This window comes from Collimonas sp. OK412, assembly GCF_900112135.1.
GTDB lineage: Bacteria > Pseudomonadota > Gammaproteobacteria > Burkholderiales > Burkholderiaceae_D > Collimonas > Collimonas rhizosphaerae.
The window spans coordinates 224341-282011 of sequence record NZ_FOLC01000004.1 but is presented as its reverse complement, the minus strand read 5'-3'; the positions used below and the strand labels follow the sequence as shown (position 1 = coordinate 282011).

Genomic DNA, 57671 nt, shown 5'->3' with positions numbered 1-57671 from the left:
TCGCAAGCGCCAAGGAAGACCTGCACCAGACCTACGATTTGCTCGAACAGCATTTTTGGGAAGCCGGCGCCGGCCTGTATGCCGACGAGGCCAGCGCCGACTGGCAGCTGCAAAGCTATCGCGGCCAGAACGCCAACATGCACATGACCGAGGCGCTGCTGGCAGCCTACGAAGCCAGCGGCGATGCGAAATTCCTGGATCGCGCGGAAACCGTGGCGCGCAACATCACCTTGCGCCAGGCTGCGCTCAGCAACGACCTGATCTGGGAACACTACCACCAGGACTGGACCCCGGACTGGAACTACAACAAGGAAGACAGCAGCAACATTTTCCGCCCGTGGGGCTTCCAGCCCGGCCATCACACCGAATGGGCCAAGCTGCTGCTGATCCTGGAACGGCACCGGCCGCAAGACTGGCTGCTGCCGCGCGCCATCGAACTGTTCGACGCCGGCCTCGACGCCGCCTGGGACATCGATTGCGGCGGCATCTACTACGGCTTCGCGCCGGACGGCGTGATCTGCGACCAGGACAAGTATTTCTGGGTCCAGGCAGAAAGCTTCGCCGCTGCCGCCCTGCTCGCCAAACGCACCGGCAAGAACCGTTTCTGGGACTGGTACGAACATATCTGGCAGTACAGCTGGCAACACTTCGTCGATCACCAGTACGGAGCGTGGTACCGCATCCTGACGCGCGACAACCGCAAGTACGGCGACGACAAGAGCCCCGCCGGCAAGACCGACTATCACACCATGGGCGCTTGTTACGAAGTGCTGGGCGCCTTGTCCGAACCATGAACCTGTAGCAGCACACGCGGCGCAAACGCCGCGTCCCCGGAGGAAACCGAACTACCGCTGACCTTGAATCCGTCGATCCCGTCGACCGCATTTTTCTCTTGAACATCTCTTAGTACGCGGCGCTATCCAGGCGCCGCGCCGGGCCGCCTCACGCCCGGATTCTGGCAATACCGGCTTTACCGGCAACCGCATTTGTAGCAGGCAGGTGTATCCGATTGCCCGGTCCGAACCGGGCGGCGATTATAAGGAGGAACAATGAACAAGCAATCATGCAGGAATCTTGCAATTGGCATGGCAGCCGCAATGCTGTTCGGCTGCAGCGACGGCTCAAGCGGCTTGCCGGGCAGCGGCGGCGCGGCAGGAACTGCCGGCGTGGCTGGCGCAACCGGTGCGGCAGGCGCTCCCGGCCAGCCCGGTGCAACAGGCGCGAGCGGCCCGGCCGGCCCGGCGGCAACCACACCCGTAACGGTCGACGCCAACCAGATCAAGCCGCTGCCGGAGCTGGCGCTGACGCAATACATCAAGCCTTTCCTCGGCACCCAGCAGCAGCCGGGCGGCACCCACCCCGGCAACACCAGCCCGGCAGCCACCCTGCCATTCGGCATGGTGTCGTTCGGACCGGATACCGATATCGATCATCAATACTATTCCAGCGGGTCGGGTTATAACTACGACAGCAAGATGATCAATTATTTCAGCATGACGCGCATCAGCGGCCCCGGCTGCCGCAGCGGCGGCACCCTGCCGATCATGCCGACCATGCTGACCACCCAGCTCACCAGCAACAGCAACCTGGTCATGCGCCAAAGCAGCAGCACCTTCGACCACAAGAACGAACAAGCCGTGCCCGGTTATTACAAAGTGCAGGCCGACGACGGCATCGTGACCGAGCTGACTGCCACTGCCCGCAGCGGCATGGCGCGCTTCACCTACCCCGACAAGAGCAAGGCGATCCTGGTGATCGACGCCACCCAGACCAACTCCATGACCGGCATCAACGCCCAGATCTGGCAGGATCCGGCCGACCCCAACAGCTTCTACGGCAAGACCAGCAACAAGTTCAACTGCGGCGGTGGCTACGATGCCTATTTCTACCTGCAGGCCGGATCGGCTTACGCCAAGGCGCCGCGCTTCATCAACAACAACGGCACGCTGATCCTGAATTTCGACCTGTCGCAATCGGCCGCCAGCAGCACCGTGGTCAAGATCGGCCTGTCGTATGTCAGCCCGGCCAATGCCCGCCTCAACCTGAAAAAGGAAAATCCCGGCTTTGATTTCGACGCCACCGCGAAAAAAGCCGGCGCCGAATGGAACACCCGGCTCAATACGATCCAGGTCGATGCCGCCGGCGCCAGCGCCGACGCCCTCCAGCAATTCTATACGGCGTTTTATCACGTCATGTCCGGCCCCACCCTGTTCAGCGATGTCGACGGCAGCTACATCGGCATGGACAAGCAGCGCCACCAGACCGACACTTACAAGGACAAGGACGGCAAGCTGGTGCGCCGCAACCACTACACCACCTTCTCGATCTGGGACACCTACCGCTCGCTGGGTGCGATGCATGCCTGGCTGTTCCGCGACCAGGCTGCCGACATGGCGCAATCGCTGGTGAACGACACGGCGCAATGCGGCGCATTCCCGCACTGGGCCGACGCCAATGTCGACGATGTGCCGATGGAAGGCGACCATGCGCCGATGCTGCTGGCCAGCCTGCAGGCTTTCGGCGCGACCCGCTTCGACAGCGCCGCCGCCCTGGGCTACCTGAAACGCTCGGCCTTCGCCCCCACCGCCGACTCGCCGCAATGGCCGGCCTGCAACGGCAACCCAGCCTTCGGCCGGAACGTGGCTGGCAGCGCGCAAGGCAACATGCCGGATTACCTGAAACTCGGTTACGTCGCTGAAGGCAGCGACGCCAGCGGCATCCATACCGGCTCCATCACCATCGAAGGCGCCAGCCGCGATTTCGCCATCGGCCGCTTCATCAGCAACCTCGATCCGGCCACCGTCAGCGCCGACGACAAGAAGATCGCCGGCACGCTGCTGCTGCGCGGCGAGAACTGGAAAAACCTGTTCAAGCCGGATACCAAGGTGATGGCGGTCAAGGACCTTGCCGGCAACTGGGCTTCGCCTTCGCAGGATGACGGCTACCATGAGGGCACGGCGGCCCAATACCTGTGGGCCATCCCGCACGACCTGGGCAAGATCGTCGCCGCCTTGGGCGGCAACGCTGCTGCCGTGGCGCGGCTCGACACCCTGTTTTCCGTCAGCACCACATCAGCTGCGGCAAAAAAATCGCCGGCCGGGCTGGCGCTCGATCCGAGCCGGCTGAACGGCGGTGAAAACTCGAACGACTTCTACATGGGCAATGAACCCGGCTTTGCCGCGCCGTGGGCCTATAACTGGAGCGGCACGCCATCGCGCACGCAGTTCGTGCTGCCGCAGATCATGGCCGCCACCTTCTCCAGCAAACCGCAAGGCTTGCCGGGCAATGACGATGTTGGCGCCACCTCGGGCTGGTATGTGTGGGCTTCGCTGGGGCTGTATCCGATGATTCCCGGCGTACCCGGGCTGACCATGGCGACGCCGCAGTTCGGCAGCATCACCATCCAGCTGGCCGACGGCAAACGGCTGCTCATCAAGCGCGACAAGAATGCCGCTTTTGTCAAAAGCCTCAAGGTGAACGGCAAGGACTGGAACAGCACCTGGCTGCCGCTGAACCAGGTGCAGTCCGGCGGCACGCTGGATTTCAGCACCGCCGACACCCCCACCGCATGGGGCCAGGCCAGTACGCCGCCATCCGGCGCCGGCGGCAATTTCTCGCAGACTCCCTGATCCACATTGAACAGCGCGGACCGCTCCCAGGCGGTCCGCCGGCGTTCGCCCGCTGCTGGCGCGGGCGCCTGCGCCTTTGTTCAAACATGCCAGCACTATCCAGAAACTTGGACTTTCAAAAAAACCATTGGAGGAACAATGAATCTGCACTTGAAGAAAAACGTTACCATCGGTCTTGCCGCTGGCCTGCTGTTTGGCTGCGGCGGCGGCTCCGATTCATCGCCGGTAGACGCCAGCGGCAAGCAAGCAGCCGCTGCCCTTGCGGGAGCGCCGCAGCCAGGCAGCGACGCCGCCGGCAAAAAAAACCTGACCCGGTATGTGAATCCATTCGTCGGCACCGCCGATTCATCGAAACCAGCCACCGACCCGGTGCCGGCCGGCGCCCGAGGCGGCACCTTCCCCGGCGCCACGACACCCTTCGGCATGGTGCAATGGACGCCGATGACACCCAGCAACGGCGGCCAGGACCATCCGGTCGGCTACATCTACAAGGAAAAAACCATCACCGGTTTTCCACTGACGCAAATGAGCGGCTCCGGCTGCGACGGCAATGAAGGCGAACTGCCGGTCATGCCGACCTTCGACACCGGCGCGGTCGGCGTCAACGCCAAGGAAAACTTCGATCACAAAAATGAAACGGCGCGTCCCGGCTATTACCAGGTGACCCTCAACGACGGCATCAACACTGAACTGACCGCTACTACCAGGACCGGCTTCGGCCGCTTTACCTTCCCTGCAAAATCGGCCATAGCCAGCGCCAACAAGACGCCCTACCTGGTGTTCGACGCCACCCGCACCAACACCATCGCCGCCACCACCGGCGTGATCAAGACTGAAGGCAAGGACGCGCTGTCCGGCTCCACCGTCGGCGGAAAGTTTTGCGGCGCCCGCACTTACACGCTGTATTTCTACGCCAAGTTCGACCGCAACATCAGCGCCGCCATCAGCAACGGCAAGGCCAACGTCAGCTTCGACGCCAGCACCAGCCCGGCAGTGCTGATGAAGATCGGCCTGTCGTATGTCAGCAGCGACAATGCGCACAAGAACCTGGAACAGGAAAATCCGAACTGGGATTTCAACGCCGTGCGCGATACCGCCGCCGACGCCTGGAACACCCGCCTCAATACGATCCAGGTGAGCGGCGGCAGCGATACCGAAAAGCGCAAGTTCTACACCGCGCTTTACCACTCGCTGCTGTCGCCCAACACCAGCAGCGACGTCACCGGCGACTACATCGGCTTCGACCAGAAGGTGCACCAGGTCGCGGCCGGCCGCACCCAGTACGTCAACTATTCCAACTGGGATGTGTACCGCAGCCTGATTCCCTTGACCAGCATGCTGTTTCCCAAGGAAACCAGCGACATGATGCAATCGCTGGTGAACGACGCCGACCAGTGCGGCGCCATCCCGCGCTGGGCGCCGATCAATGTCGACGCCGGCATCATGCCGGGCGATTCGGGGGTGCCGACCATCATGGGCGGTTATGCCTTCGGCGCCACCAGCTTCGACGCCAGGAAAGCGCTGGACTACATGACCCTGGTCGGCAACAAGGCCGACGTGCAATGTACCGGCGACCATGTCAGGGACAGCACCGACAGGATGAACGACTACCTGGTGCACGGTTACGCCGGCATGGACAACGGCTGGTGGGCCGGCTCGCTGACGTTCGAATTCGGCACCGCCGACTTCGCTACTTCGCAGCTGGCCAAGGCCCTCGGCGACAACATGAATTACCAGCTGTTCCTGAGCCGCTCCGCCAACTGGAAGAACCAGTTCAACCCGGCCCAGAAGCAATTGCTGCCGCGTTACCGCAATGGTTCCTGGATGCTCAATCCGCAGCCCAATGCCGACATGGTGGAAGGCAACGCCGAGCAATACACCTGGATGTCAGCCTACGATGCGCGCGGACTGTTCGGCCTGGTCGGCGGCAACGACGCCGCCATCAAGCGGCTGGACGCCTTCTTCCAGGATCTCAACGCCGGCATGAACAAACCCAATTTCTACATGGGCAATGAGCCGAGCTTCGCCACGCCGTGGCTGTACAACTGGACCGGCGCCCCATGGCGCACCCAGAAAGTGGTGCGCGATGTCGCCAACACCGTGTTCTCCGACGATCCGGGCGGCTTGCCCGGCAACGACGACCTGGGCGCGGTCTCGTCCTGGTATGTGTGGGCGGCGCTCGGCCTGTATCCGGAAATCCAGGCGGTAAGCGGCCTGACCATCGGCAGCCCGATGTTCGACAAGGTGGTGATCCGCTGGGCCGACGGCGCCAAGAAGCTAGTGATCAACGCCAGCGGCGCCGCCGCCAACTCGCCGTACATCCAGAGCCTGGCGCTGAACGGCCAGGCGCTCGACATGCCGTGGCTGTGGCTGAAGGACCTGAAGGACAGCGCAACGCTGGACTTCTCCCTGGCAGCGAGCCAGTCGCAATGGGGCAAGGATTCGTCGGCCAAGATGCCATCGTTCGGCCTCGACGGCTTCAGCACCCTGGCCGATGCGCTGAACAACCGCGGCATAGGCAGCGATGGCCAGCAGACGGTGCGCGGCCTGGAGGGTTATACCTACGACATGGGCGGCTGGAGCTACTCCTCGCAAGCGCTGGCGACCGCAGGCGCAACGCCTGGCGCCAGCTTCAGTTTCAACGGCGTCTCGTTCACCTGGCCGGACGGCAAGTCAGGCCTGGATAACATGGTCACCCAGGGCCAGGTGATCACGTTCGCCAAACCGCAGGCGGCAGATACGCTGGCCCTGCTCGGCAGTGCGACCAATGCCTCGGCCGCGCCTACCGGCAAGCTGGTCGTTACCTATGCCGACAACACCCAGGCCAGCTTCGATTTGCGTTTTGACGACTGGACCCTGGGCGGAGGTTCCGGCAAGGTCGGCAGCTACAACAAGATCGCCCTGACCAGCGCCCACCGGGTCGACCAGAACGGCAATGCCGACACCACCAAAGCCTATGTCTTCTACTGGGATGCGCAGCTCGACAAGAAGCGCACGGTCAAGAGCATCACCTTGCCGTACCAGACCGACAACGGCGCCTTGATGCATGTGTTTGCAATGACCTTGAAGTAAAAAAAGCGCCGCGGCCTGCCAGGGCCGAGGCGCACCGGCGGACGCGCACGGCTCGGTTCGTGCCAGACCTCGAGGCTCGGTTCGTCGAATTGCCTGGCGATATACATGATGTGCCGGTGTGAAGTAATCAATCAACCGCTGTTAAATTGGGATACTCCAGAATGAGAAACAGCGCCTCGCGGGCGCTGTTTCTCAAATGCTTCGTTTCACGTCTTGCCGGTCAGGCCCGGCTATTTTCCAGCGCCCGGCGGCCGGCGTCTTCGTCCAGCTCGCCTTCCCACTTCGCAATGACCGAGGTGGCGATGCCGTTACCGACCACGTTGGTCGCGGTGCGGCCCATGTCGAGGAACTGGTCGATGCCGATGATCAGCAGGATGCCGGCTTCCGGCAGATGGAACATCGGCAGGATGGCGGCCACCACCACCAGTGAACCGCGCGGCACGCCGGCCATGCCCTTGCTGCTCACCATCAGCACCAGCAGCATGGTCAGCTGCTGGGCGAACGACATTTCAATGTTGTAAGCCTGCGCCACGAACAGGGCGGCGAACGCCTGGTACATCATCGAGCCGTCAAGGTTGAAGGAGTAACCAAGCGGCAGCACGAAACCGGTGATCTTGTTGTTCACGCCGAAATTTTCCAGCTGCTCCATGGTCTTCGGATAAGCCGCCTCGCTGCTGGCAGTGGAAAACGCCAGCATGATCGGCTCTTTCAGCAAACGCAGCAAGGTGAAGATCGAACCGCGCAGGAAGATGTAGCCGATCGCGATCAGCAATGCCCACAAGGTCGCCAGCCCGGCATAGAAACCGCCGAGGAACTTGGCGTAGGTTGTCAGCACGCCGAAACCCTGCACCGTGATGACGGCGGCGATGGCGGCGAACACGCCGAGCGGCGCAAAGCGCATCACGTAATCGGTCACTTTCAGCATGACGTGCACCAGCCCGTCGACGGCGTTGGTCACGGCCTTGCCGGCCTCGCCCTTGACCGAAGCCAGGCCAAACCCGAAAAACAGCGAGAACACCAGGATCTGCAGGATTTCATTCTTCGCCATGGCGTCGACGAAGCTGCTCGGGAACACGTGCGAAACAAAATCTTTCAGGTTGAAGCCGCTGGTATTGAGCTTGGTGTCGGCTCCTACCGCGGGCAGCGGCAGGTTGAGCGCATGGCCGACCTGCAGCACGTTGACAAACAGCATGCCCAGCGCCAGCGACAGCAAGGAGGCGATCACGAACCAGCCCAAGGCGCGCACGCCGATGCGGCCCACCGAGCTGCTGTCCTTCATGCCGGCAATACCCGACACCAAAGTGCCGAACACCAGCGGCGCGATGATCATCTTGATCAGGCGCAGGAATACATCGGTGATGATGGAGAAGTAGCCGGCGATTTCCTTTGCCGCCGCTTCGTCCGGCGCCAGGTTGTGGCAAATATAGCCGACCACGATCCCGAGGACCATGCCGACCATGATCCAAGTCGTTGCTTTAATTTTTTTCATTTACGTATCCGGCCGTTAGACATACAAAAATACAAAAAATACAAAAACTGTCGACCCGCACTGGCGTCGCGGAGAGAGATCGGCATTAACGCAATGAACAGATTTTGCGAAAATATCAACGTTCTGCTGGAAAAATAAAAAAGCCCTCATTGCTGAAGGCTTTAGAAAACCTGGTGCCGGCGGCAGGGCCTCGCCCCTGATGGCAAGCTTGCGCCAAAGCGCAAACGGACCAGCATGGTACATGAGAAAACGGCCTCTGATCAACAAAAAGAGACCTGGCGCCAATGCCGGCGCGGCAGCGGCCGGTACTCGAGAGCCGCCCTGTATTTATTGACATATCGTATCTAGAGTGATGGAGTGCGGCCTGGCGCCTGCACGTGCGCGGGTGACTATCAACGGTTTTATCTCAACGGAGCACTTCACATGACTTTCATTGAAAACCTGTTGTTCCCCATCTCGCTATATGCCGCGCTCGCGTGCGGACTGCTGGGCGGGCTGTTCTTCGCGTTTTCCAATTTTGTGATGAACGCCCTGTCGCGCATCTCGCCTGCCAGTGGAATTGCGGCAATGCAGTCCGTCAATATCACTGTGCTTAACCCGCTGTTCCTGCTCCTGTTCCTTGGCACTGCCCTGCTTTGCGCGGTCCTGATCGTGTTTGCCGTTCTGCGCTGGCAGCAGCCGTATGCCGGCTGGTTCCTGGCGGGCAGCCTGTTCTACCTGATCGGCGGATTCCTGGTCACGATGGGATTCAACGTGCCGCTCAATAACGCCTTGGCCGTCGTAGATCCGGTCAGGCCCGAGTCGTCCCAGGTCTGGCAGAATTATCTCAGCACCTGGACCTGCTGGAACCATGTCCGGACCATATGCTGCCTGGCTGCCGCTGCACTGTTCATCATCGCGGCCTGGCGGCATGCATGACCTGCCGGTGTAAACGAAAAAAAACCGCAGCATGCTGCGGTTTTTTTTATCGGTGCATGAAAATCAGACGACCTTGTTGGTCGACAGATCCCAGCCGCCGGAAGTGTTGCCGCCCGAACCGCCGCCGATTTTTTGCTGTGTGTACTTCCATTTGACCTGGGAGTATTTCAGGCTGACAGTCTCGCTCAGCACATCGCCTTCCTGGACCGATGGCGTGACATCCGAAATCAGCAGGTTGACCAGCTCGATTTCGAAGTACTTGATGCGGTCGCCCTTGCCGTCAGCGCGCAGGAATTCGAACTTGGCCTTTGGAATGGTCTTGCCCGACGAGCAGTTTTGCAGCAGCAGCGGTGTCGCCAGGTCGGCGATCTTGGTCAGCACGATGTCCTTGTGCTCGCAACGCTCGGCTGTATGGCCGCCGCCGGTGGATGCAGTCGCCGACTTCGGCTGCAGCACTTCCCACTGTACCGATTTGCATTCGATCCAGTCTTTGTGCGCGCTGTCCGTGGACTCGCCCTTGATGCCGTCGATTTGCAGATAAACGTCTATTGCCATGGTGATACCCCTTATGAATTAAGTAAAACTTGGATAACGCTGGTTGTTCCGCAAGCAAGCGGATTGAAACTGAAAGTTCGTGAAACTGGAAGTATGTCGATAGAGAAACGACACAGCGCGACGGGCCCTGAGACGTCCTCGCGCTACGAACGGCGGCATGAGAAAACCTGTTGAACGCATTCCGTGCAGCAATCTTACAACCATATAAGCATGCAAGATTGCAAACAATTGTATCACCAGTCAGAATAACAATTATTTCTACGCAGAAATAAATCTGACTTTTTGGGAATTTTGCCACACTTGCCGACAGGCTTTTTCCGGGAGTCGCTCTGATTTCTTAAAATTTCCAAGGAGAAATGCATTGGAAATTTATTTAATTTTAAATTAGCAACATCCTGCTCGATACGGCCGCGCCGGCGCGACGCGCCATCAGCCTGATATCCGGCTGGCCCTTTGTTGAGAACAGGACCCGGTCAGTTTAAAACGACAACCTTATATTTCGATTGGAAGGTTTGAAAACCCCTTGTTTTTCATCGCTCTGCTGTATATTTCCAAAAAGAAACTAATAACGGCAATTAAATCTAGGAGATGGCGATGCAAAAACGCAGCACGTACGGTTTCATTTTTTGTCTGGCAGCATCAGGATTCAGCGCAAGCGCACAAGCCGAACTGCCGCCCATCAAGATCGGCGTCATCGGCCCGATCACCGGCCCCTCGGAAGACATGGGGCAGAGCATGATAGGCGGCGCCAGGGTGTTCCTGGCTGACATCAACCAGGTCGGCGGCGTGCTTGGCCGCAAGATCGAACTGGTCGAGCGCGACGACCGCGCCAAGCCGGAAGTCGGTGCGGCCATGGCCAAGGAAATGATCGAGAAGGATGGCGTGGTGGCCGTGGTCGGCTTCGGCAATACCGGCGTCGCCCTGCCGGCGGCGAAACTGTTCCAGGAAGCCAAGATCCCGCTGATCGTCACCGGCGCTACCGGCGCCACCATCACCAAGTCCTTCATGCCGCCGGCCTACCCGGTCAGCTACATCTTCCGCACTTCCGCCAGCGACGCGCTGCAGCCTATCGTGATTCTCAACGACGTCATCGACCGCCGCAAGATCGACAAGATCGCCGTGCTGCACGACGAAAGCCCCTACGGTCAGTTCGGCAAGCAAAGCATGCTGGCGGAGCTGGACCGGCGCAAGATCAAGCCGGTGCTGGTGGAGGGATTCAAGGTCGGCGACCAGGACATGACGGCGCAGCTGCAGCACGCCCGCGACAATGGCGCCCAGGCCATCGTGATGTACTGCCTCGCCCCAGAGGGTGCGATGGTGGTGAAGAGCGCGGACAAGCTGAAACTGCGGCTGCCGATAGTCGGACCGTGGGGCATGTCGCAGCAAACCTTCATCGACAAGGCCGGCCAGAGCGCGGAAGGCGTACGCAGTTCTGTGACTTTCATCGAAAACGAATTGAGCTCGGTCAGCAACCAGTTCTCGCTGACCTATCGCAACGTCAACAAGACCAACCGCATTCCGTCCGCCGTGGCCGCCGCCCAGACCTACGACGCGCTGCGCCTGATCACGCTGGCGATATTCCAGGCCAACACGGTGGACGGCGCCAAGGTCAAGGACGCCCTCGAAAACCTGCAGGTGCACACCACATCGACCATCGTCTCGCGCTACTTCAAGCCGTTCTCGGCGACTGACCATGAAGCGATTGCCCTCAACATGATCGTCATGGGGGAAATCCGCAATGGCAAGGTGGCTTATGCCTACCGGGAAGATGCAAGCAGCGGATCGATCGCGCGTACCAAAAAGACTGAATAAGCGGGAGAGTCAACGCCAGGCCGTTAGCGTTACCAATTCCGGGAAGTGCGCCGTAGAAGAACACCAATCAGCGCGCCCTGCGATATGCAAAAACAAAACCCCGGCAGCTTGCGCTTGCCGGGGTTTTGCATGTCCCTCCCTGATCTCTAAGGCCGATGCGCCTTCAGGGCTTGATTCTTGTAATTTCGCTGATGTGGGCTTTGCCGGAAAGCGGCTTGAAGATATACAACAAGGCTGGGAACTGCGGCGAGCCCGGGACTACAACTGTGCCGGTGCACAGGAAGCAGTAATTGGTGCCCGCTACCACTTGCGTGGCAAACGCGGATGGCGTGTAAGCCACGCCGGTAAAGCCTTCCAGCGCTTCCTTGAATACTGCCCGTGCAGCGGCGGTTATTTCATAGTCAAAATGACTCCAACCACCGGCCAGATCTGTCGTCATGATATTCCCCTTGCGATGGCCGCATGGTCGGATGCCCGTCACTGTTGCGACCGTCCAGTCACAGGCTGCAAAAATTACAACGCAGGCCTGGATTGACGGCACCAGGTCATCTCCAGGCTTGGCAAGATCGATGCCGCCATGCCGAAGAGAAACCCATGCTAGTCCGATGCGCAAAGAAAAAATACTGGTGAAAGTGTCAGGTACGGGCGGCGCTCCGGCCCATCGACAAGAGCGGCGGAAATGAAGGGGAAAACAGGCACCGCTTACAGTTCGCCGGCACCCTGGCTTGCCGCGGCCCCGCTGAATTTGGCGGTAAGGAAGCTGGCAATCCGCTCCTGGGTAGCGTCAAGATAGGGAATGTTGTGGTGGTCGGAACCGGGAATGGTTTCGTCCTGCGGCGCTTTGGCCAGTTTGGCAACCAGCAGGTCGGTATGGGAAGACGGCACCACGTCGTCAGATGCGGCACGGATGATGAACGTCGGCGCGGACAGCAAAGGCGCATGCTTGATTGAATCGAAACGATGCTTGAGAACGAACCCCGGCACGGCCGGGAAACGGCGCTTGGCCAGGGCCAGCAGCGAGTCATAGGGAGTAATCAGCACGATCGCCGCGACCGGCCGGCTGACGGCTATCTGCACCGCCACGCCCGAACCGAGGCTGCGCCCGACCACGGCGATTTGTCCGGCGTTGATATGGCGATGCTCGGCAAACCAGTCGAACAGCATCTGCGCGTCTTCTATCATTTTCGGCTCGCCCGGGACACCCTCCGAATCGCCGTAGCCGCGGTAGTTGACGGCAAGCACTGTCATGTTCGGGAACATGCGCCAGGCATCGCGCGCCACCCAGGAAACTTCCTCCGAGCGGCCGCCGAAATACACTACCGCCGGATGGGGGCCGGGTACGCGCGGCGTCAACAGCCATCCCGAGAGCCGGGTGCCGTCGGCGCAGCGCAGTACGACCAGGCGGGAGCGGTGTCCGATGCTATGGGGATGTTCGACTTCCTTGGTGCGCACCGGCTTGAAAATCAGCTTGCGCTGGCTGACCGCGACCGCGGTGGTAAAAATCAGCCATCCGAGGGCGACGATGCCGCCCATCCCGGTCATTTTCTTGTACTTGATGGTTCTCATAAGCCAATGCAGCCACACGGGGCCTTATCCCATGCTGGCCGCATCCTCCCCTTGGCCTTATTGTATTCCTCGGATTTGTTGTCGTCTCTATAATTTCATTGTCACGCATGCCACGGCTGGAAATCACCCGATTTGTGTGGCTAAAATGGCTCTTTCCCGGGCAGAGCCAATGCGCCTGATGACTCACCCAGCCGGGCCCCTACTGTGTAGCGCAACTGAAACTCGCCGCCAGGTTGACATCGCCCGCGCCGTTGTACCTGGGCCACGCGGGAAACTCGCACAGGGGCCGGCTGCGGCCCGGGATGCCGGCCGTATCCGCGACCACCTGCGATACCGGCGCGCTGCCCTGCTCCACCCAGTTTTCCAGCGCCGTCAGCGAATCCCATGCGGCATTGAAGACGGTCGACAACGAATGGCCGTAACCGGGGATTTCGTAGTAGCGGACAAAGCTGTCCACCGCGGCGCTGCCCATGGCCGATTGCAGGCGCCGGAAATAATCTTCGCTGGAACGGGTGCTGACCAGCGCATCCGACATGCCATGCGCCATCAGGATTTTTCCACCCTTGGCCTGGAATGCCGACAAATCCGTCTTGTTGATGTCCTGCATGAGCGTGAGCTGATCGATGCGCGCCTGCCATGGCCCCGCATTCTGGGGATCGAGCGACAAGGAATCAAATGCCGGATTGCGCGTGATGAAATACTTTACCCACTGATCCCAGAACGTCGCCCAGTATGGCGCATCGGACGGCATCGGCTGCGCCGGCTGGCTATCGCCCATGGCCAGCAGCCTTACCGTTTTCTGCGCCGCCGAATCGCCGGGCAGGCCGAGATCGGCGCCCCACACATTGAAGCCGGGATACTGGGTTTCTCCGCTGCCGAGAGGCTGACTGAACGAGATCGCCGTGCTGTAGGTTTTCAACGCAGCGATCTGCGCATCGGACAGGCAGCTGTCGCCGCTATCCGCGCCGCCGGCACAACGCAGCGGCAGGCCATTCAGCATCGTACTGGCGGGATCGAAGAGGCTGTTGCATGCCTGGATATTGCTGATCAAGCCATCCTTGACGCCGTCCAGCGCATCGCAGCTGGCTATCGCCGCGTCGTATAGCGTCTTGCGTTTTGCCGGATTCAGGTAGGCGCCCGGCATGGCAAACGCGCGCGTGATGCGGCCGAACTGCAGGTCCAGGCTGGCCGCCGCCCAGGCCGGGTACAGCGCAATCACGCCATCCCAGTCTTGCGGCCAGCGCTGCGCCACTGCCAATGCTTCGCGGCCGCCGGTCGAACCGCCGGCGAAGTAGGATTTTTGCGGCGCGCCGGCGTAATACTGCCTGATCAGGTAGAGTGCCGCATCGCGTGTTTTCTTGAGCGCATCGCCGGCAAAATTCCGCAATGCCTCGTCGTTCTGCCCGAAGGTGCCGTCGCGGCTGCCCATCTGGTTGGCCTGGTGCCCGGAATCGCTGGCAAAGGTGGCGTAGCCGCGCGCCAGCGGCTTGGCCTTGTCTTGCGGGCCGGCGGGAACGTTGCCGCTGACATCGGGCACAGTGCCGTTATACCCGCCGCCGCCGAACATCAGCGCCTTGCGGTTCCAGGCGGTCGGCAAATCGAGCTGGAATTTGATTTTCGGCGCAGCAGGGTCGACTGGATTGATCTCGCCCTTCACCTGGCAGTACTCGCCTGTCGCCGCCACGCCGCTGCCGGCAGGCGGCACAGTGTGCGCATCGGTCACGACGGCGCCGCTGGTCGGCAAGCCGATGGCCTGCGCCGATATGGCCATGCCGTTCAACTGGCTGCAGCTGACCGGGGTGCCGAACTGCAGCTCGCCACCGCCGCATCCGCTGGACAGCAGCATCATCCCCAACAAAGCAGAACCAAGGACATTGGATGTCCTCAGGAATTTTCCTTGATCCATCATGAATGTTTCCTTTCATGTGTTTTGGCTGCAGATTATTTTTGCAATAACGAGGAAACAGTAACATTTAAAGATAGAATTTTCGACACGATTCTGAAATGCGCTTTTTCCGCTCCACTAATTAACCGGCCCGATAATGAAAACCTTCTTTCAACATCTGATCATGTTTAGCACATTGTCCTGTGCCGCCGCCGGTACAGCGCTGGCCGGCGAACGCATCGTTTTCAAAGGGACGCTGGGGGCAAATGCCGAAGTCGTGCTGGAGCTTGAAAAGAAATCCGACGGCTATGACGGCCGCTATTTCTACCTGCGCCATGGCGTCGACATTCCCCTGCATGGCTCCCTCGCATCACTCAATGAAGCACTGCCCAGATATGAACACGGCGAGCTCCTGGCAGGCGACGATAACCGTGGCCTGCCGATATACATCGATCCCGCCACGAAAAAACCGCGCAGCATTTGGCACGGAAAAATCGATGGCGATACATACCAAGGCAGCTGGAGCGACGCCAAAACAAAGAAGACCCTGGCGTTTGAATTGCACCAGGTCGGCCGCTATGATCCCCACGCCGTCAGGCCGGCCGGCGTGGAAGCCGTTACTGCCGCCATCACGCCTGGCATCGGCAGCGACATTGCGTATGGCACGGCGATCTCGCTCAAGAATGCTCCCTACGATTACCTGAAGATGCAATTCCCGCTGCAGCCTGGGCCCGAAATCATCCGCAAAAACGTCGGCTACAGAATGGTGACGGATCCGAGAACCAAGTTCGCCTATCCGCGGCTGACCCGCCATCCCAATCCAGAGATACTGGCGAGCATCAACCAGATCCTTGAGCAGCGCCATTGGCAGATGAGCCTGGCGGCGCTGGAATGCAAGGCAACGCTCTACACCATGGACGGGCCTGCTTCCGGGACCCTGGGAGACTATGACTCGGAGACAATCAAAGTTCGCTACCTGTCAGAAAAACTGATGAGCATCGTCGAAGCGGGAAGCACCTTTTGCGGGGGAGCGCATCCGAACAACCATTACGATCCGCTCACATTTGACCTGATCCACGGCGGTTACCTGGATTTCAACCGCCTGTTTCCAGTCCGGATAAGCAATAAGGACGGGTCCGATATTGCTCCTGTTCTTGCAGACTTCATCAGCAAGAAAGTGGAGTCAAAGAAGAGCCGCGACAAAGTGGATCCAGATGTCGATTGCACCGACGTGCTGCCGCAAAACCTGGATTTTGAATTTGACGAGCCGGACAAGATTTCCTTTGTCGTTTCCGGCATCGGCCACGCCATGGGTGTATGCCTGGGGCCTCAGCTTGTCATGCCGATACGCGCATTGCAGCCGATCCTCAAGCCGGGCGCAAAAGCCTATTTCTGACCCTGGCCGCCGGCGTGGCTCCGGTACATTTCCAACGTCAGCGCCTGGCCGACATGCGACAGCTGGGTTGCAGCCCCTTCCGCCGCGCCTTCAGCGGACTCGGCAACACGCGCGAACATCAGCGCTTCATATTCAGCCACGGCCTCCGCCCAGTCGGCGCGCTCGATCAGCAAGCGCGCCAGTTCGGCGGCATCGAACATGGCGTTGTTTACCCCGTCGCCGCCAAAAGGCGACATGACATGCGCCGCATCGCCAAGCAGCGTGAGGCCGCGCCGGTTCTGCCAGCAATGCCCCACCGGCAGCGCGCAGATCAGGCGGATGGCGAAGTTGTCGTTGCTGGCCCGGAACAGGTCGAGGATCTCGGGAGCGAAGCCGTCGAATTCCTTGATCAACTCTGCACGCATGGAAGCGGGCGCAGCAAGGTCAAACCGCCGCGCCGCCCAGTCTGCCGGCACGCGGAAGATGGCATAAGCGCGGATGTGCGCATTGCCGTTGCGCTGCGCGATGATTTCCTTGCCGTCGGCTTCAACGCCCATCTTGCCGCGCCCCACCAGCTGCGATAGCGCGGGATGGCTGCGGTCGACGTCGTCGATGCCGCATTCGATGAAGGTAAGGCCGCTGTATTGCGGCCGGTATGGCGACAGCAGCGGCCGTATCCGTGACCACGCGCCATCGGCGCCGACCACCAGGTCGAACGGCCCCTCGCTGCCGTGCTCGAAAACCAGGTCCCAACGCCCGTCGTCCCGCGCCTGCACCTCGCGCATGGCGCAACCCCAGCGCACACACGCGGCGGGTAAAGCCTGCAGCAGCATGGCGCGCAACTCCGTGCGGTCCACTTCGGGACGGTTGCCGCCGGCCGTGTCCGGGTCTTCGAACAGCAGGTTACCGGCCTTGTCCAGCAAGCGCGAGCCTTGGTCTTCGTAGCGCGCAATGGCCTGGAACTCTTCGATGAGACCTGCCTGCCTGAGCGCCTGCAAGCCAGATTCCTCATGCAGGTCCAGCGTGCCGCCCTGCGGACGTTCCAGCGGATGGGATTCCTGCTCGAACACCGTCGCGGCGATGCCGTGCAGATGGAGGATACGGGCAAGGGTCAGGCCACCCGGGCCTGCGCCGACCATGGCGATGCGTAATTGTATATTCACAGGATGGATTGAATCAGTTATGATAGGCACCTATATATAAACATAGCTACCTATTTAATGTCAACATGACGAAAACTGATCTGTCGAACAACCCCATGAGACTTATCGGCCAGGCCTACCGCACTTCCATGCGGCTGGTCGACAGCCCGCTGCGCGCGCTGGGGTTCGCCATGGGGCAGCTGCCGGTGCTGGTAGCGCTCAAGAAAAGCGGCGCCCTTTCGCAGGCCGAGTTGGCGCGCCTGGCGCAGGTAGAACAGCCCAGCATGGCGCAACTGCTGAATCGCATGGAACGCGACGGGCTGGTGCAGCGGGCTCCCAATCCTGAGGACAAACGCAGCCAGCTGGTTTCGCTGACTGCCGGCGCCTCTGAGCGCATGCCGAAGGGGAAAGCCGTCATGGACGCAGCCAGCCGGCAAGCCCTGGCGGGTTTTACCAAAGAGGAGCGGGATCAGTTGATGGCGCTGCTGCTGCGGGTGAATGCCAATCTTGATCGTGCGGTTGGCGAGGCAGAGAGTTGAGACGAAGTCCGAAACTGTTTTACATTCTCCATATCCCGACGACTATTGCCGCATCTCAACACTCGTCAGGGGCACCGCGTATTTTCCGGAGCACAAGCAATCATTCCGTTAGCCTCGCCCCAGATCGGGCAGCCTCTGGAAGCATCCAGATCCGTTCGAAATGACGGCTGGCTAAATCGACGAGAAAACCTACAATGGAAATTGACCTTCGAGGACGGTAATCAAAAACTTCGGCAGTCAAATAATTAAAATCTCTAAGGAGGCAATCATGCGGATGCTTTTGAATGTCAAACTTCCTAACACCGAGTTCAACGCGGCCGTAAGGGACGGCTCTGTCAGCAGTAAAATGGGCGAGATCCTGGAGGAAATAAAACCGGAAGCGGCTTACTTCACCGAACAGGGTGGACAACGATCGGCCCTCTTGATCGTCGACATCGACGACCCGGCGAAAATTCCCATGCTTGCAGAACCATGGTTCCTGACCTTTAACGCCAATGTGGAATTAAAAGTGATCATGACGCCGGAGGACTTGAAAAGAGCCGGGCTTGAGGAGCTGGGCAGGAAATGGTCGATGTAGGTTCAGAGGAAATTCTGATGCTGGATGGCAAATCGCGGAGCAAAAAAAACCCCTCATTTCTGAGGGCCTTTTAAATTCTGATCTCAGTGATCCGTCGACGCCGAAACGCTTTCCCACGACTTCATTTCATCTGACATGGCTGCAATTTTATTTTTCACCAATGCCACCGCATCGCTGCCGAGCAATAAATGCATCGGTGCGTCAGGCGCGTTGGCAATCTTCAGCAATATTTCCGCAGCCTTGGCCGGATCGCCAAGCTGATTGCCGCTTTTTTCTTGCCGCGCGCCACGAATAGGGTCAAACAAGGCATCGTAATCCTGGATATGGCGCGGCGAACGAACCATTGAACGGCCCGCCCAATCGGTGCGGAAGGAGCCTGGTGCGACCGCGGTTACTTTCACGCCGAAGCCTGCGACTTCTTTTGCCAATGTTTCCGAGATGCCTTCCAGCGCAAACTTGCTGCCGCAATAGTAGGCGATGCCCGGCATGGTAATGAAGCCCCCCATCGACGTGATGTTGATGATGTGACCGCTCCGGCGCTCTCGCATGGACGGCAACACGGCTTTGATCATGGCAACCGCGCCAAACACGTTGACGTCGAACTGACGGCGCATTTCTTCCAATGGCGACTCTTCGAGCGTTCCTTCATGTCCGTAACCGGCGTTGTTGACCAGGACGTCGATCGGCCCGATTTTTTCCGTCATTTCTGCGACTTTGGCGTCGATTGCAGAAAAATCGGTCACATCGAGCACGACCGCAATCGCGCGACCGATAGCCAAATCCTCGAAATCTTTTTTTGCCGATTCATTTCTGACTGTTCCCATTACGGTATGGCCAGCGGCCAGTGCTGCCAAGGCAAATGCCCGGCCGAACCCTGAACTGACACCAGTAATCAGAAACTTCATTTCAGCTGGTTTTCCCATGGATTTAATCCTTTACGGTTTATTTGCGAACACGCTGACGGCGCGAATCAATCAATCAGCCAAGTCACTCAGGCTTGACGTAATCTTATGAGCGAACGCAAAATATCTAAATGCCGGTTTACATGCGGTTCTTGCCTAAACCTATTAGCCCGGGCGCTTTAACCTTAAGCCTTTGATCAATCCACAGCAGGTGACCGTGTTGACGAACAACAGCAAACAGCAGCACCAGCGCATGGTAAGCCTGCTGACAAGACTCGCGCCAAACGAGGGATATAACCTCTCGTATCTGCGAGACGTGAGGTTTCTTCGCTCCAACCACCCGCTGAGCGTGACGCCGGTTCTCTATGAACCGGGAATTGTGGTCGTATGCCAGGGGAGAAAAAGGGGATTTTTAGGCGATCAAACCTACGTCTACGATGCGCAGCACTACCTGGCCGTATCGGTGCCGGTGCCGTTCACGATGGAAACCGACGCAAGTGAAAAAGAGCCGCTATTGGCAATTTATTTCCGGCTCGATTTCAAGATGCTCGCCGACCTGTTATTGCAGATGGAAGTTGCTGAGCCAGGCGATGCAATTCCTCAAGGCATGTTCGCCACCGCAATGGACGAGAAAATGTCGGCGTCGGTCCTGCGATTCCTGGAAGCCATGGACGAACCCATGGAAGCAAAGATCCTCGGCCCGGCACTGGTGAAAGAAATCTATCTGCGCGTATTGACTGGGGACCAGGGAGCGTCAATGCGCGCAGCCCTCGTGAATGAGGGACAATTCGGCAAAATCGCGAAAGCGATCAAAAAGATCCACGCGTCATATAACGAGAAACTCGACGTCGATCAACTTGCCAAGGAAGCCGGCATGAGCGCGCCGTCGTTTCATTCCCATTTCAAGAACGTCACCGCGACTTCACCGATGCAATACCTGAAGTCGACACGCCTGCACCAGGCGCGGCTCTTGATGGCGCGAAATGGCCTGACTGCTGCCAGCGCCTGCGTCGAAGTGGGTTATGAAAGCGCCTCGCAATTCAGCCGCGAGTTCAAACGCCTGTTCGGCAGGACGCCGATTGAGGAAGTAGCGAGAATGCAGCAGGCGTTCGCCTTGCCTGAGGCCGATCCTGCTTCGATTTATGTGTCATCGCATTAATCGCTAAGCCTTCAAGGGCCCCTTTCTCTTATGCTAACATCCGTGGAAGATCAGCGCCCGCCTCAAATTGAGCATCAACCCCAGCATAATTTCCAGAATGGATAATAAATGATAGTTGACAGCCGGCAAATTATTGATGCCCTTCCCATATTTACAGTTTCTTCAGCCGGTGAGATCGATACCGTCGCGGCGCTGGTATTGCAAGCGGCAAACCAGACCGTTCCCTTTTTGGCGCGCCTTCTCAGCGACCTTGGGCACACGGAGCTGCGGGCGATACCTGCGCAAGAGTTCGCATCAACCCCCGATGCCCAGGCAGCAGCAGCAGCGCTTAAAATCCTGTTCGACCAATATGGCAGCGACAAGGCGCAACCACACAACTATCACCACCTGTATGGCGCGATACTGAGCAATCCCGCAGCAGTCGCCAATGTGCTTGAAGTCGGCCTGGGCACCAATAACGAGGACGTGGTGTCGAACATGGGGAGTGCGGGACGCCCGGGTGCATCGCTGCGTGCGTTTCGGGATTTCCTGCCGAATGCGCGGATTTTCGGCGCCGATATCGATAAACGCATCTTGTTCCGCGAGGAACGGATCGAGACCTTCTTTATCGACCAGACTGACCTGGACACAATCAGCGCGCTCGGCAAAGAATTGCAGATGGAGTTCGACTTGATCATCGATGACGGCCTCCATTCGCCAAACGCGAACCTGGCCACGATGATTTTCGGACTGCCGAAACTAAAACGCGGCGGTTACCTGATCGTGGAAGACATACATCCTGCGCACCTCCCTGTGTGGCAAGTAGTTGCGGCGTCTTTGCCCGCTCGCTTCAAGCCATTCCTCTTCGTTACCAACTGCGCTTACGTTTTTGCGGTGAAGTACCTCGGATAGCGGCCTGGCCGGATGGCCTCGCCGCATTTGGCGCCAGGCGTTTTTGACCGCGAAGAATGTCAGCGTGTCCGCATACGCTCACTGGCAAGGAGGCTATCGGAAGTTTAAAAGCTCGCGTTGGTTACGCGAGCTTTTTGCTTTTCAGTACCGGCGAGTGCCTGACTGCAGCGCTGCCGGCGGCGGCCGGTCGCTACCGCAGAGCGGCGCCACCTTGCACCAGATACTGACTCAGGAGGCGAGCAAATTGTCCACCGTCAGTGTTGATCGTGGTCTGGAAGGTGCCTCCTGAACTGAAGACGATGGCGAAGGTGTGGATGTCGCCATATTCCTGCGTGTTGCGCAGCATGTAGTCGACGCGGTTGTCGCGATAGTGCTGATTGGTACCGCCTGGCGTAGAGGACGGTACGCCCATCGGCGTCTGCCACCACAGGATCGGGAGTCCATTGCTCAGCGCAGTGCGATAGTCCGAGATCGCGCTCTGCGATTGGTGGAAATTCGGTGTAGCGATATTGTTTTCGTCCCAATAGAACGACCCGGTTCGTCCTGCGCATTCCGCTGGAGGCGATGCGACTTCCATGCAGCCGGCGTCTCGATCGCTCGTCTGGGCAACGATGAAATCCGCCTGATGTGCTCCAACCGCTTTCATTTCGGCGCCAATCTCAGCCGGGGAGCCAGACCAGAACGAGGGCGGGAATCCGAGCAACGCATTAGGTGCGATCTTCCTGCCCATCTGCACCAGGCACTGGCCGATGCCGGCGGCGGTATTCGGCAATCCGCTACATTCGGCCTGGCTGCTGACGACGGCTGGTATCTGGGCCGGATCATGCCCCGGCGCCTGCGCCCATACGAAACCCCAGAAATCCGGCTCCAGATTGATCAGAACGGGCGCATTAAGCGCGGCAATGCGTTGATACATTAGCCGGGCCTGTGCCCAGTAGTTGTTCATGAACGTCGCATCGTTGATTCCGCTCAAGTTGCCGCCGCCGTTCTGGGCCATCTGATAAAACGTAAACATCGGGGTCGCGCCGTAGGCTTGGACAGCTTGCGCGGTATAGGTGATGTAGGCGCCGTCTGGACTGTTCCAGGTAGGCCACGCGCCCGCACCGACGCCCACCAGGTAGGTATCGACGATATCCGGATGAATGCTCTGGCTTTGCATTTGCGCCAATGAATTGCCCGCGCCGAGTCCGACCAGCACTCGAGAAGGCTTGCCGAGCTTGGCCACTAAAGTGGCAGTCGCTGCGGCATTTGAAGTGCCTCCTGACGTGCTGCCACCCGTGCCTCCTGACGTGCTGCCACCCGTGCCTCCTGACGTGCTGCCACCCGTGCTTCCTGACGTGCTGCCGCCAGTGCTTCCTGACGTGTTGCCGCCAGTGCTTCCTGACGTGTTGCCGCCTTGAGCGCTATCGGTTCCGCCACCGCAACCGAAAAGGAGGAATGCGAGCAGCAGTGCCGCAGCATGTCGAAGCGAAAATCTAATCATCTGAAACTCCGTGAAATTGAAGGAAAACCAATCGCAGCACGCGCCGCTTAAGTTGATACTCGAGATCTGTCAGCGATCCCGATCAAGCTTCGACATGAGACGCATCGCGATGCCGCAGCCGATAAAACAGCTTTACCCAAGGCTTCGCCGCCGGCATTTGTGGCTAAAAACGTGTCGCCGTATTGCTTGGCATGATCGCCATCAACGTCCACGCACGCTGCAGGAACCATGCCTGCTTTTACGGCAAAGCCAGATACCCCGCTTAGCCCGGAAAGTGACGTAAAGTGCCCCTCCATGTTCTGAACAGTTATAGAAAATGTACATGCTCCCCCGCCGATCTTTGAGGATGACGCTTTATCACGGACAACGGGAAAACAGCAGCAGCTTCATTTGTCTTTGACCTCACCCGCGCTACCTGCCGGCATGGAAAATTCGGCAGATAACGTCGGTGTGGAAATCAGATCATTTAATCCTGCCCGCTCTACCGCAGAAATCATTGCTTGATAACCTTCTCTACTGTCCCGGTACTGCAATACAACTGAAAAACCCATATCCGTTGGATCGTTCGACGCAAGGACGATAGCTTCGGCTCCAGCCGCACAGAGTCGCGAGGCAATTCTCTGCGCGCGTTGCTCGAACGCAAATACAGCACCTACATATCGGCGCCTGCCGACCGGCTCTTCCAGGCTGCAAGTGGATTTTGCAAACGTAGCCGGTGTCCCCGCCGATTCTGATGTCACAATTTCCGGGGTATGTCGAATCGCGGCCTGATCGCTTGCTGCACTTGAATTTGTCGTCTCTATTTGATATTCATTGCCATCAAGGTGTATCAATTTCAGTCCTCGCTCCCGAAGTGATTTTTGGAACTGGAAAAAAATCTCATCTGGTGAAAGCGGATCGGTTGAAGCAAGATTGATTACTCCTCGCACTTCTGGAGCTAAACGAATCGAACGGCCTGAATATTGACTGACTAGACGTGCTGCATCAGACAATCCAAAATCTCGCCAGATAACATAAAACCGATCGTCACAACGCACCGCAGTTGTATGCGAAAACAATAGAAGCCCGAACAAACACGCGGCGAACTTTTTAATTCTTGATATCTGAAACATATTCCCTAACAATCGTCGCGGTTTTCCTACAAGCATTTTCTGCAGGAAAAATTCCAATAGGTAGTTGACTGCCGCCAGGTATTGGCAAGAAACCTGACGACAGTCGGAACCTCACATCAAAGCCGCGATCTGTGCTGCGGTCAAATTCAGCTTGCACGTGCAGCAAACCAGGATGAACAAATGTATTGTTTGTGGAAGGAGTTGCCGTTTCCGGTGGCGTGGTTTCTGGCGGTCTTGATGCTGGTGTTGATGTTGGCGCCGGAGTGACAGCAGCGGCTGGCGAACCAACACGGGTGCTCACGGACGCCATATCGCCACTGCCACAGCCGGCCAGGAACAAAGCGCCAAGGCTGGACCTGAAATTGCGACGCGTCATGGCATTGGCATGCCACTCATCGTTAATGGTGTCGCTTGTATCAAGAAGTGTTAGTGGAAATTTGCCGCTGTCATCGATCCCTGGCTTATTCACGCTCTGACCTTTTCATATATCTTGGAAATCACATTGGAAATTGAATGTCTATCTGGCCGCGATATGCAATCTGCTGAAGTTTCTCGGCTCGTTTTCTGTCATATCCAGGCGACTATGCGGGTACGCCAAACCAGATTTTCGGTTTTGATTTCAATGAGGTCGAAATATTGTTCGACACGACACTCCGTCATGCGATCCTTTTTTTGCAAATACTGTGCCAATGACGAATAGCTCATTCAAAGATAGAAATTGGTGTTAGCGCTACCAAAATTTGTCAGCATTTTCAGTTTTTGGTCAAAATTTGTTCGCCCAGCATTGGCCGCTAAGCCTCATGAAATACCACTTGGTGAGTTTTTTGAGAATCGGATATATAAACCCGATAACCGATTTCCTATCCGCGATATCCACTTCGATATTGTTTTTTTTGATCACTTATCCAATGAACGCGAGCATATTGCGCAGCTTATTTACGCGTGCACGAGATAGCGCCATCAAAGCCTATCCCGAACTTGCAAACGGCATAAAAGGAATTCCAATTCCGTGATTTGCGGGCGAAAGCAGGGACCGACAAGGAGGAAATTGACGGCATTTCTGCCGCACAGGACCAGCAAGGCCACGCAACCGCGACAATGACTGAACACTATGTTCGACACTGCAGGGGCAAGCTAGTCAAACCTACAAAATGACTTTTTGCGGAACAAAAGAAAAAGGCCCACCGAACGGTGGGCCTTTTAGATATTGGTGCTGGCTGCAGGACTTGAACCCGCCACCCCCTGATTACAAGTCAGGTGCTCTACCAGATGAGCTAAGCCAGCTAAACTGCGAAGTCCGCAATTATACCTATTTAATTCGAGTTAGGGTAGGCCTTCCGCCTTTTTTTGGCGGTTCCGGATCTTTTTCCGGATCCGTCCCTGGCGAATTCTGTTTTGTGTCGCTGGTTGACGACGGCACCGAGCTCAGGATCGGCGTTACCGAGGCTGACGGCTCAGGATTAGCCTCCTGCTCGGAGGCGGCTTCGGTGTCCGTTTCAGCGGCCGGAGCCGATGGTTCGAACGCCATGCCCTGGCCGTTTTCGCGCGCATAGATTGCGATCACGTTATCCACCGGCACCGAGATTTCCCGCGAAACGCCGCCGAAACGGGCGCTGAAATTGACGAACTCGTTGTCCATCTTCAGGCCGCTGGTGGCTTCGAAACTGATGTTCAATACAATCTCGCCGTTCTTGACGAACTGCATCGGCACGCGCGTGTGCGCGTCTACCCTGGCCGCCAGATACGGGGTGTAGCCATTGTCGGTGCACCATTCATAAATGGCGCGCAACAAATACGGTTTGGTAGAAGTTTCTGACATGGGAAGCAACGGTACAAAATTAGGCATGGGCCGGCGTGCGCCGCCGCAGCGGCAGCGCACGCCGGTAATCTACACGATCTTAACGACGCATGACTTTTTCGGATGGCGTCAGCGCTTCGATGTAGGCCGGGCGCGAGAAGATACGCTCAGCATACTTCATCAGCGGCGCAGCCGTCTTCGACAGTTCGATGCCGTAATGATCCAGGCGCCACAACAGCGGCGCGATGGCTACGTCCAGCATCGAGAACTCGTCGCCCAGCATGTATTTGTTCTTCAGGAACAAAGGCGCCAGCGTGGTCAGGCGGTCGCGGATTTCCGAGCGCGCCTTTTCGTGGCTCTTTTCTGCCGCTTTGGATTTCTCGTTCTCCAGCGTGTGCACGTGGATGAACAGTTCTTTCTCAAAGTTGAACAGCATCAGCCGCGCACGGGCGCGCATCAGCGGATCGGCCGGCATCAGCTGCGGATGCGGGAAACGTTCGTCGATGTACTCGTTGATGATATTGGATTCGTACAGGATCAGGTCGCGTTCGACCAGGATCGGCACTTGACCATACGGATTCATGGTCGAAATGTCTTCCGGCTTGTTGAACAAGTCGACATCGCGAATTTCAAAGTCCATGCCCTTCTCGAACAGAACGAGACGGCAGCGTTGTGAAAATGGGCAGGTTGTACCCGAATAGAGAACCATCATTTTTATAGTTCCTTAGAAACAAAAGGGTGAGACCCGATACGGCTCACCCCAAAACGCATACCCGCAAAATCGCGGGCATGAAAACTACTTGACGTCTTTCCAGTATGACGCGTTGAGACGCCATGCCAGAACGAAGAACATGCCGAGGAACAGCAGGACCCAGACGCCAAGGCGCTTGCGGGTGTTCTGAGCAGGCTCGCCCATCCATGCAAGATAGGACACCAGGTCGGCTACTGCAACATCGTATTCGACCTTGTTCATCTTGCCCGGCTTGACTTGCTCGAAACCGACAAACTTGTGTTCGGTCTTGCCCTCTTCGTGCGGATCTTTCACGTCTTCGTATTTGGCAGTACGAATTCCTTCCAGTTCCCACAGAACGTGCGGCATGCCGACGTTAGGGAAGACCATGTTGTTCCAGCCCGTTGGGCGGCTGTCATCCTTGTAGAAAGTACGCAGATAAGTGTACAGCCAGTCCGGGCCGCTGCCGGCGCCGGACGCCTTGGCGCGGGCGATCACCGACAGGTCCGGAGGCGCGGCGCCGAACCATGCCTTGCTGTCTTTCGGCGACATGGCAATCGTCATCAAGTCGCCGACTTTATCGCCGGTGAACAGCAGGTTGTTCTTGATCTGCTCGTCGCTCAGGCCGATATCGTGCAAGCGGTTGTAGCGCATCGACGATGCCGAGTGGCAGTTCAGGCAATAGTTGACGAACAGCTTGGCGCCGTTTTGCAGCGCGGACAGGTTGTTGCTCTGTTCCGGTGCGGTATCCAGCGGATAACCGCCTTCTTCGCTGGCAAAAGCCAGCGCCGGAAGCAGTACCAGGGTCGCCAGTAATTTTTTTAGCAATGCGTTTTTTAGCAATGTCATGTTCTTATCCTCTGGCTTAGTGCGGGTGATAGACAACACGGTCCGGCACTGGCTTGAATGTACCTGCGGCGCTCCACCATGGCATCAGCAGGAAGAAGCCGAAGTAGATAAAAGTGCAGACCTTGGACACCAGGCCGCCGATCGCTGAAGGCGGCTGCACGCCGAGGTACCCGAGCACCACGAAGGTGATCGCGAACAGGATGTAGATGTACTTGTGCCAGCTCGGACGGTAGCGGATCGACTTCACCTTGGAATGATCCAGCCAAGGCAGGCCGGCCAGGATGACGACCGAGACACCCATCAGCACCACGCCGAAGAACTTGGCGTCGAACACGAACATGGCGCCGATGATGGCCAGGCCGATGACGGAAGCGGCGATCTTGAGCATGCTGCTCAGGCTCGACTTCAGCCACAGCAGGGCGACAAAGGCGGCGACGCCGACTTGCAGGTAGACGATGAAGTCAGAAGTGACTGCGCGCAGGATCGAGTAGTAAGGCGTGAAATACCAGACCGGTGCGATATGCGGCGGCGTCTTCAGCGAATCGGCCGGGACGAAGTTGTTGTACTCGAGGAAGTAGCCGCCCATTTCAGGACCAAAGAACACCACGGTGCTGAACACGATCAGGAATACGGCAACCGCCATCACGTCGTGCACCGAGTAGTAAGGGTGGAACGGCACGCCGTCCAGCGGCACGCCTTTGGCGTCCAGCTTTTCCTTGATCTCGACACCGTCGGGATTGTTCGAGCCCACTTCATGCAGGGCGATAATATGCGCAACCACCAGGCCGATCAGGACCAGCGGGATCGCGATCACGTGGAACGAGAAGAAGCGGTTCAGGGTAGCGTCGGAGACCACGTAGTCGCCGCGGATCCACAGCGACAGGTCAGGGCCGATGAAAGGAATCGCACCGAACAGGTTGACGATAACCTGCGCGCCCCAGTAAGACATCTGGCCCCATGGCAGCAGGTAGCCCATGAACGCTTCGCCCATCAGGCACAGGAAAATGCCGACGCCGAACAGCCACACCAGCTCGCGCGGTTTGCGGTAGGAGCCGTACAGCAGGCCGCGCACCATGTGCAGGTAGACCACGATGAAGAAAGCCGAGGCGCCGGTCGAGTGCATGTAGCGCACCAGCCAGCCCCATGGCACGTCGCGCATGATGTATTCGACGGAAGCAAACGCCAGGGCGGCATCCGGCTTGTAATGCATGACCAGGAAGATCCCGGTGACGATCTGGATCACCAGCACCAGCAGCGCCAGCGAACCGAAGGCGTACCAGAAATTGAAGTTCTTTGGCGCGTAGTACTCGGACAGATGGGCTTTCCAGGTCGACGTGACGGGGAAACGCGCATCAACCCAGTTCAGCGCCTTGTCGGCGATGGGAGCATCGGCCGGCAGCTGTTTTTCGTGGAATGCCATGATTAAGCCTCACCTTTCTCGTCTTTACCAATGACGATCTTGGTATCGGACAGGTACATGTAGCGTGGCACGTCGAGGTTGTTTGGCGCCGGCTTGTTCTTGAAAACACGGCCGGCCAGGTCGAAGGTCGAACCGTGGCAGGGGCAAAGGAAGCCGCCTTGCCAGTCGTCCGGCAGCGAAGGCTGGGCGCCAGGGGCGAATTTCGAGGATGGCGAACAGCCGAGGTGCGGGCAGATCCCGACCAGCACCAGGGTTTCTTCGTGGCCGGCCCGGCCGCGGTTGTTCGACTTGTTCTTGCAGTAGTCGGGCAAGTCCATGGTGTAGGGCTTGAGCGACTCGGGGTCGGCGACTTCGGAGGCGGTATGTTCCAGCCCCTTCATCTGTTCCGGGGTGCGTTTCATGATCCAGACGGGCTTGCCGCGCCATTCGAACACTTGCATCTCGCCGGGTTTAATGCCGGAAATATCCACTTCCACCGGTGCACCCGCGGCTTTTGCGCGTTCGGATGGCTGGAAAGTGGAGACAAAGGCCCCCGCCGTCGCCAAACCGGCCACACCGCCTGCCGCGCATGTAGCCACGAGCAATCCACGTCGACCGGAGTCGACCTGCTTTTCGATACTCATACCAACCCCAATCAGTCAAAATACGAAACTTGCACGGAACTTCTAGCAACCCTAGATTATATCGAAGCTAAGGACTGTTTTAAAGGAAATACATGCAGCCAGGTACAAAATCAGCTAAATCCATGGAAACTGCTGCCAAATCTGGCACAATTTCCTTCAGAAGCTCATTCTTGCACTGCAGCAAGCTTGTACAGGGTTGGAAAATAACAAGAATTGACAAATTTGTCCTTTTAATCCGGTCGCGATCGCAGTATCTTCCCGATGGTCAACATTAGTTATGGAGAGTCAGCACATGAGCATGATGCAAGAATTCAAGACCTTTGCACTCAAAGGCAACGTGATGGACCTGGCGGTCGGCGTGATCATCGGCGGCGCGTTCGGCAAGATCGTCGATTCCTTGGTGCAAGACATCATCATGCCGGTGGTCGGCAAGATTTTCGGCGGCCTTGATTTTGCCAACCACTACTTTCCGCTGAACGGCCAGAGTGCGGAACTGACGCTGGCGGAAGCGAAGAAAGCCGGCGCTGTGCTGGCCTACGGCAACTTCATCACCATTGCGCTGAATTTCGTCATCCTGGCTTTCGTGATTTTCCAGATGGTGCGCATCATCAACAAGCTGCGCGGCGAAGTGCCGCCGGCGCCCGCCGCCGATCCGGAAAACACCGTGCTGCTGCGCGAGATCCGCGACTCGCTGAAAAAATAACCGCCGCTTGCGCCGATCGCCGAAGCCCGCTGCCTGCAGCGGGCTTTTGTTTTTGGCGGACCGGAGATATGTGTTTTGCAGGTTGCGGCCTAAGTTACCATGCGGTAATCTGCGCAATAACCGGCTTGGCTCCGCAACAACAAAATCCAGGCGCGGCACACAACGGCGGCACTGCGCGCAAAGGAAGCCGAATTGCCCTCCCAGGACTTGCAACCGGAACAATTGAAAGCCTGGCTCGCCGCAGCCGTGCGCAAGGACGCCGCCGCCTTCCGCGCGCTCTACGACGCCACCTCGCCGAAACTGTTCGGCTTCGCGCTGCGTATACTAGTTAAGCGCGAGTGGGCGGAAGAAGTGCTGCAGGAAAGTTTCGTCAGCATCTGGAACAACGCCGACAGCTACCAGGCCAGCCTGGCGGCTCCGATGACTTGGATGACCACCATCGTGCGCAACAAGGCATTCGATTTCCTGCGGCGCACGGACAGCGCGGTCGAAATCGATGCCGATACATTTGACAAGGAAGTCATGGACGCCATGGAAAGCGCCGACCCGACGCCGCTGGAGGCGCTGCAGCTGACTGCCGACGCCAAGGCGCTGGCGCATTGCCTGGCGCGCCTGGAAGCCATGCAGCGGCAAGCGATTGCCCTGTCGTTCTATCACGACCTGTCGCATAGCGAAGTGGCGGCGCAGCTGCAGCTGCCGATCGGCACCGTCAAGACCTGGATCCGGCGCGGCCTGGAGCGCCTCAAGGGCTGCCTCGGCAAGCTGGAGAGCGCCTGATGGATATCGAACGCAATCCCGTCCTGGTCGACAAGCTGGCTTCCGAATACGTGCTCGGCGCCTTGCAGGGCGGCGCGCGGCGCCGTTTTGAAACACTGCTGCGCCGGCACGCCGTGCTGCGCCAGGCTGTCGCCGGATGGCAGGACCGCCTGCATCCCATGGCCGAACTGGCGCCGCCGGCCCAGCCACCCGCGGCAGTCTGGTCGGCCATCGAAGCCAAACTCGACCTGCCGCGCAAACCTCAGCGCAAGCGCTCGATCTGGTTCGAGCTGCGCGAAGACCTGAGCTTTTGGCGCGGCCTCGGCCTGGTTTCGACCACCGCCGCCATCATCCTGACCTCGCTGCTGCTGTCTAGGCAGGAGCTGCCGCCGGTGCCAGCGGCACCTGCGGTATCGTATATCGCCATGCTGAGCAACGAACAGGCGCAGCCGATCGCCGTGGTGACTGGCGACGCACCAGGCGGCCGCCTGCTGGTCAAGCTGGTGGTCCCGCAGAAGATCGCATCCGACAAGAGCCTGGAATTGTGGGCGGTGCCGAAGGAAGGGCCGCCGCGCTCGCTCGGCCTGCTGGAAGCCAACGGCAGCATCAGCCTGGCGCTGCCGGCCGACGCCACGCCGCAGACGGTGCCGCTGCTGGCGGTGACGCTGGAGCCGAAAGGCGGATCGCAGGACCCCAAGGGACCGACCGGCCCGATCCTGTTCAAAGGCGCCTGGGTCCGTATATAGCGGCCGTCAGCGCTCGTCGTTGCCGATGGTGATGATGCGCATCAGGAAGCGGTATACAAAAAAAGCCGTGCCGTGCCAGAGACGCGTGCGCCAGGAACGATGGTTGAAGGCGTCGGCGGATATCGGCTCGCCGTCGGCAATTCCGCTTGCTATCTGCTGTCGCAGCGCACGCGAAAAATCGGCGTCCGTCACCACTACATTGGCTTCCTGGTTCACCAGCAGGCTGAAGCCGTCGAAATTGCTGGAGCCGACGGTGGCCCAATCGTCATCGATCACCGCCACTTTTGCATGCAGCGCGGTCTTGCGGTATTCGACGATCTTGACGCCGGCTTTCAGCAGTTTCGGATAATAGGAATGGCTGACGGCATCCTGCAGCCGGAACTGCCCCACTCCCAGCAACAAAGTGACATCGACTCCTCGCATCGCTGCCTGTTCCAGGCCGCGCCGCAATTTCCGGCTGGGTGCGAAATAAGGACTGGTCAGCAAGGCGCTCTCGCGCGCATGGCCGAGCGCCTGCAGGTAGGCGCGCTGGATGGTGCGGCGATTGCGCAGGTTATCGCGCAGCACCAGGCCGGCCGAGGCTGGACCATGGGCGAGGCCGCGGCCCTTGAAACGGGTACGCTTGAATTGCTGGAGACGCGCCAGCAATTTCATTTCGCCCAGGCGCAGCCATTGCGCTTCCAGTTCGATATGGATCACGTTCACCAGCGCGCCGCTGATGCCCACCGCAAAATCCCAGCGCGGCGCCGGCAGCGGCAGGCGCAGGTCGTCGTCGGACACCATGTCGTCGATGATGTTGAGGCCGCCGACAAAACCGACCTGGCGGTCGACCACGCAGATCTTGCGGTGCATGCGGGCCACGCCGCGCCGGAACCAGGGGTTGAAGCTGCGGTACATGACGCCGCTGGCCGCGAACTCCTGCTGCAGCGACGCCGAGCGCTGGCGGCCGGTGCCCAGCCAGTCGGCAATTACCCTGACCGCGACACCGCGACGGGCGGCGCGGGTCAGCGCTTGCTGCACCAGCTGCGCGGTGTCGTCGTCGGCAAAGATGTAGGTTTCCAGGTAGATTTCGGCGCGGGCAGCGTCGATGGCGGCAACCAGCGCCGGAAAAAAGGCAGCGCCGTTGTGCAACAGCGTGATGTGGTTATCTGAGCAGAGGGTTACCGCGCGCATGCGATGGAAAAGAGGAGAGACGACATCCGGCCGGTCTTTCTGAAGTCATGGTTGATGCTGCCATTATCGCAATTTGAGCGTCGCCACGATAGGCGCATGATCGGACAGTTTTGCCCATTCCGCGCCATGCAGCACTTCCGCCGATTCTACCGTAAAGCCGCGCAGGTAAATCCGGTCCAGCCGCAGCCAGGGAAAAGCGGCGGGAAAAGTGCGCGCCGGCTTCAGTTTCGGCTTGCGCCCTATCAGCTGCTGCAGGTAAGAGCCGACGCCTTGCATGACGCTCGCGGTGGCGATCCGCTCGTCGAATATTTCGGCGACATCGAGCCGCGCCCGCAGCAGCTCGCTGAGGCGATTGCCCCAGTCGTTGAAATCGCCGGCAATGATCAGCGGCGCGCCCGGCGGCGACGAGCTGCGCACCGCCTCGATCAGGGCCGCGGTCTGGCGCCGCCGGCCGCCGCCGAACAAGCCCAGGTGCACCACATAACAATGGATGTCGGTGAATTCGGTCTTGAGGACGCAATGCAGGATGCCGCGCGCCTCGTACGCATGGTCTGACACATCCTGGTTGCTTTGCGAACCTATTTCAAAACGGCTCAGCAAGGCGTTGCCGTGGTGGCCGTGGTCGTACACGGCGTTCATGCCGTAGGCGGCGTGATGCGAATCGCCGGCCAGGAAATCATGCTGGGCCTGCTCCGGCCAGTGCGCCGCGTGGCGCGCCGCCATCAGGTCATGCCTGCCCTGCACTTCCTGCAGGAAAAAAATGTCGGCTTCCATCTGGCTCAGCGCCTGTTTCAGCGCATGCACACGCGGCCGGCTGCCCAGCGATGACACCCCTTTGTGGATGTTGTAGGTTGCAATGCGCAGTTTCATGACTCTTCAGCTCATTCAACAAGATGGCGCGGCAACTGCAGGATGGCTTCGGCATTCGACGGCGAAAAACACGCGTCCGCAGCTTCCCGGTACGGCAGCCACTTGTACTGCAAATGTTCGCGCGGCGCGAGCGTCACCGGGACATCGTTCGGCACCAGCAGGCCGAACACGTGCTCGGTATTTTTTGTGACGCCAGGCGCATAGCGATGGCGCCAGACCGGATAAATCTCATACACGTTGGCGACACCCCAGTCGCGCAGGTTGGACAGCGGCACGGCGCCCGCCTCGGCAGCCACCACGATGCCGGTTTCTTCCTGTACTTCACGCATCGCCGTCACCTCCAAGGCTTCGTCCGGGAAGTCCTTGGAACCGGTGACCGATTGCCAATAGTCCAGCTTGTCGGCCCGCTCCATCAACAACACCTGGAGATCTTCTGTATAGATAACAACCAGCACCGATTCGGGAATTTTATACATGCAGGAAAAGTCGGCAAAAAATTGAAAAAGCGCCTTCGCGTCATAAAGCACCACTATAAACCTGTTTGGCCCGGGCATAAAAAAAGCGCGGTAAACCGCGCTTTTCCTTTTGCTGCTTTTTGCCTGGAAATCAGACTACCTTGGCTTCCGGCAGGCGCAGGCGGATATGCAGTTCTTTCAACTGCTTTTCGTCGACCGCCGACGGCGCTTGCGTCAGCAGGCATTGCGCGCGCTGTGTTTTCGGGAAAGCGATGACGTCGCGGATCGATTCGGCACCGCACATCATGGTGACGATACGGTCCAGGCCGAACGCCAGGCCGCCGTGTGGAGGCGCGCCGTACTGCAGGGCGTCGAGCAGGAAGCCGAACTTGAGCTGCGCTTCTTCGGCGTCAATCTTCAGCGCGCGGAACACCTTGCTCTGCACTTCGGCGCGATGGATACGGATCGAACCGCCGCCCAGCTCCCAGCCGTTCAAGACCATGTCGTAGGCTTTGGCGATAGCCTTGCCCGGATCGGTCTCGATGAAGTCTTCGTGGCCGTCTTTCGGCGAAGTGAACGGATGGTGCAAGGCGTTCCAGCGGTCGCTGTCTTCGTCGTATTCGAACATCGGGAAATCGACCACCCACAATGGACGCCAGGTGTCGTCGAACAAGCCGACTTTCTTGCCGAATTCGCTGTGGCCGATCTTCACGCGCAACGCGCCGATGGCGTCGTTGACCACCTTGGCCTGGTCGGCGCCGAAGAAAATCAGGTCGCCGTCTTCAGCGCCGGTCAGTTCCAGCACTTGCGCCAGCGCGGCGTCGTGCAGGTTCTTGACGATAGGCGATTGCAGGCCGTCGCGGCCCTTGGCTTTTTCGTTGACCTTGATGTAAGCCAGGCCCTTGGCGCCGTAGATGGCGACGAACTGGGTGTAGGCATCGATCTCGGAACGCGGCATGGCGGCGCCGCCGGGTACGCGCAGGCCGACCACGCGGCCGTTTTCCATGTTGGCTGCGCCGGCGAACACCTTGAAGTCGACGTCTTTCATCACGGCGGTCAGGTCGGTGAAAGCCAGCTTGACGCGCATGTCCGGCTTGTCCGAACCGTACAGGGCCATCGCGGTGGCGAAGTCCATCACCGGGAACGGGTTAGGCAGGTCGATGTCCAGCGCGTTCTTGAATACTAGGCGGATCATGCCTTCGAACATGTCGCGGATTTCCTGTTCCGACATGAAGGAAGTTTCGCAATCGATCTGGGTAAATTCCGGCTGGCGGTCAGCGCGCAAATCTTCATCGCGGAAGCATTTGACGATCTGGTAGTAACGGTCGAAGTTGGCCACCATCAGCAACTGCTTGAACAGCTGCGGCGACTGCGGCAAGGCGAAGAACTGGCCGGCGTTGACGCGCGACGGCACCAGGTAGTCGCGGGCGCCTTCCGGGGTCGACTTGGTCAGCATCGGTGTTTCGATGTCGATGAAGCCGTTGGCGTCCAGGAACTTGCGCACTTCCATCGTCACCTTGTAGCGCAGGCGCAGGTTGCTTTGCATCTGCGGGCGGCGCAGGTCCAGCACGCGGTGCGTCAGGCGGGTGGTTTCCGACAGGTTGTCGTCGTCCAGCTGGAACGGCGGCGTGACCGACGGGTTCAGCACTTCCAGTTCATGCGCCAGCACTTCGATCTTGCCCGATTTCAGGTTGGCGTTGCTGGTGCCGTCCGGGCGCAGGCGCACCACGCCGGTGATGCGCAGGCAAAATTCGTTGCGCACCGCTTCCGCGTTCTTGAATACTTCGGCGCGGTCCGGATCGCACACTACTTGCACCAGGCCTTCGCGGTCGCGCAGGTCGATGAAGATGACGCCGCCATGGTCGCGACGACGATGGACCCAGCCGCACAGGCTGACGGTTTGGCCGAGAAGTACCTCAGTAGTGAGGCCGCAGTATTGGGTTCGCATGGACATGTTCAGGTTTTCGCAGTTCAGATGTTGTAAGTATTGATTAATATAAGCGGGCGGTCGATCGCACAGCGGATCAGCGTCAATTGCTGGCCGCTGCGTCGCTGCCGGGCGGCGAATCGATCACCAGTTTCCTGCCGGGCTGCTGCTCGGGCGCAACCACGCCCATGGAAACGATGTACTTCAAGGCTTCGTCGACGCTCATGTCGAGTTCGATGGTATCTGCGCGCGGCAGCATCAGGAAGAAACCGGAAGTCGGGTTCGGCGTGGTCGGCACGTAGACGCTGACATAGTCGCCCGCCAGGTGGTTCTTGACGTCGCCGCCAGGCACTCCGGTCAGGAAGGCGATGGTCCACGATCCCTCGCGCGGGTATTGCACCAGCAGGGCTTTGCGGAAAGCGTTGCCGGACGATGAAAACAGTGTGTCCGAGACTTGCTTGACGCTGGAGTAGATGGAGCTGACCACCGGGATCCGGGTCAGCACGCCCTCCCAGACCGAGACGATCTGGCGGCCGATGAAATTGCGCGTCGCCAGGCCGGTCAGGAAGATCACCAGCAAGGTCAGGATCGTGCCCAGGCCGGGAATATCCATCCCCAGCAAGGCTTTCGGCCGCCATTGTTCCGGCAGCAGCAAGAGCGACTGGTCCATCGTGCCAATGACCAGGTTCAGCACCCACAGCGTGATTGCCAGGGGCACGAGAACCAGTAGACCGGTGATGAAATATTTACGCATGGCTTTCTTTGTCGGACGACACGTACCGGGTACGTGCGCCTGCAGGTTACATGGATGACATTATGTCGCGGCGGCCGGCGTGCCGCCGCTGTTGCTGCCGGCAGCCGGAGCGGCCGGGGCGGCAGCTGGCGCCGCGGCAGGTGTTGCCGCAGCGGCGGGCGCGGCGGCTGTGCTGCCGGCCGCTGCCGGCTCGGCCGGACTTGCCGGCGGCACGGCCGCGCCTGCGCCGCCGCGGAAATCGGTCACATACCAGCCGGTGCCCTTGAGCTGGAATCCAGCCGCGGTCACTTGCTTCTTGAACGCGGCTTTGCTGCAGGACGGGCAAACCGTCAGCGGCTCGTCGGACATCTTTTGCAGCACATCTTTGGCGAAACCACAGGCTTCGCAGCGATACGCATAAATCGGCATGGTGAAACTCCGCAAAAATCAGTACAAAAACAGTACAAAACCCTGAATTATAAAGGTTTTTTTGCAGTGTACACCGGCTTCGGCAATAGCTTGTGGCGGCGCAGCACAGAATTGCCTGCGACGCCACATCCGCATCGTATCAAAACGACAATCCGGCGCGTCTGACAGCCTGTCGGACTTAGGATGATCGGCTGCTAGCGCGCCCGGATCTCGGTCCAGATGCGGTTGATGGCGCGCCGTTGCTTGCTGTTCAGGTCCTTCAGCATCTCCAGCTTGGCGAAACCCGCCTTGTCCGGGAAAATCACCGGGTTGTTGGCAATCTCTGGCTTGATGTACTTGGCGGCGTCGGCATTCGGGTTGCCCGAGCCGATCAGGTTGCTCAGTTCGGCGGCATTCTTGCCGTCCAACATGAAATTGATGAACTTGAGCGCCAGGTCGGGACGCGGCGCGGCCTTGTGGATCACCATGCTGTCCAGCGCCAGCACAGCGCCCTCTTTCGGCATGCCATGGCGGATATGGAATTTGCGGCCGGCTTTTTGCGCATCGACATCGGCCTGGAAGATATCATTCGAATAACCGTGGGCCAGCCAGATATTACCTACAGTCAATTCCTTGATATAGCTGCTGCCGTTGAACGCTGCCCAGTAAGGCTTGGCCTTGAGGATCACGTCCTTGGCCTGCTGCCAGTGCTGCTCGTCGGTGTCGTTGGCGGAATAGCCCAGGTATTTGAGCGCGGCGGCCATCAGTTCGTTGGCGGAATCGAGCACGGTCACCTTGCCTTTGATCTTGGCCAGGATCTTCGGATCGAAAATCGCCGCCCAGCTGTCGACGCTGATTCCCAGCTCCTTCATCTTCTGGTCGTTGTAACCCATCACCGTCACCGTGTAGGCATACGGCACGGAATACTTGTTGCCCTTGTCGAAATCGGTGTTCAGGTAGGACGGGTTGATGTTCTTCAGGTTAGGCAGCTGGCCCTTGTCGAGCGGCAGCAGGGCTTGCTGCTTGATCAGCGCATCCAGCGCATTGCCGGTCGGCACGATGATGTCGTAACCTTTAGCGCCGGCAGCCAGCTTGGCCAGCATTTCTTCGTTGTCGCCGTAATAGGTCTGCACCACCTTGCACTTGCAAAAGGTTTCGAAGCGCTGCACGGTTTCCGGCGCGATGTAGTTGTTCCAGTTATACAGGTGCAGTTCATCGGCGGCGTGGGCCGAGAAGCTGGCAAACAGCAGCGATGCGATGGTGAGCAGTTTTTTCATGGCTGTCCTGGTAGGCAATTAGGAGGAACGGAGGGCGTTAGGCGCAAGCTTGGACGCGATGATTATAAGCAGCAGCGTCAGCCCCATCAACAAGGTCGAGACGGCATTGACCTCTGGCGTAACGGCAATCTTGATCATCGAATAGATCTGCAGCGGCAGGGTCGAGGCATTGGCGCCGGCGGTGAAGAAGGTGATCACGAAGTCGTCGATCGACAAGGTGAAGGCCATCAGGGCTCCCGCCACCACGCCTGGCATGATCAGCGGCAGCGTCACCAGCCGGAACGCCTGCATCGGCGTCGCGCCGCAATCGCGCGCGGCCTCGGTCAGGCTTTCGTCCATGCCGGACAGGCGCGAACGCACCACGATCGCCACGAAGCCGATGCAAAAGGCGATATGCGCCAAGGCGATCGACACCAGTCCCAAGGTAATGTTGAGCATCACGAAGAAGATCAGCAGCGAGACGCCGACCAGGATTTCGGGAATCGCTATCGGCGTCAGCACCAGCAAGGGCAGCAGCTTCAGCTTGTAGCGATGCATGGCGAAACCGGCCATGGTGCCGAGCATGGTCGAAGCGGCGCTGGCGACCAGCGCAATCATCAGGGAATTGCCGGCGGCGCGCAGCATCTCATCGTTATGGAACAGCTTGCGGTACCAGTCCAGCGTGAAACCCACCCACTCCGCGTTGAGCTGCGAATCGTTGAAGGAATACACCACCACGATGATCAGCGGCACGTACAGGAAGGCATAAACGGCCAGCGCCACCAGCCACAAACCCAGCGGGCGTCGGATCACGTTGCTCATGCTTGCCTCCTCGGCCTGGCCACCAGCACCGCGATGCCGGCGGCAATCAGGGCCGCCACGGTGAGGACGATGGAGAGCACGCTGCCGAACGGCCAGTCGCGGGTTTCCAGGAACTGCTGTTTGATGACGTTGCCGATCATGTCGCTGCCGGTGCCGCCGAGGATGTCGGATACCGCAAAAATACCCAGCGCAGGAATGAAGACCAGCGCCGCGCCGGCGTACACGCCCGGCAGGGAAAGCGGAAACGTGATGCGCCAGAAGCGCTGCCAGGCCGATGCGCCCAGGTCCTGGGCGGCGTCGACCAGCGCCGGATCATGCTTTTCCAGGTTAGCGTACAAGGGCAGGACCATGAACGGCAGGTGCACATAGACCAGGCCGACGATCACTGAAAATCCGGTAAACAACAGGCGCACCGGCTCGATGCCGGCCAGGCCCAATATATAGTTGACGGCTTGCGTCAGGCCGGATTGCGGGCCGAGGATGATCATCCAGGCATAGACGCGAATCAGGAAGTTGCTCCAGAACGGCAGGATCACCAGCAGGATAAGCAGGTCGCGGTATTTCTTCGGGCTGCGCGCGATCAGCAGCGCCAGCGGATAGGCCATCAGCAGGCAGCAGAAGGTCGTGACCAGCGCGTACATCAGCGATTTCAGGAAGATCGCGGTGTAGATGAAATCGGAAGTGAAGCGCTGGAAATTCTCCAGCGTCAGGTTCAGCTTGCCGGCTTCGTCGAACACCGGCGCCAGGCCGCCGTAATCGCCGGCATAACGCACAGAGGCGAACACCATGATCAGGCTGGGGATGGCGAAGAACAGCAGCAGGTAGAACAGCGGCGGGCCGCTGATCAGCCAGCGCGCCATGCGGCCGCGTTTTTCCGCGGCGTTGGACAGCTTACTCATACAAGAAATGCCCCGCATCGAATTGCCAGGCGATGTCGACCATGTCGCCGACTTCGAAGAACTTGGCGCGGCCGGCCGCGGAATTCGCCAGCAGCGCCTCGATGGTGGTGCCGCCCTCGGTCTGCACGATATAGACCGTGACGTCGCCCAGGTACAACAGCTCTTTGACGAAACCCTTGAAGTGGTTTTCGGCGGTGTCGGTGCCGATCTCGGCGCTGATGTGGATTTTTTCCGGGCGCAGGGCCAGCGTGCCCTTGCGGCCTACCGCAGCGTCTGCTGGCAGTGCGCTCTTGACCGGGCCCAGGCCGGGCACATCCAGTTTCATCGACGCGCCGTCGACGCTGGCGATGGCGCCGTCCAGCAGGTTGCAGGTGCCGATGAAATCGGCCACGAAACGGGTACGCGGATAACTGTAGATGCGCGACGGTTCGTCCAGCTGCTCGACATTGCCGCGGTTCATGACCGCGATCCGGTGCGACAGCGCCAGCGCTTCGCCCTGGTCGTGGGTGACGTAGACGAAGGTGATGTCGACTTCCTTTTGCAGGTTGATCAACTCGATCTGCATCTGTTCGCGCAGCTTGGCGTCCAGCGCCGACAGCGGCTCATCCAGCAGCAGCAGCTTGGGCCGCGACACCAGCGCCCTGGCCACCGCCACCCGCTGTCGTTGACCGCCTGACAACTCATGCGGGAAACGTGCGGCAAAGCCGGTCAGGCGCACATCTTCCAGCGCTTCCTCGACCCGGCTGCGGATCTGGTCGGCCGGCACCTTGGCCATTTTCAGGGGAAACGCGATATTGGCCGAGACCGTCATGTGCGGAAACAGGGCGTAGTTCTGGAACACGGTGCAGACCGGCCGCTGTTCCGGCGGGATGCCGACCAGGTCGACGCCGTCCAGCAGGATCTGGCCCGAATCCGGCAGGTCGAAACCGGCGATCATGCGCAGCAAGGTGGTCTTGCCGCAGCCGGAAGGTCCCAGCAAGGTAAAGAATTCGCCGGCCTCAATCGACAGGCTGATGTTGTCAACTGCGGCAAAGTCGCCAAAACGACGACTGACATTACGGATTTCGAGCAGCGCCATATGTCTTCAGATCCAGGGGTGCGAAAAACCGCCAATTGTAGCAAGGCGTCTGTAATTTATGTAAAAAAAGCCGCCCTGCGATCTTGGTAAAAACAACGGTCTAGGCGCGCCGCCGCCATTCCATCCAGCGTTCTTTGCCGGCAAACACCGGGATGGAATCGCCTACCTCGCGCTCGTCGACCAGCTCGAAATCGGCATGCAATAAGCGTTCCAGTTCGGCCCGGCTGATGCCGAACGGCGGTCCTTTGGGATTGTCATCGAAAAAGAAGAAGCCGGCCAATGCGGCGCCCGCCGGCAACAGCTCGGCCCAGCGGCCGGCGATGTCGGCGCGCTTGGCCGCAGGCAAGGCGCACAGGAAGGCGCGCTCATAGATCAGCCCGAGCGGCCGCGGCGGCTGGTAGGTGAAGAAATCGGCCTGCAGCACCCGTTCCGACCATTTGCCCAGCACGGTGCGGGCAGCGCTGACGGCAGCGCCGGAAAAATCGATGGCGGTCACGTCCCAGCCGGCCTCCGCCAGCAAGGCCACTTCGTAGCCGCTGCCGCAGCCGGGAATCAGGGTCGCCGCCGGCTGGCTGCGCGCCAGGTACTCCTGTAGCGCCTGCGGTACGCCGCCCTTGTCCCAGGGAATAAAGTCTTGCTCGAAGCGCTCGCTCCAGAAATCGGGATGCGAGGGGTCGCGGCTGGCGAACTTGGGGACAGGATCCGGCGTCGTCATGGCTACCACCAGATCATGTGTGCGAAACGCAGGTACAGGAGGGTCAACAGCACGCCGGCCGCCAGGCCGCCGCCGACATACACCAGCATGCCGAGGAAACGGTTGGTCTGGCGCTGCTCCGCAATCAGCCGCCACATCAGTTCATTGTTTTGCTCGGTCTTGGGCTCCACCACCTGGGTCAAGGCCTGGTGCGCCAGGCGCGGCAATTGCGGCAGCAGCTTGCTGTAGCGCGGCATCTCGATCTTCAGCTGCTGGATCAGGCCGCGCCAGCCCAGCTGTTCGCTCATCCAGCGTTCCAGGTGCGGCTTGGCGGTTTTCCACAGGTCGAGGTCAGGGTCGAGCTGGCGGCCCAGTCCTTCGACGTTGAGCAGGGTCTTTTGCAGCAGCACCAGCTGCGGCTGCACTTCGACATTGAAGCGGCGCGAAGTCTGGAACAGGCGCAGCAGCACCTGGCCGAAGGAGATATCTTTCAGCGGCCGGTCGAAGATCGGTTCGCAGCAGGCGCGCACCGCCGATTCCAGCTCGTCGACCCGGGTTTCCTTCGGCGCCCAGCCGGATTCGATATGGGCTTCGGCGACGCGTTTGTAATCGCGCTGGAAAAACGCCAGGAAGTTTTGCGACAGGTAGTCTTTATCAAAATCGTTGAGGGTGCCGACGATGCCGAAATCAAGCGCGATATAACGGCCGAAAGTAGCCGGCGCCACCGACACCAGGATATTCCCGGGATGCATGTCGGCATGGAAAAAACCGTCGCGGAACACCTGCGTGAAAAAAATCTCGACGCCGTCGCGCGACAGCTTGCCGAGGTCGACGCCGGCGTCGCGCAGGCGGTCCAGCTGCGAGATCGGGATGCCGTGCATGCGCTCCATCACGATCACCGATGACGAGCAGTAGTCCCAGTACATTTCCGGCACCACCAGCAGCTCGGAATCGGCGAAATTGCGGCGCAGCTGGCTGCCGTTGGCGGCTTCGCGCATCAGGTCCAGTTCGTCGTGCAGGTATTTGTCGAATTCACCGACCACTTCGCGCGCCTTCAGGCGGCGGCCGTCGGCCCACAGTTTTTCCACCAGGCCGGCGGCGATGTGCATCAGCGCGACGTCTTCATCGATCGACTTTTTCATGCCGGGCCGCAGCACCTTGACCGCCACTTCCTTGCCGTTCTTCAGCGTGGCGAAGTGCACCTGGGCGATCGAAGCAGAAGCCACCGGCTCCCGCTCGAAGCCGGCGAACAGGTCGTCCGGATGGGCTTTCAACGATTTTTCGATCTGCGCGATCGCCAGCTCGGAACTGAAAGGCGGCACCCGGTCCTGCAGGCGCGCCAGTTCGTCGACCATGTCCCCCGGCAGCAGGTCGCGGCGGGTCGACAGCACCTGGCCGAACTTGACGAAAATCGGCCCCAGCTCTTCCAGCGCCATGCGCAAGCGTTCGCCGCGCGGCGCCGAAATATCGCGCCAGAAAATCAGAGTGTCGATCAGCTTGGAGATGCGCGGCGTGTCGAAGCCCGACATGGCGATATCGTCCAGGCCGTAACGCACGGCGACGCGGACAATTTTGAACAGGCGCAGGAATTTCAGAATCATGAATTTTTCAATTTGTTGATGCGTTTGGCGAGTCGTTCCAGGTCGTCGCGCAGCCTGGTGACATCATTCGTGAAGTCGGACACCGCCTGCGGCCGCACCAGCATAGGTTGCTCTTCCAGGAAATATTCGGCGACATTTTCCGCCAGTTTCTTGTGGGTAGCCAGCGCGCCGGCCGCCAGCGCCTTGCCGCCGGCGACCAGACGCACGGCAGCGATATCGCCCACCAGCTTGCTCAGGTCGTGCTCGGCGTCCCAGCGCAAACCCTGGCTGACTTGCGAGATGGCGTTGGCGAAATCGGCGTCGCCCTCGATCTTCACGTAGGAAAATGCGCGTTCCCGGTTTTGCGCAATCAACGGCAGGTCGGCCAGGTTGACGCGGATCGTGACATTCACTGGGACCTCCGGCGGCGGCGCCTGCAGCAAGCCGTCGGCGCTGACCTGCCAGCTCAGCTTGACGGCGCCGCCGTCGAAGCAGGCGACCTTGTCCGCATGCGCTGCCAGGATGCGCTGCGCCCACGGTTCTTGCGCCAGCAGATGATTGACGGCGGCGGTGATCGGCGTGAAATTGATTGGAGGAGTCATGCTGCTGTTTAAATGTAAGCGAGCGGTCAATTGCCGAATTCGGTATTAACAAAATAAAACCGCCCGTGACTATTCACGGGCGGTCCCAAGTTTATCAGTTTGTCGGGCTCAAAGCCCACTACAGCCTTGGCATTTATGTATTGATCTGCTGGATCCCAGCCAAAACCCAGCCGCCCTGCCCCGTTTGCGGCTTGGACAGGTTCCAGACTTCGGTGAACGGTTCCGCCGACGCTTCCGGCACTTCCTTGATCAGGCCGGTGAACTTGACGCTGGCCAGGTAATCGCTGCCGATGGTTTCGATGCCCATCAGCTCGCCGTCCAGCTGCACCACATCGGTGTTGTTGGGCGATGCGCCGCGTTCCTGCAGCTGCAGGCGCAGTTCGCCGAACATTTCCGGCGTGGTGAATTCGCGGATGTCGTTGATGTCAGCCTTGTCCCAGGCGGCTTGCAGGCGGATGAAGTAAGTCTTGGCGCTGCGCACGAAACCCGGCACGTCGAAATCGTCGGGAATGCCCCAAGGCGCGCTGTGTGCCGCCGGCGCCGCGGACTGGAACGAAGGACCGGAGTTGATGCGCGAACCGATTTCCGGCGTAATGCCGGAAGAATTGCTGTCAAAACTGGCTGCGGGGGAATTCGCGCCGGAATAAGCCGCGGGCGCCGGCGTATTGCTGCCCTTGCGCATTACCAATCGCACAACAAAAATCACCGCGACCGCCAGCAGCGCCATCATCAGGAAAGAACCGAATGCGCCGCCCAGGCCGAAGTGCGACATCAGGGCGCCCAGGCCGAGGCCCAGCAAGGCGCCGCCAAGGATGCCCTTCCATGGGCTGGCCGGCTTGGGCGGAACGCCCTGCGGCGTGGCGGCCGGCGTGGCCGGACGGGCCTGGTTGGCGCTGCCCAAATTCTGCGTCGGCTGGCTTGGCGCCTGGCGCGAAATCCCGGACGACTGCTTGCCGAACGAACCGCCGCCGCCCAGGCGGCGCGCGTCGGCGTTCGATATGGTCAGCGACAAGGTAGTTGCCACCATCAGCAACACCAGCAAAAATCTCTTCATGCGAGCTCCTACAGTTTTATGCCGGTATGCAAAGCTGCCACACCGGCAGTTAAATTGAAATACTCAACCCGCGCCAGGCCGGCATCCGTCATCATCTGCTTCAGGGTGTCCTGATCGGGATGCATGCGGATCGATTCAGCCAGGTAGCGGTAGCTTTCGGAATCGTTGGCAATTTTCTTGCCCAGCCACGGCAACACGGAAAACGAATACACGTCGTAAGGCTTTTTCAGCGGCTCCCATACTTTCGAGAACTCCAGCACCAGCAACTTGCCGCCCGGCTTCAATACGCGCCGCATCTCTGCCAGCGCAGCATCCTTGTGCGTCATGTTGCGCAAACCGAAGGCCACCGACACCCGGTCGAAATAATTGTCGGGAAACGGCAATTTCTCCGCGTCACACAGCAAGGTGGGGGTGGACAGGCCGTTATTCAAGAGACGGTCGCGGCCGACGCGCAGCATCGACTCGTTGATATCGGTCAGCCACACTTCGCCGGTCGGCCCGGCGCGCTTGGCGAAAGCCTTGGCCAGGTCGCCGGTGCCGCCGGCAATGTCCAGCACCTTGAAGCCGGGACGGATCGCTGCCTGGGTGATCGTGAAAATTTTCCAGACCCGATGCAAGCCGGCCGACATCAGATCGTTCATGACATCGTATTTAGGTGCGACCGAGTGGAAAACTTCGGCGACTTTGTGGACTTTATCGTCCTCGGAGACGGTTTTATAACCGAAATGCGTGGTGTTGGTCATGGTGGCAAGCTTGTTTTGGCAGACTTACATTATACAAGTCCAGCCGCTGCGTGCTCGGCTTGCCAAATAAACTATGCACGGTTTCCTGCCGGCTGGAACCGGCTTTGCATGACACTCAGGCAATCAAGCCTTGTCAGCCTTGCCCGCGGCATTCGCCAGCTTGCTCAGCATCTGGTCCAGCAGCCAGGGCTTGCGGTCCTGGTCTTCCGCCAGTTCCTTGCGCCGGATAGCGTCGCGCACCACCAGCGAACCGATGTAGCGCAGCGGTTCCGGCGGGAACTGGCCGCGCGGGCCGGCTGCCAGCGGGCTGCGGCTCCAGGCGTTATCGAGGCCCAGCACCAGCGACGACAACAATTGCCCGCCCATGTAGCTGGGGCCGACGCCGTTGCCTGAATAACCGAAGCCGTAGAACACGTTCGGCATGTCGTTGAGCCGGCCGAAGAAGGGAAAGCCGGTGACCGAGCGGTCGGAGGGGCCGTTCCAGCTGGCGGTGATCGGCACGCCGGCCAGCGCCGGGAAAAATTCGTGCAGGCTGTGCTTGAGCTGCTGTTCATAGGGAGAACGCTGGTCGAATACCGGCAGGATGCGGCCGCGCCAGGCGAAGGTGTTGCCGCCCTTGCCGAGCATCAGGCGGCCGTCTTCGGTAGTGCGGTAATAGAACACGAAAGTGCGCGAATCAAGCACCGATACGCCGTCCGTCAAACCGATGCGCTGCAGCAGCTCGGGGCATTTCTCCGTGATCACCATGTCGCTGGAGACCACCGCCAGGGTCCGTTCGAATTGCGGGAAACGGCTGGCCATCCAGGCGTTGATGGCCAATACCACCTTGCCGGCCTGCAGGCTGCCGGCCGGCGTCTGCAGCGTGACCGTGGCGCCGGGCGTGAACGACAGCATCGGCGTCCTTTCGTAGATCCGTATGCCCATGTCCAGTGCTACGCGGCGCAGGCCGCGCACCAGTTTTCCCGGATGCACCGTCGCCGCCATCGGCGAGAACACTCCGGCGAGGTTACGCGCGGAACCGGAACGGCGCTGCACTTCAGCGCCAGGCAGCTCATGATAGGAACTCATGCCCTGCCGCTGCAGTTCCTGCAGCACCGGGTTCAGCACTCCCAGCTGCGCCTTGGTGGTGGCGGTATACAAGGTGCCATCCTGGCGGAACTCTGCATTGATCTTGTGTTCGCGGCAGAAATTGCCGATGTGGTCGACCACCGCCTCCGAAGCCTTTACCAGGCGCACTGCTTCAGCCTCGCCGAACAGGCGGCGCAAGGTGAAGAACTTGGTGGACCAGGTCAGCAGGCAGCCGCCGTTGCGGCCGCTGGCGCCGGCGCCGCACAGGTCGCTCTCGATGATGGCGATGTCCAGCGCCGGATCCTGCTGCTTGAGCTGGATTGCAGTCCACAAGCCGGTAAAGCCGCCGCCGACGATGCCGACGTCCGCCTTTTGCCGGCCTTGCAGGGCGGGAGCCAGCTCGCCGCCGTCGAACAATGCTTCTTCAAGCCAGAATGGGCGCATGGATTGGTTATCCTGAATGGGTAACGGTAACGGTTAAGCAGCAGCCAAGGCGCAGGCCGACATCAGCTTGAAAAAATATTGCAGGCCGGGGGTCGCCATGCCTTTCACCTTGGCCTGGTCGTCCCACAGGCGCAGGCTGACTGCATCGGCGGCATAAGGACGGGCGATGAACTGCGCCGCATCCGCGGCGGAAAACACGCCGCCCTGCAATTCCAGGCTGCGCTTGGAGTCTTCAGACAGGCGGTTCCAATAACCGGCATCTGTCGCGCACAGGTAACGCTTGGCGTCGACGTGCAGGCGGATCGGCTCCAGTACTGCCGGACTGAACAAGCCGCGCAGATGCGGTATCGCGAAATATTGATGGGTATCGTCGACGCCGCGCGCGGACGGCGTCTCGCCTTGCGGGTTCAGCAAATGCCCGAGATCGTGCAGCAAGGCGGCGCACACCAGTTCCGGGGCGGCGCCGGCCTGCTCGGCCAAGGTTGCCGACTGCAGCGCGTGCTCGAGCTGGCTGACCGGCTCGCCGCTGTACATCTGGTGGCCGCCGCGTTCGAACAGTTCGCAGATTTGCGGAATGGTCAGCATAGGTTCAGCTCCAGTTCAATTCCAAGGCAGGGAATAGGTTTTGGTGTTGCAGAAACTCTTCATCGCTTCCTGCACGCCTTCCTTGTAACCCAGGCCGGAATCCTTGATGCCGCCGAACGGCGTCAGTTCCAGGCGATAGCCTGGCACTTCGCGCACGTTGATGCTGCCGACCTGCAGTTCGCGCACGAAACGGGTGATGTAATCGAGGCGGTTGGTGCAGACCGAGGACGACAAGCCGTAGGGCGTCGAATTCGAGATACGGATGGCGTCGGCGATATCGGTGCAGCGGATCACTGGCGACACCGGGCCGAAGGTTTCTTCTGCGACCAGCAGGCAATCGGCCGGCACGTGGTCGAGCACGGTCGGCGAGTACAGTGCGCCATCGCGCAGGTTGCCGAACAGGAGCTTGGCGCCGTGCTGCTGGGCGTCCTTGACCTTGGCCTCAAAGGCGCTGGCGGAGCGGGCGTCGATCACGGTGCCCATGTCGTTGTGCGGATCCATCGGATCGCCGTATTTGACGGCCTTGGTTTTGCTGACCAGCAGCTCGACGAATTCATCGGCCACCGCCTGGTGCACGATCATGCGCTTGATCGCCGTGCAGCGCTGGCCGGAATTCTTGTACGAACCGGAAACCGCCAGCGTCGCCGCCTCCTCCAGGTCGGCGTCTTCCATCACGATGATCGGGTCGTTGCCGCCCAGCTCCAGCACCTGGCGTTTGTAGACCGCCTTGCCGGCGATGTATTTGCCGATAGGTACGCCGCCGGTGAATGTCACCAGGTCGACATCGGGATTGGTCAGCATTTCATCCGCGATTTCAGCGGGATCGCCGGTGACCACCGAGAACATTGCCGGCGGCAGGCCGGCTTCGTACAGGATGTCCGCCAGCAGCAGCGCCGACAGCGGCGTTTTTTCAGTCGGCTTGAGCACCATGCGATTGTTGGTGGCGATCGAAGGCGCAACCTTATGGGCAACCTGGTTGAGCGGATGGTTGAACGGCGTGATCGCCGAAATCGCGCCCAGCAATGGTTCTTTCAAGGTATAGACCTTGCGCTGCTTGCCGTGCGGCGTCAGGTCGCAGGAAAACACCTGGCCGTCATCCACCAGCGCCTGGTTGGCGGCGAACACGAATACGTCGCAGGCGCGGCCGACTTCATACAGGCTGTCTTTCTTGCACAGGCCGGCTTCTGCCGTGATCAGGTCGGAAATCGCATCGGCATTGGCGCGCAGCAGCTCCGAAGCGCGCAACACGATGCGCGACCGTTCATAGCGCGTCAGCGGCGAGCAAAAGGCGCGCGCCGCCTGGAAAGCATGGCGGATGTCTTCCACTGTAGCCTTCGGCACCGAACCGACCAGCGCGCCGTTGAAAGGATTGCGGATTTCTATGCGGCGCGGGTTGCCGACCAGCTTGCCGGCAATCCGCATCTCTTGGTGTAAAGGCTCGCCTTGCTTGAGCTTGCTCAGTTCGGTCAGCATCATGTCCTCGGGTCTGTCGGTCAGCGTGGAGAAAATTTATTGCGCGCTTATCGGGTGAAATTCATGGCCAGGAAAAACACATCGAAATTGCGCAGCCGGTGGCCGGCCGGGATGGCGCCCAGCTTGCGGTTGAACATCAGCGGCACCCGCTGTTCGGAAATGCCGCCGTGCGAACGCAGCGGCAGTTTCAGCTCGGACAGGTCATGGCGGCTGGCGGCGGTGCCGATCACGGCCAGGCGTTCGCTGACCACCACCAGGTCGCCGATGCGGTCCGGCGGCAGTTCGAAACGCTGCGCTGCCTGTTCGCGTGTGAGCACCAGTTCGATGCCGGGGATGGCGCGGATCTTGTCGGCGATCTCGGCAGCGCTCGAGGCCGCACCGAGATAGACAGTTGCATAGGAGCCGAGCGCACCGTGGTGCACCACATAGGGATCGGTAATCGGCAAGATAACGCGGGTTTTCTCGACGCCGACCTTGGCGTCCAGCACATCCTGCAGATAGACCACGTTGGCATTGCCGGCGCTGTCGGTCTTGGCGTTCATGCCGTGGTCGGCGGTCAGGCCGATCACCGCGCCCAGCGCATCGAGCTGGGTCAGGTAATGGTCCATCATGGCGTAGAAAGCGTTGGCGCCGGGCGTGCCGGGGGCGTATTTGTGCTGGATGTAGTCGGTGGTCGACAGGTACATGATGTCCGGCCGTTCGCTGGCCAGCAGCTTGACGCCGGCGGCGAACACGAACTCGGACAGTTCGGCGCTGTACACCGACGGCAGCGGCATGCCGACCAGTTCCAGCAGGTTTTCTATGCCGTTCTGTTCCAGCGTAGCCTGGTCGGCTTTTTCAGCGGAAAAGCAGATGCCGCGCATCTTGTGGCCGAGCAGGCCGCGCAGCTTGTCCTTGGCGGTCACCACCGCCACCTTGGCGCCGGCATCGGCGAAGGCGGCCAGGATGGTGCTGGCGCGCAGGTACTTGGCGTCGTTCATCATCACTTCCTGCCTGGTTTCCAGGTCGTAGAAGTAGTTGCCGCAGATGCCATGCACCGACGGCGGCACCCCGGTCACGATCGACAGGTTGTTCGGATTGGTGAAACTCGGCACCACGCAGTCGGCGCCCAGCACCGTGCCCTGCTCCGTCATCTTTTTCAGGAACGGCGCGACGCCGGCTTGGATCGCCTGGTTGATGTATTCCTGTTCGCAGCCGTCGACGCAAACCACCACCAGCGGCTGCCGCATCGATTGATAACTGCGGCCATTGACGTTAAGGGTTCTGGTATTGGACATGGCATTGCTTTCGCTGTGAGTCAGACTTGCTTGTAGGTTTTACTTCAAGGTGATCGGCGCGGCCGAGGCAGCTTTTGCCTGCGCCTTGTGCATGCGGTTGCGCCCGGCCACCGCGTGTTCGCGCATGATGTCGCCGGCGGCTTGCGGATCGCCGGCGGCGATGGCGTCGACGATCTTGTGGTGTTCGGTAGTCGAAGTCGGCAGGCTGCCCTTTTGCGCCAGCGCCGAGCGGCGGAACAGGCTGAGTTCGTTGACCAGGCGGCGGTAGGTATGCAGCAGCTTCTTGTTGGCGGTGAACTGCACCAGCGCATCATGGAAGGCCAGGTTCAGTTTCAGGTAGCCGTCGACGTCGCCCAGCGCCACCATGCCGTCCATGCGATCGAGCAGCGTGCGCAGCTCCTGCACTTGGGCCGGCTTGATGGCCGCCGCCAGCTTGCGCCCGATCAATTCATCCAGCGCCGCCCGCACCTCATAAATCTCGTCGGCTTCTTCGACCGAAATCTGGCGCACGAACACGCCGCAGTTTTTTTCCTGCTGCACCAGCCCCGCCTCTTCCAGCGCGCGAAACGCCTCGCGCACCGGACCGCGCGAAACGCCCAGCATTTCCGCCAGCGAAACCTCGTTGAGCTTGTCGCCGGCGACCAGGTCGCCGGTGAGGATCATGCGCTCCAGTTCTTTCTGCACTAAGGAAGGCAGCGAGTTTTTCTGGACCAGGGCGATAGTGTTCATGGTGCGGTTGACGGTCATGGCGTTCTTTTTAGACGTTTGATGATTGCACTTTAACTCAAGCAAGTGTAGATTGTCTACAATATACATGAAACAACGTGTGATATCAAACCAAGGACACCCTCATGAGCCTGCATAGCCGCGATCCGATTCTGCTGACCCCCGGACCACTGACCACTTCCCTCGCCACCAAGAGCGCCATGCTGCAGGACTGGGGCTCCTGGGATGCCGCCTTCAACGCCATCACGGCCAAAGTACGCAAGCAATTGCTCGACATCGCCAATGCGCACGAAAGCCATGTGTGCGTGCCAATGCAGGGCAGCGGCACATTCTCGATAGAAGCCGCGATCAACACCCTGCTGCCGCGCAACGGCCACATGCTGGTGCTGATCAACGGCGCCTACGGCAAGCGCATGGCGAAAATCGTCGAGATGATGGGACGCCAGGTATCCGTGCTGGAAACGGCCGAGGACGTGCCGACCACTGCTGCCGATGTCGAGCGCGCCTTGGGCAACGACCGCAGCATCACGCACATCGGCGTGATCCATTGCGAAACCAGCACCGGCATCCTCAATCCCCTATATGAAATTGCCGAAGTAGTGGCGCAGCACAAGAAAAGCCTGGTCATCGACGCCATGAGTTCTTTCGGCGCGCTGGAAATCGATGCAACGAAAATCAGTTTCGATGCACTGATCGCGGCCAGCGGCAAATGCATAGAAGGACCACCGGGCATGGGCTTCGTGATTGTCCGCAAAAGCGTACTGGAAAAAAGCGCGGGCAATTCAAGGTCGCTGTCGCTCGACCTTCACGATCAGTGGACCTACATGGAAAAAACCACGCAATGGCGCTTCACGCCGCCGACCCACATCGTGGTGGCTTTTCATGCGGCGTTGAACCAGTTTTTTGCGGAAGGCGGCCAGCCGGCCCGGCTGGCGCGCTATACCAGGAACTACGACACCCTGATGGCGGGCATGCGCGAACTGGGGCTGATCCAGTTTCTGCCGGCAAAAATCCAGGCGCCCATCATCGTCACGATGCATGCGCCGAACAGCGCCAGTTACGCATTCAAGGATTTCTATAACCGGGTGCGCGACAAGGGCTTCATCCTGTACCCAGGCAAGCTGACCCAGGCCGAGACTTTCCGCGTGGGTTGCATCGGTTCTATCGGCGCGGAGGAAATGCGGCAGGCAGTGCATGCGATCGGCGATGCACTGCGCGAGATGGGAATCAAGGCAAGGAACGCCGGCAATTCTTGACGATGCAAGCCGGCCGGATATTGCGGAGACGGGGTCCGGCTAGCTTATGCGCAACCGTGGCCGCCCGCGGCCTTGGCTGTCATCGGCAGGTCGCGGCCGGATTCCCGGGTATGGCCGGCTGCTTCAAGACGCTGCAGGTAGTCTTCCCACATTGCCTCCTGGTCCCGTCCTAATTTATACAGGTAGGCCCAGGTATAGATGCCGCTGACATGGCCGTCGGAAAACGTCGGCTTGACGGCATAATTGCCGACCGGGTCGAGCGCCGCCATTTCGACATTGCGCTTGCCGGTCTGCAGCACTTCCTGCCCGGGACCATGGCCGCTGACTTCGGCGGAGGGCGAATACACGCGCATCAATTCAAACGGCAGCAAAAAAACCGCGCCGTCGTCGAAGGCGACTTCCAGCTTGCACGATTGCTTGTGCACTACGAATGACACCGGCGCAGGCGCCGGGGCTGATTGCTTGGAACCGGTCATTGGGGTTGCCCGTAAATGAGATTAAAACTGCCCGGAGACGGCAGAACGCAATGCGCCCAGCAACACCTGCCGTTGCTCCAGCGTGGCTGGCGATGGCTGCCGTTGCGCTTCGGCCCACACCGGGCCAGGGAAATGAGCGTCGTCCACATAGCGTGGAATCACATGCCAGTGCAGATGCGGCGTCATGTTGCCGAGGCTGGCCAGGTTGATTTTTTCCGGCTGCATGACAGCACGCACCGCAGACTCCACCTTGCAGACCGCAGCCATCAATGTGCTGCGATCAGCCACCGGCAGATCGGTCATTTCCTTCACATGATCGTTCCAGATGACACGGCAAAAACCTGGATAAGAGGCATCGTCGACCAGCACCACGCGGAATTTTTCGGCGTAGTGGAGTACTTCCCCACCGTCGCCGTTGCACAGTTCGCAATCAGCTGAATGCATTGCCATGGTCACACCAGGATCCGTTCGATGCCGCCGTTATTGGCGCGTGCAACATAGTCCGGCAGCCAGTTCTCGCCCAGCAGGTGGCGCGCCATCTCGACCACGATGTAGTCTGCTGTGGTGCCGGAATCATCGTTGTAGCGCGACAGCCCTTGCAGGCAAGACGGGCAGGAAGTGAGGATCTTGACGTCGCCGCCGAAACCGTCGGCGCGCAGCTTGTCCGCGCCCTTGTTCATCTCCTCTTCCTTGCGGAAACGGACCTGGGTCGAGACATCCGGACGGCTCACGCCGAAGGTGCCGGACTCGCCGCAGCAACGTTCGTTCTTCTCGATCTTGGTCCCGCTGTCGGTGGTGATGAGCGCGTTCACCGTCTTCATCGGGTCCTGCAGTTTCATCGGGCTGTGGCAAGGATCGTGGTACATGTAGCGCGTGCCGCTCACGCCTTCCAGCTTGAGATTCTTTTCCAGCAGGTATTCGTGGATATCGATGATGCGGCAACCCGGGAAGATCTTGTCGAACTGGTAGCCCTGCAGCTGGTCGTAGCAAGTGCCGCAGGAAACGATCACGGTCTTGATGTCGAGGTAGTTCAGGGTATTCGCCATGCGGTGGAACAGCACGCGGTTGTCGGTGATGATCTTTTCCGCCTTGTCGAAATCGCCCGAACCGCGCTGCGGATAACCGCAGCACAGGTAACCCGGCGGCAGCACGGTCTGCACGCCGACCTGCCACAGCATCGCTTGCGTGGCCAGGCCGACTTGCGAGAACAGCCGCTCGGAACCGCAGCCCGGGAAATAAAACACGGCTTCGGTATCGGCGGTGGTGCTCTTCGGATCGCGGATGATAGGCACGATCTTGTCGTCTTCGATATCCAGCAAGGCGCGCGCGGTCTTCTTCGGCAGGTTGCCCGGCATCTTCTTGTTGATGAAGTGGATCACCTGTTCCTTGATCGGCGCCTTGCCAACCGTGGCAGGCGGTTTCTTGGTCTGCTTCTTGGCGAATTTCTTCAGTATGTCGTTGCCCAGGCGCTGCGCCTTGAAACCCCAGTCGGTCATGACCTTGCGCGTCATGTTGATGGTGGCCGGATCGGTGGCGTTCAGGAAGAACATCGCAGCCGTGGTGCCGGGATTGAACGATTTCTTGTTCATCTTGCGCAGCAGGTTGCGCATGTTCATCGAGACGTCGCCGAAATCGATGTCGACCGGGCATGGCGTGACGCACTTGTGGCAGACCGTGCAGTGGTCGGCCACGTCTTCGAATTCTTCCCAATGCTTGATCGAGATGCCGCGCCGGGTCTGCTCTTCGTACAGGAAGGCTTCCACCAGCAGCGAGGTCGCCAGGATCTTGTTGCGCGGCGAGTACAGCAGGTTGGCGCGCGGCACGTGGGTGGCGCACACCGGCTTGCATTTGCCGCAGCGCAGGCAATCCTTGACGCTGTTGGCGATGGCGCCGATATCGCTTTGCTGCATGATCAGCGATTCGTGTCCCATCAGGCCGAACGACGGCGTGTAGGCATTGCTCAGGTCGGCTTCGAAACCCGGCAGGTTGAGCAGCTTGCCCTTGTTGAAACGGCCTTCCGGATCGACCCGCAGCTTGTAGCTGCGGAAGTCCTTGATCTCGTCTTCGGTCAGGAACTCCAGCTTGGTGATGCCGATCCCGTGTTCGCCCGAAATCACGCCGTCCAGCGAACGCGCCAGGGTCATGATGCGCGCCACCGCGGCGTGCGCATCCTGCAGCATTTCATAGTGGTCGGAATTGACCGGCAGGTTGGTATGCACGTTGCCGTCGCCGGCATGCATGTGCAAGGCCACGAACACGCGGCCGCGCAAGACCCGTTTGTGGATCGCGCTGCACTCGTCGAGGATCAGCTTGAACGAAGCACCGTTGAATATCTGGCGCAGCAAGGCGCGCACTTCCTGTTTCCAGGACACGCGCACGGTGCGGTCCTGCACCACGTCGAACACGGTGGCGTTGGGCTGCTGCAGCAGGCGCTGCTCGAACACCAGGCCGAGTTTTTCCAGTCCTAACGCGGCCAGCTCGTCTTTCGCATCCTTGAGCGGCTTGTCCAGGTTGGCCAGCAGGTAAGTCCAGCGCGCCTGCACTTCGACCAGCAATTGCTCGGCCTGGTGCACGCGGTCTTCCAGTATTTCGGCAGCGGGAATGTCGTCGCCGTCGGCGTCGTCGCCCTTGCCCAGCGGCAGATTTCCCTTGAGCAGGAAATCGCGCAATTCATCCACCAGCTGCAGCTTGTTCTTGGCCGACAGCTCGATATTGATGCGTTCGATGCCGTCGGTGTACTCGCCCATGCGGTTGAGCGGAATCACCACGTCTTCATTGATCTTGAAGGCGTTGGTATGCTTGGCGATGGCGGCCGTGCGGGCGCGGTCCAGCCAGAATTTCTTGCGCGCTTCCGGGCTGACTGCAATGAAACCCTCGCCGACCCGGTTGTTGGCCATGCGCACCACTTCCGACGCCGCTTGCGCCACCGCGTTTTCATCGTCGCCGACGATGTCGCCGAACAAGGCCATCTTCGGCAGTACGCCGCGCTTCGATTTGGTGGTGTAGCCGACTGCGCGCAGGTAACGCTCGTCCAGGTGCTCCAGGCCGGCCAGGATGGCGCCACCCTTCCTGGTTTCGGCATCGAGGAAGTCCTTGATCTCGACGATCGAAGGAATCGCATCGCGCGCCTGGCCGAAGAATTCCAGGCAGACGGTGCGCGTGTGCTTCGGCATCTTGTGCAGGATCCAGCGCCCGGAAGTGATCAGGCCATCGCAGCCTTCTTTCTGGATTCCCGGCAAACCCGCCAGGAATTTGTCGGTCACGTCCTTGCCCAGGCCTTCCTTGCGGAATACCCGGCCGGCGATTTCCAGGATCTCGGTCTTGAACGGCTTTTCGCTCGGCCGGCCCTTCTCCGCCGGATGGCGCCATTCCAGCTGGAAGCGCGCCAGCGGCGTGTCATGGATCTTGCCCAAATTGTGGTCGAGACGGGTCACGTCCAGCCAGTCGCCGTTCGGATCGACCATGCGCCAGCTCGCCAGATTATCCAGCGCGGTGCCCCACAGCACGGCTTTCTTGCCGCCGGCGTTCATGGCGATATTGCCGCCAACGCAGGATGCCTCGGCCGAAGTCGGATCGACCGCGAACACGAAACCGGCTTTTTCGGCGGCGTCCGACACGCGCTTGGTGACCACGCCGGCGCCGGAATAGATCGTCGCGTATTCTTTGTCGAGTCCTGGCAGGACGGCCATTTCGACTGCGCCCAGCTGTTCCAGTTTTTCGGTGTTGATGACTGCCGACAACGGCGTCAGCGGAATCGCGCCGCCGGTGTAGCCGGTGCCGCCGCCGCGCGGGATGATGGTCAGGCCGAGCTCGATGCAGCCCTTGACCAGGCCGGCCATTTCATCTTCGCTGTCGGGCGTCAGCACCACGAACGGATATTCGACGCGCCAGTCGGTGGCGTCGGTCACATGCGATACGCGCGACAGGCCGTCGAACTTGATGTTGTCCTTGGCGGTATAGCGCCCCAGGATCTTGTTGGCGCGCTTGCGCAGATCGTAGGTCTGGCGGAATTCGTCGGCGAAGGCGGCGATCGCCTTGCGCGCGGCGGCCAGCAGCGCTTCCACATTCTCGCTGCGTTTTTTCGCTTCTTCATCGCCGGCGGCATCGCCCTCGCCGGTGACGATACGGCGCTTGTCGACTTCGCCGAGCCGGTGATGCAACGCATCAATCAGGGCTTGGCGGCGCTTCGGGTTATCCAGCATGTCATCTTGCAGATACGGATTGCGCCGCACTACCCAGATGTCGCCCAGCACTTCATACAGCATCCTGGCGGAACGGCCGGTCTGGCGCTTGCTGCGCAGTTCGTCGAGCAGGCGCCAGGATGCTTCGCCCAGCAGGCGG

52 protein-coding genes and 1 tRNA gene (2 of these 53 only partly in view) are annotated in these 57671 nt (G+C 59.8%); 14 read left to right on the top strand and 39 right to left on the bottom strand.

The genetic code is table 11. From position 1 onward, the window contains the following. The 3 genes from BM062_RS06845 to BM062_RS06835 form a co-directional block, all read left to right on the top strand. Positions 1-794, top strand: partial view of an AGE family epimerase/isomerase gene (locus tag BM062_RS06845; RefSeq protein WP_092395017.1) — the 3' portion only. It extends 427 nt beyond the left edge of the window; only the last 794 of its 1221 coding nucleotides appear in the window; its start codon lies beyond the left edge, outside the window; the stop codon is at positions 792-794. A 291-nt stretch (positions 795-1085) separates the two neighbouring features. Further along, a complete protein-coding gene (locus BM062_RS06840) occupies positions 1086-3629 on the top strand; it encodes a GH92 family glycosyl hydrolase (protein WP_092395014.1) in 2544 nt (847 codons plus the stop codon). A gap of 138 nt (positions 3630-3767) precedes the next feature. Then, on the top strand, positions 3768-6701 hold the full coding sequence (locus BM062_RS06835) for a GH92 family glycosyl hydrolase (protein ID WP_092395012.1): 2934 nt from the start codon (positions 3768-3770) through the stop codon (positions 6699-6701). Positions 6702-6921: 220 nt separating this feature from the next. On the opposite strand, the gene BM062_RS06830 is transcribed toward BM062_RS06835, so the two are convergent. Beyond that, complete coding sequence (locus tag BM062_RS06830) at positions 6922-8190, bottom strand: dicarboxylate/amino acid:cation symporter (RefSeq protein ID WP_041741188.1); 1269 nt, start codon at positions 8188-8190, stop codon at positions 6922-6924. A 423-nt stretch (positions 8191-8613) separates the two neighbouring features. Between BM062_RS06830 and BM062_RS06825 the strand changes: the two genes are divergently transcribed. After that, positions 8614-9108, top strand: coding sequence for an anthrone oxygenase family protein (locus tag BM062_RS06825; RefSeq protein WP_092395009.1), 495 nt, complete (start codon positions 8614-8616; stop codon positions 9106-9108). 63 nt (positions 9109-9171) lie between these two features. Here the strand turns inward: BM062_RS06825 and BM062_RS06820 are convergent, their stop codons facing one another. Beyond that, positions 9172-9663, bottom strand: coding sequence for an Hcp family type VI secretion system effector (locus BM062_RS06820; protein WP_014004678.1), 492 nt, complete (start codon positions 9661-9663; stop codon positions 9172-9174). Between the two features lie 594 nt (positions 9664-10257). On the opposite strand from BM062_RS06820, the gene BM062_RS06815 reads away from it, so the two are divergent. Next, complete coding sequence (locus BM062_RS06815) at positions 10258-11475, top strand: ABC transporter substrate-binding protein (protein ID WP_254784965.1); 1218 nt, start codon at positions 10258-10260, stop codon at positions 11473-11475. 163 nt (positions 11476-11638) lie between these two features. On the opposite strand, the gene BM062_RS06810 is transcribed toward BM062_RS06815, so the two are convergent. From BM062_RS06810 to BM062_RS06800, 3 genes are all read right to left on the bottom strand, one after another. Further along, entirely contained in the window at positions 11639-11914 is a 276-nt protein-coding gene (locus BM062_RS06810; protein WP_092395003.1) for a hypothetical protein, read from the bottom strand. Positions 11915-12177: 263 nt separating this feature from the next. Continuing rightward, positions 12178-13041 carry an alpha/beta hydrolase gene (locus tag BM062_RS06805; protein WP_254784963.1) on the bottom strand — a complete coding sequence of 288 codons (864 nt, stop codon included), beginning with the start codon at positions 13039-13041 and terminating at the stop codon, positions 12178-12180. A gap of 199 nt (positions 13042-13240) precedes the next feature. Beyond that, positions 13241-14950, bottom strand: coding sequence for a tannase/feruloyl esterase family alpha/beta hydrolase (locus BM062_RS06800; RefSeq protein WP_092394997.1), 1710 nt, complete (start codon positions 14948-14950; stop codon positions 13241-13243). Positions 14951-15110: 160 nt separating this feature from the next. Between BM062_RS06800 and BM062_RS06795 the strand changes: the two genes are divergently transcribed. Beyond that, entirely contained in the window at positions 15111-16322 is a 1212-nt protein-coding gene (locus BM062_RS06795) for a hypothetical protein (RefSeq protein WP_092395112.1), read from the top strand. On the opposite strand, the gene BM062_RS06790 is transcribed toward BM062_RS06795, so the two are convergent. Further along, the gene (locus BM062_RS06790) at positions 16313-17464 is read right to left on the bottom strand and encodes an FAD-dependent oxidoreductase (RefSeq protein ID WP_175500910.1); all 1152 of its coding nucleotides are present in this window, start codon (positions 17462-17464) and stop codon (positions 16313-16315) included. The genes BM062_RS06795 and BM062_RS06790 overlap by 10 nt on opposite strands. Positions 17465-17529: 65 nt before the next feature. On the opposite strand from BM062_RS06790, the gene BM062_RS06785 reads away from it, so the two are divergent. Then, positions 17530-17982, top strand: coding sequence for a MarR family winged helix-turn-helix transcriptional regulator (locus BM062_RS06785; RefSeq protein WP_217647567.1), 453 nt, complete (start codon positions 17530-17532; stop codon positions 17980-17982). 268 nt (positions 17983-18250) lie between these two features. Then, positions 18251-18559 (top strand): panthothenate synthetase, encoded by a 309-nt coding sequence (locus tag BM062_RS06780; RefSeq protein WP_092394990.1) that lies wholly within the window; start codon positions 18251-18253, stop codon positions 18557-18559. 83 nt (positions 18560-18642) lie between these two features. Here BM062_RS06780 and BM062_RS06775 read toward each other — a convergent pair whose 3' ends face one another. Then, positions 18643-19482 carry an oxidoreductase gene (locus BM062_RS06775; protein ID WP_092394987.1) on the bottom strand — a complete coding sequence of 280 codons (840 nt, stop codon included), beginning with the start codon at positions 19480-19482 and terminating at the stop codon, positions 18643-18645. Positions 19483-19714: 232 nt separating this feature from the next. Here BM062_RS06775 and BM062_RS06770 point away from each other — a divergent pair, with 232 nt between their 5' ends. Then, positions 19715-20620, top strand: coding sequence for an AraC family transcriptional regulator (locus BM062_RS06770; RefSeq protein ID WP_092395109.1), 906 nt, complete (start codon positions 19715-19717; stop codon positions 20618-20620). Between the two features lie 108 nt (positions 20621-20728). Next, positions 20729-21511: a class I SAM-dependent methyltransferase gene (locus BM062_RS06765; RefSeq protein ID WP_092394984.1), complete on the top strand. Its 783-nt coding sequence runs from the start codon at positions 20729-20731 to the stop codon at positions 21509-21511. Between the two features lie 190 nt (positions 21512-21701). On the opposite strand, the gene BM062_RS06760 is transcribed toward BM062_RS06765, so the two are convergent. From BM062_RS06760 to petA, 9 genes are all read right to left on the bottom strand, one after another. Further along, on the bottom strand, positions 21702-22994 hold the full coding sequence (locus BM062_RS06760; protein WP_254784962.1) for a hypothetical protein: 1293 nt from the start codon (positions 22992-22994) through the stop codon (positions 21702-21704). 386 nt (positions 22995-23380) lie between these two features. Further along, the gene (locus tag BM062_RS24965) at positions 23381-24106 is read right to left on the bottom strand and encodes a hypothetical protein (RefSeq protein WP_139220006.1); all 726 of its coding nucleotides are present in this window, start codon (positions 24104-24106) and stop codon (positions 23381-23383) included. Further along, entirely contained in the window at positions 24084-24575 is a 492-nt protein-coding gene (locus tag BM062_RS24960; RefSeq protein ID WP_139220005.1) for a hypothetical protein, read from the bottom strand. Before BM062_RS24960 ends, BM062_RS24965 begins: the two co-directional genes overlap by 23 nt. Positions 24576-25314: 739 nt before the next feature. Next, a tRNA-Thr gene (locus tag BM062_RS06755) sits at positions 25315-25390 on the bottom strand. A 25-nt stretch (positions 25391-25415) separates the two neighbouring features. Next, positions 25416-25925 (bottom strand): ClpXP protease specificity-enhancing factor, encoded by a 510-nt coding sequence (locus BM062_RS06750; RefSeq protein WP_092394981.1) that lies wholly within the window; start codon positions 25923-25925, stop codon positions 25416-25418. A 79-nt stretch (positions 25926-26004) separates the two neighbouring features. Further along, positions 26005-26616: a glutathione S-transferase N-terminal domain-containing protein gene (locus BM062_RS06745; RefSeq protein WP_092394978.1), complete on the bottom strand. Its 612-nt coding sequence runs from the start codon at positions 26614-26616 to the stop codon at positions 26005-26007. Positions 26617-26700: 84 nt separating this feature from the next. Continuing rightward, positions 26701-27483, bottom strand: coding sequence for a cytochrome c1 (locus BM062_RS06740; protein WP_092394975.1), 783 nt, complete (start codon positions 27481-27483; stop codon positions 26701-26703). Between the two features lie 16 nt (positions 27484-27499). Then, complete coding sequence (locus BM062_RS06735) at positions 27500-28906, bottom strand: cytochrome b (protein ID WP_175500914.1); 1407 nt, start codon at positions 28904-28906, stop codon at positions 27500-27502. After that, positions 28906-29526, bottom strand: coding sequence for a ubiquinol-cytochrome c reductase iron-sulfur subunit (gene petA / locus BM062_RS06730; RefSeq protein WP_092394969.1), 621 nt, complete (start codon positions 29524-29526; stop codon positions 28906-28908). Before petA ends, BM062_RS06735 begins: the two co-directional genes overlap by 1 nt. A 292-nt stretch (positions 29527-29818) precedes the next feature. Here petA and mscL point away from each other — a divergent pair, with 292 nt between their 5' ends. The 3 genes from mscL to BM062_RS06715 all read left to right on the top strand — a co-directional run bounded on the left by mscL (position 29819) and on the right by BM062_RS06715 (position 31731). After that, on the top strand, positions 29819-30229 hold the full coding sequence (mscL, locus tag BM062_RS06725; protein WP_092394966.1) for a large conductance mechanosensitive channel protein MscL: 411 nt from the start codon (positions 29819-29821) through the stop codon (positions 30227-30229). Between the two features lie 192 nt (positions 30230-30421). Then, entirely contained in the window at positions 30422-31006 is a 585-nt protein-coding gene (locus tag BM062_RS06720) for an RNA polymerase sigma factor (RefSeq protein WP_092394963.1), read from the top strand. Further along, positions 31006-31731, top strand: coding sequence for an anti-sigma factor (locus BM062_RS06715; protein WP_092394961.1), 726 nt, complete (start codon positions 31006-31008; stop codon positions 31729-31731). Before BM062_RS06720 ends, BM062_RS06715 begins: the two co-directional genes overlap by 1 nt. A gap of 6 nt (positions 31732-31737) precedes the next feature. Here BM062_RS06715 and BM062_RS06710 read toward each other — a convergent pair whose 3' ends face one another. The 20 genes from BM062_RS06710 to BM062_RS06615 all read right to left on the bottom strand — a co-directional run bounded on the left by BM062_RS06710 (position 31738) and on the right by BM062_RS06615 (position 51619). Further along, the gene (locus tag BM062_RS06710; RefSeq protein ID WP_092394959.1) at positions 31738-32904 is read right to left on the bottom strand and encodes a phospholipase D-like domain-containing protein; all 1167 of its coding nucleotides are present in this window, start codon (positions 32902-32904) and stop codon (positions 31738-31740) included. A 63-nt stretch (positions 32905-32967) separates the two neighbouring features. Continuing rightward, the gene (locus BM062_RS06705; RefSeq protein WP_092394956.1) at positions 32968-33774 is read right to left on the bottom strand and encodes an endonuclease/exonuclease/phosphatase family protein; all 807 of its coding nucleotides are present in this window, start codon (positions 33772-33774) and stop codon (positions 32968-32970) included. Positions 33775-33785: 11 nt separating this feature from the next. Next, positions 33786-34250 (bottom strand): dihydroneopterin triphosphate diphosphatase, encoded by a 465-nt coding sequence (gene nudB, locus BM062_RS06700; protein ID WP_092395104.1) that lies wholly within the window; start codon positions 34248-34250, stop codon positions 33786-33788. A gap of 130 nt (positions 34251-34380) precedes the next feature. Continuing rightward, positions 34381-36183 carry an aspartate--tRNA ligase gene (gene aspS / locus BM062_RS06695; protein ID WP_092394953.1) on the bottom strand — a complete coding sequence of 601 codons (1803 nt, stop codon included), beginning with the start codon at positions 36181-36183 and terminating at the stop codon, positions 34381-34383. A gap of 76 nt (positions 36184-36259) precedes the next feature. Beyond that, positions 36260-36910 carry a DUF502 domain-containing protein gene (locus BM062_RS06690; protein ID WP_092394951.1) on the bottom strand — a complete coding sequence of 217 codons (651 nt, stop codon included), beginning with the start codon at positions 36908-36910 and terminating at the stop codon, positions 36260-36262. A gap of 60 nt (positions 36911-36970) precedes the next feature. After that, complete coding sequence (locus tag BM062_RS06685; protein ID WP_092394949.1) at positions 36971-37318, bottom strand: FmdB family zinc ribbon protein; 348 nt, start codon at positions 37316-37318, stop codon at positions 36971-36973. A 194-nt stretch (positions 37319-37512) separates the two neighbouring features. Next, positions 37513-38574, bottom strand: coding sequence for an ABC transporter substrate-binding protein (locus BM062_RS06680; protein WP_092394947.1), 1062 nt, complete (start codon positions 38572-38574; stop codon positions 37513-37515). An 18-nt stretch (positions 38575-38592) separates the two neighbouring features. Beyond that, on the bottom strand, positions 38593-39375 hold the full coding sequence (locus BM062_RS06675; protein ID WP_092394945.1) for an ABC transporter permease: 783 nt from the start codon (positions 39373-39375) through the stop codon (positions 38593-38595). Further along, positions 39372-40274: an ABC transporter permease gene (locus BM062_RS06670; protein ID WP_092394943.1), complete on the bottom strand. Its 903-nt coding sequence runs from the start codon at positions 40272-40274 to the stop codon at positions 39372-39374. Before BM062_RS06670 ends, BM062_RS06675 begins: the two co-directional genes overlap by 4 nt. Further along, the gene (locus BM062_RS06665) at positions 40267-41352 is read right to left on the bottom strand and encodes an ABC transporter ATP-binding protein (protein ID WP_092394941.1); all 1086 of its coding nucleotides are present in this window, start codon (positions 41350-41352) and stop codon (positions 40267-40269) included. The genes BM062_RS06670 and BM062_RS06665 overlap by 8 nt, the downstream gene beginning before the upstream one ends. 100 nt (positions 41353-41452) lie before the next feature. Further along, a complete protein-coding gene (locus BM062_RS06660) occupies positions 41453-42067 on the bottom strand; it encodes a methyltransferase domain-containing protein (protein WP_092394939.1) in 615 nt (204 codons plus the stop codon). Positions 42068-42069: 2 nt separating this feature from the next. After that, positions 42070-43647: a ubiquinone biosynthesis regulatory protein kinase UbiB gene (gene ubiB, locus BM062_RS06655; protein WP_092394937.1), complete on the bottom strand. Its 1578-nt coding sequence runs from the start codon at positions 43645-43647 to the stop codon at positions 42070-42072. Next, complete coding sequence (locus BM062_RS06650; RefSeq protein WP_092394934.1) at positions 43644-44228, bottom strand: ubiquinone biosynthesis accessory factor UbiJ; 585 nt, start codon at positions 44226-44228, stop codon at positions 43644-43646. The genes ubiB and BM062_RS06650 overlap by 4 nt, the downstream gene beginning before the upstream one ends. A 133-nt stretch (positions 44229-44361) precedes the next feature. Next, positions 44362-45282 carry a Tim44 domain-containing protein gene (locus BM062_RS06645; RefSeq protein WP_092394932.1) on the bottom strand — a complete coding sequence of 307 codons (921 nt, stop codon included), beginning with the start codon at positions 45280-45282 and terminating at the stop codon, positions 44362-44364. Between the two features lie 8 nt (positions 45283-45290). Beyond that, the gene (ubiE, locus tag BM062_RS06640) at positions 45291-46025 is read right to left on the bottom strand and encodes a bifunctional demethylmenaquinone methyltransferase/2-methoxy-6-polyprenyl-1,4-benzoquinol methylase UbiE (RefSeq protein ID WP_092394929.1); all 735 of its coding nucleotides are present in this window, start codon (positions 46023-46025) and stop codon (positions 45291-45293) included. Between the two features lie 123 nt (positions 46026-46148). After that, positions 46149-47537 (bottom strand): FAD-dependent oxidoreductase, encoded by a 1389-nt coding sequence (locus tag BM062_RS06635; RefSeq protein ID WP_092394926.1) that lies wholly within the window; start codon positions 47535-47537, stop codon positions 46149-46151. A 33-nt stretch (positions 47538-47570) separates the two neighbouring features. Further along, positions 47571-48122: a phosphonate degradation HD-domain oxygenase gene (locus BM062_RS06630; RefSeq protein ID WP_092394923.1), complete on the bottom strand. Its 552-nt coding sequence runs from the start codon at positions 48120-48122 to the stop codon at positions 47571-47573. 15 nt (positions 48123-48137) lie between these two features. Further along, entirely contained in the window at positions 48138-49595 is a 1458-nt protein-coding gene (gene phnY, locus BM062_RS06625; RefSeq protein WP_371326554.1) for a phosphonoacetaldehyde dehydrogenase, read from the bottom strand. Positions 49596-49642: 47 nt separating this feature from the next. Beyond that, on the bottom strand, positions 49643-50872 hold the full coding sequence (phnA, locus tag BM062_RS06620; protein ID WP_092394917.1) for a phosphonoacetate hydrolase: 1230 nt from the start codon (positions 50870-50872) through the stop codon (positions 49643-49645). Positions 50873-50911: 39 nt separating this feature from the next. Next, positions 50912-51619, bottom strand: coding sequence for a phosphonate utilization associated transcriptional regulator (locus BM062_RS06615; protein WP_175500909.1), 708 nt, complete (start codon positions 51617-51619; stop codon positions 50912-50914). Between the two features lie 104 nt (positions 51620-51723). Between BM062_RS06615 and BM062_RS06610 the strand changes: the two genes are divergently transcribed. Then, positions 51724-52854: a 2-aminoethylphosphonate--pyruvate transaminase gene (locus BM062_RS06610; protein WP_092394911.1), complete on the top strand. Its 1131-nt coding sequence runs from the start codon at positions 51724-51726 to the stop codon at positions 52852-52854. A gap of 44 nt (positions 52855-52898) precedes the next feature. Here the strand turns inward: BM062_RS06610 and BM062_RS06605 are convergent, their stop codons facing one another. The 3 genes in view from BM062_RS06605 to BM062_RS06595 are tightly spaced (at most 21 nt apart) and all read right to left on the bottom strand, a layout consistent with a single transcriptional unit that may run on beyond the window. Further along, complete coding sequence (locus tag BM062_RS06605; protein ID WP_092394908.1) at positions 52899-53330, bottom strand: gamma-butyrobetaine hydroxylase family protein; 432 nt, start codon at positions 53328-53330, stop codon at positions 52899-52901. Positions 53331-53351: 21 nt separating this feature from the next. Then, positions 53352-53780, bottom strand: coding sequence for an HIT family protein (locus BM062_RS06600; RefSeq protein ID WP_092394905.1), 429 nt, complete (start codon positions 53778-53780; stop codon positions 53352-53354). Between the two features lie 2 nt (positions 53781-53782). Continuing rightward, positions 53783-57671: the 3' portion of a DUF3683 domain-containing protein gene (locus tag BM062_RS06595; protein ID WP_092394902.1), read on the bottom strand. It continues 119 nt past the right edge of the window; 3889 of the gene's 4008 nt are visible here — the last part of the coding sequence; its start codon lies off the right edge, out of view; its stop codon occupies positions 53783-53785.

Coding starts and splice junctions, on each gene's coding strand:
- BM062_RS06745 (WP_092394978.1), bottom strand. CDS start 26,616: ATGATGGTTCTCTATTCGGGTACAACCTGCCCATTTTCACAACGCTGC.
- BM062_RS06795 (WP_092395112.1), top strand. CDS start 15,111: ATGTTTAGCACATTGTCCTGTGCCGCCGCCGGTACAGCGCTGGCCGGC.
- BM062_RS06690 (WP_092394951.1), bottom strand. CDS start 36,910: ATGCGTAAATATTTCATCACCGGTCTACTGGTTCTCGTGCCCCTGGCA.
- BM062_RS06685 (WP_092394949.1), bottom strand. CDS start 37,318: ATGCCGATTTATGCGTATCGCTGCGAAGCCTGTGGTTTCGCCAAAGAT.
- BM062_RS06835 (WP_092395012.1), top strand. CDS start 3,768: ATGAATCTGCACTTGAAGAAAAACGTTACCATCGGTCTTGCCGCTGGC.
- BM062_RS06780 (WP_092394990.1), top strand. CDS start 18,251: ATGCGGATGCTTTTGAATGTCAAACTTCCTAACACCGAGTTCAACGCG.
- petA (WP_092394969.1), bottom strand. CDS start 29,526: ATGAGTATCGAAAAGCAGGTCGACTCCGGTCGACGTGGATTGCTCGTG.
- BM062_RS06670 (WP_092394943.1), bottom strand. CDS start 40,274: ATGAGTAAGCTGTCCAACGCCGCGGAAAAACGCGGCCGCATGGCGCGC.
- BM062_RS06740 (WP_092394975.1), bottom strand. CDS start 27,483: ATGACATTGCTAAAAAACGCATTGCTAAAAAAATTACTGGCGACCCTG.
- BM062_RS06665 (WP_092394941.1), bottom strand. CDS start 41,352: ATGGCGCTGCTCGAAATCCGTAATGTCAGTCGTCGTTTTGGCGACTTT.
- ubiB (WP_092394937.1), bottom strand. CDS start 43,647: ATGATTCTGAAATTCCTGCGCCTGTTCAAAATTGTCCGCGTCGCCGTG.
- BM062_RS06680 (WP_092394947.1), bottom strand. CDS start 38,574: ATGAAAAAACTGCTCACCATCGCATCGCTGCTGTTTGCCAGCTTCTCG.
- BM062_RS06715 (WP_092394961.1), top strand. CDS start 31,006: ATGGATATCGAACGCAATCCCGTCCTGGTCGACAAGCTGGCTTCCGAA.
- BM062_RS06750 (WP_092394981.1), bottom strand. CDS start 25,925: ATGTCAGAAACTTCTACCAAACCGTATTTGTTGCGCGCCATTTATGAA.
- BM062_RS24965 (WP_139220006.1), bottom strand. CDS start 24,106: ATGTTTCAGATATCAAGAATTAAAAAGTTCGCCGCGTGTTTGTTCGGG.
- BM062_RS06650 (WP_092394934.1), bottom strand. CDS start 44,228: ATGACTCCTCCAATCAATTTCACGCCGATCACCGCCGCCGTCAATCAT.
- BM062_RS06830 (WP_041741188.1), bottom strand. CDS start 8,190: ATGAAAAAAATTAAAGCAACGACTTGGATCATGGTCGGCATGGTCCTC.
- BM062_RS06840 (WP_092395014.1), top strand. CDS start 1,086: ATGGCAGCCGCAATGCTGTTCGGCTGCAGCGACGGCTCAAGCGGCTTG.
- BM062_RS06675 (WP_092394945.1), bottom strand. CDS start 39,375: ATGAGCAACGTGATCCGACGCCCGCTGGGTTTGTGGCTGGTGGCGCTG.
- BM062_RS06815 (WP_254784965.1), top strand. CDS start 10,258: ATGCAAAAACGCAGCACGTACGGTTTCATTTTTTGTCTGGCAGCATCA.
- BM062_RS06710 (WP_092394959.1), bottom strand. CDS start 32,904: ATGCGCGCGGTAACCCTCTGCTCAGATAACCACATCACGCTGTTGCAC.
- BM062_RS06610 (WP_092394911.1), top strand. CDS start 51,724: ATGAGCCTGCATAGCCGCGATCCGATTCTGCTGACCCCCGGACCACTG.
- phnA (WP_092394917.1), bottom strand. CDS start 50,872: ATGTCCAATACCAGAACCCTTAACGTCAATGGCCGCAGTTATCAATCG.
- aspS (WP_092394953.1), bottom strand. CDS start 36,183: ATGTCCATGCGAACCCAATACTGCGGCCTCACTACTGAGGTACTTCTC.
- BM062_RS06785 (WP_217647567.1), top strand. CDS start 17,530: ATGACGAAAACTGATCTGTCGAACAACCCCATGAGACTTATCGGCCAG.
- BM062_RS06660 (WP_092394939.1), bottom strand. CDS start 42,067: ATGACGACGCCGGATCCTGTCCCCAAGTTCGCCAGCCGCGACCCCTCG.
- BM062_RS06615 (WP_175500909.1), bottom strand. CDS start 51,619: ATGACCGTCAACCGCACCATGAACACTATCGCCCTGGTCCAGAAAAAC.
- mscL (WP_092394966.1), top strand. CDS start 29,819: ATGAGCATGATGCAAGAATTCAAGACCTTTGCACTCAAAGGCAACGTG.
- ubiE (WP_092394929.1), bottom strand. CDS start 46,025: ATGACCAACACCACGCATTTCGGTTATAAAACCGTCTCCGAGGACGAT.
- phnY (WP_371326554.1), bottom strand. CDS start 49,595: ATGCTGACCGAACTGAGCAAGCTCAAGCAAGGCGAGCCTTTACACCAA.
- BM062_RS06825 (WP_092395009.1), top strand. CDS start 8,614: ATGACTTTCATTGAAAACCTGTTGTTCCCCATCTCGCTATATGCCGCG.
- BM062_RS06765 (WP_092394984.1), top strand. CDS start 20,729: ATGATAGTTGACAGCCGGCAAATTATTGATGCCCTTCCCATATTTACA.
- BM062_RS06820 (WP_014004678.1), bottom strand. CDS start 9,663: ATGGCAATAGACGTTTATCTGCAAATCGACGGCATCAAGGGCGAGTCC.
- BM062_RS06805 (WP_254784963.1), bottom strand. CDS start 13,041: ATGAGAACCATCAAGTACAAGAAAATGACCGGGATGGGCGGCATCGTC.
- BM062_RS06760 (WP_254784962.1), bottom strand. CDS start 22,994: ATGATTAGATTTTCGCTTCGACATGCTGCGGCACTGCTGCTCGCATTC.
- BM062_RS06600 (WP_092394905.1), bottom strand. CDS start 53,780: ATGGCAATGCATTCAGCTGATTGCGAACTGTGCAACGGCGACGGTGGG.
- BM062_RS06645 (WP_092394932.1), bottom strand. CDS start 45,282: ATGAAGAGATTTTTGCTGGTGTTGCTGATGGTGGCAACTACCTTGTCG.
- BM062_RS06705 (WP_092394956.1), bottom strand. CDS start 33,774: ATGAAACTGCGCATTGCAACCTACAACATCCACAAAGGGGTGTCATCG.
- BM062_RS06770 (WP_092395109.1), top strand. CDS start 19,715: ATGGTAAGCCTGCTGACAAGACTCGCGCCAAACGAGGGATATAACCTC.
- BM062_RS06605 (WP_092394908.1), bottom strand. CDS start 53,330: ATGACCGGTTCCAAGCAATCAGCCCCGGCGCCTGCGCCGGTGTCATTC.
- BM062_RS06810 (WP_092395003.1), bottom strand. CDS start 11,914: ATGACGACAGATCTGGCCGGTGGTTGGAGTCATTTTGACTATGAAATA.
- BM062_RS06635 (WP_092394926.1), bottom strand. CDS start 47,537: ATGCGCCCATTCTGGCTTGAAGAAGCATTGTTCGACGGCGGCGAGCTG.
- BM062_RS06775 (WP_092394987.1), bottom strand. CDS start 19,482: ATGGGAAAACCAGCTGAAATGAAGTTTCTGATTACTGGTGTCAGTTCA.
- nudB (WP_092395104.1), bottom strand. CDS start 34,250: ATGTATAAAATTCCCGAATCGGTGCTGGTTGTTATCTATACAGAAGAT.
- BM062_RS06630 (WP_092394923.1), bottom strand. CDS start 48,122: ATGCTGACCATTCCGCAAATCTGCGAACTGTTCGAACGCGGCGGCCAC.
- BM062_RS06800 (WP_092394997.1), bottom strand. CDS start 14,950: ATGATGGATCAAGGAAAATTCCTGAGGACATCCAATGTCCTTGGTTCT.